The 57,671-nt window shown below is 50.6% G+C and carries 43 protein-coding genes and 2 riboswitches (2 of these 45 cut by a window edge); of the genes, 4 read left to right on the top strand and 39 right to left on the bottom strand.

Features of this window, described 5'->3' with window-relative positions:
- The 9 genes from PHH49_03500 to PHH49_03460 all read right to left on the bottom strand — a co-directional run.
- Positions 1–1,515, bottom strand: partial view of an aconitate hydratase gene (locus tag PHH49_03500; protein ID MDD5488014.1) — the 5' portion only. Its footprint begins 426 nt before the window's first position; only the first 1,515 of its 1,941 coding nucleotides appear in the window; its start codon is at positions 1,513–1,515; the stop codon falls past the left edge of the window.
- A gap of 157 nt (positions 1,516–1,672) precedes the next feature.
- A complete protein-coding gene (locus PHH49_03495; protein MDD5488013.1) occupies positions 1,673–2,839 on the bottom strand; it encodes an iron-containing alcohol dehydrogenase in 1,167 nt (388 codons plus the stop codon).
- Between the two features lie 9 nt (positions 2,840–2,848).
- Entirely contained in the window at positions 2,849–4,183 is a 1,335-nt protein-coding gene (locus PHH49_03490) for an HD domain-containing protein (protein ID MDD5488012.1), read from the bottom strand.
- A gap of 15 nt (positions 4,184–4,198) precedes the next feature.
- Positions 4,199–4,798, bottom strand: a complete 600-nt coding sequence (locus PHH49_03485; protein MDD5488011.1) for a hypothetical protein — start codon at positions 4,796–4,798, stop codon at positions 4,199–4,201.
- The gene (locus tag PHH49_03480) at positions 4,788–5,558 is read right to left on the bottom strand and encodes an NAD-dependent protein deacylase (protein MDD5488010.1); all 771 of its coding nucleotides are present in this window, start codon (positions 5,556–5,558) and stop codon (positions 4,788–4,790) included. Before PHH49_03480 ends, PHH49_03485 begins: the two co-directional genes overlap by 11 nt.
- A gap of 41 nt (positions 5,559–5,599) precedes the next feature.
- The gene (locus tag PHH49_03475; protein ID MDD5488009.1) at positions 5,600–6,151 is read right to left on the bottom strand and encodes a Spy/CpxP family protein refolding chaperone; all 552 of its coding nucleotides are present in this window, start codon (positions 6,149–6,151) and stop codon (positions 5,600–5,602) included.
- A 28-nt stretch (positions 6,152–6,179) separates the two neighbouring features.
- Positions 6,180–6,704: a thiol peroxidase gene (tpx, locus tag PHH49_03470; GenBank protein ID MDD5488008.1), complete on the bottom strand. Its 525-nt coding sequence runs from the start codon at positions 6,702–6,704 to the stop codon at positions 6,180–6,182.
- Positions 6,705–6,724: 20 nt separating this feature from the next.
- Positions 6,725–7,162, bottom strand: a complete 438-nt coding sequence (locus PHH49_03465) for a hypothetical protein (protein MDD5488007.1) — start codon at positions 7,160–7,162, stop codon at positions 6,725–6,727.
- Positions 7,162–7,584, bottom strand: coding sequence for a hypothetical protein (locus PHH49_03460; protein ID MDD5488006.1), 423 nt, complete (start codon positions 7,582–7,584; stop codon positions 7,162–7,164). The genes PHH49_03465 and PHH49_03460 overlap by 1 nt, the downstream gene beginning before the upstream one ends.
- 104 nt (positions 7,585–7,688) lie before the next feature.
- Between PHH49_03460 and recN the strand changes: the two genes are divergently transcribed.
- Both recN and PHH49_03450 read left to right on the top strand, forming a co-directional pair.
- Positions 7,689–9,356: a DNA repair protein RecN gene (gene recN, locus PHH49_03455; protein MDD5488005.1), complete on the top strand. Its 1,668-nt coding sequence runs from the start codon at positions 7,689–7,691 to the stop codon at positions 9,354–9,356.
- A gap of 184 nt (positions 9,357–9,540) precedes the next feature.
- Positions 9,541–9,744 carry a cold shock domain-containing protein gene (locus PHH49_03450; GenBank protein ID MDD5488004.1) on the top strand — a complete coding sequence of 68 codons (204 nt, stop codon included), beginning with the start codon at positions 9,541–9,543 and terminating at the stop codon, positions 9,742–9,744.
- A gap of 68 nt (positions 9,745–9,812) precedes the next feature.
- Here the strand turns inward: PHH49_03450 and PHH49_03445 are convergent, their stop codons facing one another.
- From PHH49_03445 to carA, 17 genes are all read right to left on the bottom strand, one after another.
- Positions 9,813–10,820 carry an HD domain-containing protein gene (locus PHH49_03445; protein MDD5488003.1) on the bottom strand — a complete coding sequence of 336 codons (1,008 nt, stop codon included), beginning with the start codon at positions 10,818–10,820 and terminating at the stop codon, positions 9,813–9,815.
- Positions 10,821–10,911: 91 nt separating this feature from the next.
- A complete protein-coding gene (locus PHH49_03440; GenBank protein ID MDD5488002.1) occupies positions 10,912–12,192 on the bottom strand; it encodes a malate dehydrogenase in 1,281 nt (426 codons plus the stop codon).
- A 69-nt stretch (positions 12,193–12,261) separates the two neighbouring features.
- Positions 12,262–13,839 (bottom strand): diguanylate cyclase, encoded by a 1,578-nt coding sequence (locus tag PHH49_03435; protein ID MDD5488001.1) that lies wholly within the window; start codon positions 13,837–13,839, stop codon positions 12,262–12,264.
- Between the two features lie 342 nt (positions 13,840–14,181).
- Entirely contained in the window at positions 14,182–14,391 is a 210-nt protein-coding gene (locus tag PHH49_03430) for a hypothetical protein (protein MDD5488000.1), read from the bottom strand.
- 10 nt (positions 14,392–14,401) lie between these two features.
- Entirely contained in the window at positions 14,402–14,812 is a 411-nt protein-coding gene (locus PHH49_03425; GenBank protein ID MDD5487999.1) for a PilZ domain-containing protein, read from the bottom strand.
- Positions 14,790–15,467, bottom strand: a complete 678-nt coding sequence (locus PHH49_03420; protein ID MDD5487998.1) for a TIGR00730 family Rossman fold protein — start codon at positions 15,465–15,467, stop codon at positions 14,790–14,792. The genes PHH49_03425 and PHH49_03420 overlap by 23 nt, the downstream gene beginning before the upstream one ends.
- Before the next feature lie 4 nt (positions 15,468–15,471).
- A complete protein-coding gene (purQ, locus tag PHH49_03415) occupies positions 15,472–16,272 on the bottom strand; it encodes a phosphoribosylformylglycinamidine synthase I (GenBank protein ID MDD5487997.1) in 801 nt (266 codons plus the stop codon).
- The gene (gene purL, locus PHH49_03410) at positions 16,259–19,138 is read right to left on the bottom strand and encodes a phosphoribosylformylglycinamidine synthase subunit PurL (GenBank protein MDD5487996.1); all 2,880 of its coding nucleotides are present in this window, start codon (positions 19,136–19,138) and stop codon (positions 16,259–16,261) included. Before purL ends, purQ begins: the two co-directional genes overlap by 14 nt.
- A 17-nt stretch (positions 19,139–19,155) precedes the next feature.
- The gene (gene guaA, locus PHH49_03405) at positions 19,156–20,733 is read right to left on the bottom strand and encodes a glutamine-hydrolyzing GMP synthase (GenBank protein ID MDD5487995.1); all 1,578 of its coding nucleotides are present in this window, start codon (positions 20,731–20,733) and stop codon (positions 19,156–19,158) included.
- Complete coding sequence (locus PHH49_03400; GenBank protein MDD5487994.1) at positions 20,730–21,944, bottom strand: isocitrate/isopropylmalate family dehydrogenase; 1,215 nt, start codon at positions 21,942–21,944, stop codon at positions 20,730–20,732. Before PHH49_03400 ends, guaA begins: the two co-directional genes overlap by 4 nt.
- 182 nt (positions 21,945–22,126) lie before the next feature.
- On the bottom strand, positions 22,127–22,279 hold the full coding sequence (locus PHH49_03395) for a hypothetical protein (protein ID MDD5487993.1): 153 nt from the start codon (positions 22,277–22,279) through the stop codon (positions 22,127–22,129).
- A gap of 20 nt (positions 22,280–22,299) precedes the next feature.
- A complete protein-coding gene (locus PHH49_03390; GenBank protein ID MDD5487992.1) occupies positions 22,300–22,479 on the bottom strand; it encodes a hypothetical protein in 180 nt (59 codons plus the stop codon).
- Complete coding sequence (locus tag PHH49_03385; GenBank protein ID MDD5487991.1) at positions 22,469–22,648, bottom strand: type II toxin-antitoxin system PrlF family antitoxin; 180 nt, start codon at positions 22,646–22,648, stop codon at positions 22,469–22,471. The genes PHH49_03390 and PHH49_03385 overlap by 11 nt, the downstream gene beginning before the upstream one ends.
- Before the next feature lie 122 nt (positions 22,649–22,770).
- Positions 22,771–24,390: a CTP synthase gene (locus PHH49_03380; protein MDD5487990.1), complete on the bottom strand. Its 1,620-nt coding sequence runs from the start codon at positions 24,388–24,390 to the stop codon at positions 22,771–22,773.
- A gap of 36 nt (positions 24,391–24,426) precedes the next feature.
- A complete protein-coding gene (gene purF / locus PHH49_03375) occupies positions 24,427–25,830 on the bottom strand; it encodes an amidophosphoribosyltransferase (GenBank protein ID MDD5487989.1) in 1,404 nt (467 codons plus the stop codon).
- A complete protein-coding gene (carB, locus tag PHH49_03370; GenBank protein ID MDD5487988.1) occupies positions 25,823–29,077 on the bottom strand; it encodes a carbamoyl-phosphate synthase large subunit in 3,255 nt (1,084 codons plus the stop codon). Before carB ends, purF begins: the two co-directional genes overlap by 8 nt.
- Complete coding sequence (gene carA / locus PHH49_03365; GenBank protein ID MDD5487987.1) at positions 29,070–30,167, bottom strand: glutamine-hydrolyzing carbamoyl-phosphate synthase small subunit; 1,098 nt, start codon at positions 30,165–30,167, stop codon at positions 29,070–29,072. Before carA ends, carB begins: the two co-directional genes overlap by 8 nt.
- Positions 30,168–30,436: 269 nt before the next feature.
- Here carA and PHH49_03360 point away from each other — a divergent pair, with 269 nt between their 5' ends.
- Positions 30,437–32,275, top strand: coding sequence for a ShlB/FhaC/HecB family hemolysin secretion/activation protein (locus PHH49_03360; GenBank protein ID MDD5487986.1), 1,839 nt, complete (start codon positions 30,437–30,439; stop codon positions 32,273–32,275).
- Here PHH49_03360 and PHH49_03355 read toward each other — a convergent pair.
- Positions 32,272–40,365 (bottom strand): filamentous hemagglutinin N-terminal domain-containing protein, encoded by an 8,094-nt coding sequence (locus tag PHH49_03355; protein ID MDD5487985.1) that lies wholly within the window; start codon positions 40,363–40,365, stop codon positions 32,272–32,274. The genes PHH49_03360 and PHH49_03355 overlap by 4 nt on opposite strands.
- A 112-nt stretch (positions 40,366–40,477) precedes the next feature.
- A riboswitch (cyclic di-GMP riboswitch) is annotated at positions 40,478–40,566 on the bottom strand.
- Positions 40,567–40,705: 139 nt separating this feature from the next.
- Positions 40,706–49,021 (bottom strand): filamentous hemagglutinin N-terminal domain-containing protein, encoded by an 8,316-nt coding sequence (locus PHH49_03350; GenBank protein ID MDD5487984.1) that lies wholly within the window; start codon positions 49,019–49,021, stop codon positions 40,706–40,708.
- Between the two features lie 112 nt (positions 49,022–49,133).
- A riboswitch (cyclic di-GMP riboswitch) is annotated at positions 49,134–49,222 on the bottom strand.
- A gap of 201 nt (positions 49,223–49,423) precedes the next feature.
- On the opposite strand from PHH49_03350, the gene PHH49_03345 reads away from it, so the two are divergent.
- Positions 49,424–50,305, top strand: coding sequence for a hypothetical protein (locus PHH49_03345; GenBank protein ID MDD5487983.1), 882 nt, complete (start codon positions 49,424–49,426; stop codon positions 50,303–50,305).
- On the opposite strand, the gene PHH49_03340 is transcribed toward PHH49_03345, so the two are convergent.
- The 11 genes from PHH49_03340 to PHH49_03290 form a co-directional block, all read right to left on the bottom strand.
- Positions 50,302–50,994, bottom strand: a complete 693-nt coding sequence (locus PHH49_03340) for a response regulator transcription factor (protein ID MDD5487982.1) — start codon at positions 50,992–50,994, stop codon at positions 50,302–50,304. The genes PHH49_03345 and PHH49_03340 overlap by 4 nt on opposite strands.
- An 86-nt stretch (positions 50,995–51,080) precedes the next feature.
- A complete protein-coding gene (locus PHH49_03335; GenBank protein MDD5487981.1) occupies positions 51,081–51,929 on the bottom strand; it encodes a radical SAM protein in 849 nt (282 codons plus the stop codon).
- A gap of 350 nt (positions 51,930–52,279) precedes the next feature.
- Positions 52,280–52,966, bottom strand: a complete 687-nt coding sequence (locus PHH49_03330) for a hypothetical protein (GenBank protein ID MDD5487980.1) — start codon at positions 52,964–52,966, stop codon at positions 52,280–52,282.
- A 4-nt stretch (positions 52,967–52,970) separates the two neighbouring features.
- On the bottom strand, positions 52,971–53,960 hold the full coding sequence (locus PHH49_03325) for a hemolysin family protein (protein MDD5487979.1): 990 nt from the start codon (positions 53,958–53,960) through the stop codon (positions 52,971–52,973).
- Entirely contained in the window at positions 53,957–55,174 is a 1,218-nt protein-coding gene (locus PHH49_03320) for a hemolysin family protein (protein MDD5487978.1), read from the bottom strand. Before PHH49_03320 ends, PHH49_03325 begins: the two co-directional genes overlap by 4 nt.
- Positions 55,175–55,248: 74 nt before the next feature.
- A complete protein-coding gene (locus PHH49_03315; GenBank protein ID MDD5487977.1) occupies positions 55,249–55,638 on the bottom strand; it encodes a hypothetical protein in 390 nt (129 codons plus the stop codon).
- Positions 55,639–55,665: 27 nt separating this feature from the next.
- The gene (locus tag PHH49_03310; GenBank protein ID MDD5487976.1) at positions 55,666–56,112 is read right to left on the bottom strand and encodes a GatB/YqeY domain-containing protein; all 447 of its coding nucleotides are present in this window, start codon (positions 56,110–56,112) and stop codon (positions 55,666–55,668) included.
- Complete coding sequence (gene def, locus PHH49_03305) at positions 56,081–56,638, bottom strand: peptide deformylase (GenBank protein MDD5487975.1); 558 nt, start codon at positions 56,636–56,638, stop codon at positions 56,081–56,083. The genes PHH49_03310 and def overlap by 32 nt, the downstream gene beginning before the upstream one ends.
- Positions 56,638–56,991, bottom strand: coding sequence for an aspartate 1-decarboxylase (locus PHH49_03300; protein ID MDD5487974.1), 354 nt, complete (start codon positions 56,989–56,991; stop codon positions 56,638–56,640). Before PHH49_03300 ends, def begins: the two co-directional genes overlap by 1 nt.
- 42 nt (positions 56,992–57,033) lie before the next feature.
- The gene (gene bamE, locus PHH49_03295; GenBank protein ID MDD5487973.1) at positions 57,034–57,399 is read right to left on the bottom strand and encodes an outer membrane protein assembly factor BamE; all 366 of its coding nucleotides are present in this window, start codon (positions 57,397–57,399) and stop codon (positions 57,034–57,036) included.
- A 37-nt stretch (positions 57,400–57,436) separates the two neighbouring features.
- On the bottom strand, positions 57,437–57,671 hold the 3' portion of the coding sequence (locus PHH49_03290) for a PilZ domain-containing protein (GenBank protein MDD5487972.1). The gene runs 137 nt beyond the window's last position; 235 of the gene's 372 nt are visible here — the last part of the coding sequence; its start codon lies off the right edge, out of view — the gene reads right to left on this strand; the stop codon is at positions 57,437–57,439.

Below are 57,671 nucleotides of genomic sequence, written 5' to 3'. Positions count from 1 at the left end.
GTATTCCGAGTACTTTTTGACATTCGAACGATATTTCAGCCGGCTACCGGCAGGCATTATATGGTCGGTAGTGATCTTGTCACCGACCTTGATGGCGATCTCTCCTGCCAAGGAATCGTTAAGTGGCTTGTTCTTGGGCGGGTCACCGATATTCGGCCCCCTGAGCACCTTAACTGCCCCAGCTCGTTGCGGGTCCGAAGGCGGCAACACCATACTATCATCGACATCGAACTCTGCAGGCATATGGAATTCAGGGTATGATCCTTCCGGCACGGATAAAGGATCCGTGAATTTACCGTTTATCGCGCATAATGCCGCTGTCTCGGGAGAAACAAGATAGACCCGCGCCGACCTGGTCCCGGAACGTCCTTCGAAATTCCGGTTGCTTGTACGGACAGAGACCGCGTCGGATTCCGGGGCCTGTCCATTTCCTATGCAAAAACCGCAGACACTCTCCATTATCCGCGCGCCGGCAGCGATCATCTTGGTCAACGTCCCGCTTTTTGATATCATGGAAAACACCTGTTTAGACCCGGGCGCGACCACAAGCGACGTATCCGGATGGACTTTTTTCCCGGAAAGCACTTCTCCCGCTACGAATAGATCCCTCAATGAGGAATTCGTACAGCTTCCGATAGCCACCTGGTCAACCTTAAGACCTGCGATATCAGCGACCTTGACCACATTCCCGGGTGAATGCGGCGCCGCGGCCATAGGCACAACTTTAGCAAGATCGACCGTTAACACGCGGTCATAGTTCGCGCCCTCATCGGCCGCCAACTCCCTCCAGGACGCTTCCCGACCCTGGGCGCGCAAAAACCTTAACGTCATTTCATCGGAAGGGAAAATACTGGTCGTAACGCCTGTTTCGGCGCCCATATTGGTTATGGTGGCCCTTTCCGGCACTGAAAGCGTTTTGACCCCCTCCCCCGCGTACTCAAGCACCATATTAACATTGCCTTTAGTGGACAGGACATCCAGTATATGCAAGATCACGTCCTTGGCCGAGACCCATTTTCTCAGTTTCCCTACAAGCTCGACCTTTATGACCCGAGGAGCCGTAAGGTAGAACGCCCCGCCACCCATAGCCACAGCCACATCCAGCCCGCCAGCCCCGATGGCTATCATGCCGATACCGCCGCCGGTCGGGGTATGGCTGTCGCTGCCAAGAAGTGTTTTACCCGGAGCCCCGAACCTCTCCAGATGGACCTGGTGGCAGATACCGTTACCCGGACGGGAAAAATATATACCATATTTGGACGCTAAGGTCCGCAAATACCTGTGGTCATCCGCGTTCTCAAAGCCTTGCTGTATCGTATTGTGGTCCACATAACTTACCGATATCTCCGTTCGCACCCGGGGTATCCCCATGGACTCGAACTGAAGGTACGCCATTGTCCCGGTAGCGTCCTGTGTAAGCGTCTGGTCTATCCTTATCCCGATCTCTTTCCCCGGCTCCAGTTCCCCGGCGACAAGGTGTTCTTTCAATATCTTATATGTCAGGCTCATGTTCATCGACATGTATTACCACTTCCCCCATTTGTTGTTTTACCGCGCTTTACCGGACAATACGCGTGCCCGATCGACCTCGCGGAGCGGAGCGAACAAGTAAAATGCATTTTAGTGTATAATGCGTCGTGTGACAAGATATAATTTGGATAATATGTGATATTCAAGCGGCCAGTTCAAGTATGTCCGCAATAGTTTCCCGCGTATACCTTCCGTCAAGCCCCCACTGGACCGACGTCATATACGCGTTCTCGGATATCAAGGCGATCTCTTCCCGGGACACACCAATATCAGCCAGCCGGACCGGCGCGGAAACGCTCTTATACCATCGCTCAAGCGCGGTTATCCCCTCAAGCGCGACGCCCTCCCCCTCCCCATCGGATATATCGAAGATCTTTTCCGCGAAACGCGTGAACCTGTTTTTCCGCTCTTTATACGCATATTTCATCCAAGCCAGGGATACTATGGCCAGGCCAGCGCCATGCGGCACGTCATACAAAGCGCTTAACGAGTGTTCTATCATATGCATGGGGAACCCCGTCGGCCCGATACCGGCAGAAGCCGAGCCGTTAAGCGCAAGCGTTGCCGCCCACATAAGATCAGCCCGGGCTTTATAATCTTTGGGGGAGGTATATATTTTATCCGCGCTACGCATGATCGACCTGACAAGACCCTCGACGTACGGGTCCTGCACCGGCATATCCGTCTCTATACAATTGAAATAACCCTCAAGCAGATGTATTATCGCGTCTATCGCGCCGAACATCGAATAATCACGCGGGACCGTGAAAGTGTTCACCGGGTCAAGAATAGACACTTTAGGGAACACCTGTTCTGATATGAAATGATACTTCTGTAACGTCAGTTCATTGGTTATAACTGCACCGCAGTTCATTTCCGAAGCGGCGGCCGGCAGCGTAAGAACGACCGTGATCGGTACGGCACGTACAGGCGTCGCTTTTTCTATGAAAAAATCCCAAGGATCCCCATCATACATCACCCCGGCCGCTATGGTCTTAGCCGTATCAATGACACTCCCGCCACCTACTGCCACTATCCCGTCCAGGCCCTTCTCCCTGAATACACGGATAGAGTCCCTGACGAACGACAGGACAGGATTAGGCCTTACCCCACCCCGCTCGGTCCAGTCTACCCCGCTATCAGTGAGGCTCGCGCATACCTTATCGTATATCCCATTCGCCCGAGCGCTACCACCACCGTAAAGAAGCATTACGTTCCTGGCATAACGCGAGGTTTCTTCCCCTATTCTAAGGGTCGCGTCCCGGCCAAACACTATCTTGACGGGATTATAAAAAACAAAATCCTGCATAAAGTCACCTTATCGGGAGAGCTGGTTCGGGTCTATCATCGTGATATTAAGATTGGTAAAATCAAACGTATATTTCTGCTCATAGAACAGTTTGAGACACGTGTCAACGACCTTTGGGTCGAACCATGTATCCCTCTTCAACAATATCTCGTCCAGCGCGGCTTCAATACCCAGGCCTTCCCTGTAGGGACGCGGGGCTGCCATGGCCTCCACCACGTCCGCGACCGTTATTATCCTGGCCTCCAACAGTATATTGTCACCATTGGCTCCGTTGGGATACCCCGTACCATCCATATGCTCGTGGTGTTGAAGCACCGTCCTGGCGATGGGCCAGTCAAAATCGATCGCCTTGAGAATATCGTATCCGACCTGTGGATGCGAGCGTATGAGCTCTATCTCCTCTTCTGTCAACTTACCCCGTTTCGTTAGTATTCGTGTCGGCACGCCGACCTTACCGATATCATGGCTTATGCCTGACATATATATCTCGTTCTGCTTTTTCTCCGGCAGGCCCATCTCTTTCGCGATGGTACGCGCCAGATCTGCCACCCTTCGTTGATGACCAGCCGTGTAAGGGTCCCTGCTTTCAACGGCGGTGGCCAAGGCGTTTATGCTACCCTCGAATATTATCTGCAGTTCCTCGGACATGAGGTCAAAAGACCGCGCGAACGCCGCGAGCTCGTCCCCTTTCTGTTCTTTTATGCGCTTGGTGATATCAAATCGTGAGTTTATGTAGGTGACCTTTTTCAGGAGCATCCGTATGGGCTCTGTAATGTTCTTGGTGAGCAGGTAATAGAGCACGAATATGGAGGCCAGGAGCGCGATAATAAGTATGGTCACGGTCTGGGCTATCATGCGGATAACCGCCCCATCCACCAGGTTCTTCTCTATGCCAACATGTATCGTCCCTACCCTTTCCTCCTTGAACACTATCGGGATCACGCTCTCATAGTATCCCTCAACAGAGACGATTATACTGTTATTCTCCCCTAAAAGCTCCAGTTTCGCGGTAAATATGTCGGGTAGCTTATCGTCGTCGACATCACCTTCGCTATGGTACAGTATCTTCCTGTCGGCGTTAGCCACATAACAATAGCTGAACTTCGGACTAAGCCGCGACCTAAGGAGATATCTCATATCGGAGAACGAGTCCAACGGGAAATAGTTCAGCCCATGGAGAATGGCGGAACGTATGTCCTGGGCGTCGGCCCTGGCCCTTTCCAGCATAGCCTCGATGTACATTGACCGGAACTTAGTGATATTGATAGCAGCTGTCGACGTTACGGCCAGCACCAATATGGATATTGTGGTAGCGAATAGCTTGGTACGTATGCTTATATTCATTTTACTCCGCGTGACTCACTTTTTAATATCACCGAAGAACTCGTTTATTTTCTCGATATCCCATCTGTCGGGTTCCAGCCCGAGATACACCTTCCACTTACCTTCCTCGTTCACAAGCTCAAAATCCTTCCGGGTCGTCATCGTCGGCACATTGCCCGAGCTGTATCGTAAAGCCAACATGTCATCTATCTGTGAGCTCTGCATGACCTCCTGGTCCAGCGCTCCGAAAGCCGCCGTGAACACATCCTGGAACATCGTACCGAAATCAGGCGTGGTTATGGTGACTTCGGCCGTCGCCTTGTCCCCTTCCACTGTCATTCTATCGATCTCAAAGGATATCTTCCGGTACAGTACCTTCTTGAACGCGCTCATCTTATCCATGTCCACATCAGGCGATATCTCTTCCAGCTTTTTTGTTTTTTTGTCGCGTTCCGACAAGTACTCATACGCTTCATGATACCTGCCATGGAGCCAGGAGTCAAGATAGCTCGACAACACTGCCTTGGGATCCTTAGAAATATCCGCGCAACCACCGGAAACGAATGCCATGGCAAACAGGACGATCACACTGAACACGGCGCGGGAAACCCCTGTTCCACGGATATCATAGCTCATTGAAAGCCCTCCATATACCGGTCAGGGCCTCCGACGCGCCCATGGACACCCTGATATCCACGATGTCAGACACATCCGTACAGTCCGGATTTATCTCAATAGTCGCTTTTTTCATGTTCCTGGCCCTGATAATGGGTTCCTTGATATACGGGAAAACACTGGTCGTGCCTATGGACATAAAAACATCATATGGCCGGTCCGTCTCGTAATACAACTTTTGCAGGGCCCTGTATGGCAATGTCTCCCCGAAAAAGACCACTGCCGGACGGACGATCCCGGCACATTTCGGGCACAATGGTGGTATCACTAAGGAACTGAAGTCCTTGACCGTGTCCTTCCAGCCGCATTCGGTACAGAAAATATCGTGGATATTCCCATGTATCTCAATAACGTTCCCGGACCCCGCGTCTGTGTGGAACCCGTCTATGTTCTGCGTCAAGATGCATACTTCGAAAAATTTCTCCATTTCCGCGAGAACACGATGCGCCTCGTTGAAAGAGGCTTTCCTGCTCCGAGCTTCGATCTGGCTAAGGTATTTCCATGTGATCGCCGGGTTCTCTTTGAGCATGTCCCCCGCCAGCGCCACTTCAATAGGTATTCCCTCTTCGGTCATTTTATCGGAATACAACCCACCCTCCCCACGGTACGTAGGCAGACCGGAGTCAGCGGATACACCAGCCCCTGTGACGCAAAAAAGCCCCGTGCAGCCCTTAAGCATCCGCGCTATTTTCGGGAATACGCTCTTGTCTGTAACCTCCATGCCCGTCCCTGTACCTTTAAAACCCCCTCCAGGAGGCGTCATCATTGCTCCCCAAAATTCACCGGCCGGAAACCTCTGCGGGTACGCTTGTCTACCGCCTTGATCTCCCCGACCAGAACGCTCCTCTGTTCATCATTGAGGACTCGATATATCTTATCCTGTTCCATGATCAGGTACTGTGATTTTTCCTTTATCAGGTCGAATTTCTTTTCCACCATCATGTTCACCACGTCAGGCTCATACTCGCCGGACAACAAGATCGTGTCGATCTCCATGCTGGTTTCGTTTATTTCCTTGTCCAGGTCGTTCGATCTCTTTCTGGACCCCTCCAAGACCGCGGTTATGGTGTTCTCCTGTTCCTTGGTAAGGGCCAGGTCCTCACGTTTACTGGTAAGCACATCGATCAAGCGCTGGTATTGCAGCGGGATGGGCATGCCGCTTGAGCGCGTATTGAACGAGGCAGTTCTCGTCTCAGCCGATACAGGACAGCCCGTGATGTCCCCTTCCGGACCGGCCTCAGAGGCATGCCCCATGATCGCGCACGATAACGATATTACCAGTACTGCAGCCGCGTTCATAAGTCCATCCCTCATCTTTTCCCCTCCCATGCGCTGGATGGGATCATCTACGTCCTTCTTCCAGCGCGCTTTTGACAGCGGATATAGCGCTGTCATAATCCGGGTGAGACGTAAGCTCGGGCACATATTCCACGTATCCGATCGATCCGGCGTCATCTACTACGAATACGGCCCTTGAAAGCAATCTCAGCTCATTTATCAGGACTCCGTATTTTACCCCGAAATCCGCGTCCCGGTGATCCGAATAAGTGCTTACCCTTTTTATCTGGAAATCATCACAGAATCGTTTTTGAGCGAAAGGAAGGTCCATGCTTATAAAGATGACCCTGACGCTATCCGATAGGGCCAGGGCCTCTTTATGGAAACGTTTTATTTCAAGATCACAGACCGGGGTATCCAGGGATGGCACTGAAGCTATGACCGTTATACCTCCACTGAACTCGATAACACTTGATGTCAGGTCATTTGAAACAACCCTGAACGATGGAGCACGCTCTCCCGTCTTCAGTTCCTGCCCGGCCAAAGTGACCGGGGCCCCCTTGACCGTACAGATCCTCTGTTCTCCCATACAACCCTCCAAAACCACGCTTATCTGGTCATTTTCCCCGATTTGAACTTTTTCATGAACTGGTCCATATATTTCAACAGTTGCCGTATCATTTCCCTTAGCTCTGTACTATCGTCCAGAGCGATCCCTGAATTGGGATCACTAACGGAAGGACTTCCGGATACCTTTGGAAGCGACGATACGCTCATCACATCCAATGGGTCCTCACCCTCAATGGCTTTGTCCTTCATATCGGACAGATAACCGATAAGATACCGTACCTCCCCCACCACCTGTTTAATAAGTGGGAGGTTCCGGTTCAGCCTATTGTACGCGAAGACTCCGGCGACGATCACTATCAGGACAATAACTACCCTGGCCAGCCGGCCGACGAACACAAAAGAGATATTCCTGTGGCAGTGCTTACAATAAACAGCCTCATCCTGTACGCTCTCCTTGCAAAAAGGACAAAGTTTCATCAGGACGACACCTCACCGTAAACGACCGTAGCCTTTCCCTCCACTCCTCTCATATCACCTTCATCCGGGCCTTCCCGGAACGACACTACGATGGTCTGCGAAGGCTCAGGATACCAGTCATAGAAAAAATCCGAGCCGTCCCTTTCCATATCGTTCCAGACGTCTCCGCCATCAAGGGATATTTCCATCGCATTGACCCCCTCGCCGCCGGATCGGCTGAAACGAAAATATGAGAAATCCTCGATATCGTTCTGTTGGAGGGACACCCTTTCTCCGGCATGAACATCCTGCCAGGCATTGACCTGGAATAGCGCCTCGTCGCCGGCCACGCAACATATTGCCGCGCATACACTTAACGCTGACGCGAGAAGTATCGCTATTATTAATGCCAATGGGCTTATCTTTTCGCGGCTTATATTCATCTGCTAATAAAATATACCTGAAGTTTCGGCGATTTTCCAGCTTTTAAAACTAATAATTATTTGGTATTATTATATATTGTAAACTTTGCTGTAAGACAACAATTATGCTCAAATGCCTCAACATCAAAAACTTCGGCCTTATCGATGATATCTCGATCGAATTCGATGAAGGGCTCATCGTCTTCACCGGAGAGACCGGTGCGGGCAAATCCATACTCATAGACGCACTCAGGTTCGCGTTAGGGGCTCGGTTCAACACAACCCACTTGAGGGACAAGAACAAGCCCTGCATAGTCGAGGCTCTTTTCAAGATCCCTCCTTCCCTCCTGGAAAAGGTTCCCGACGCGCAGGAACTACTCTCGGAAGATGATGGGGACCTGATAATCTCCCGCACATACTCCAGCGACGGAAACAACAGGAACCGCATCAATGCCCGCCTTGTCACGACCGGACTCATAAAGGAATTGGGAGACCTCCTGGTCGACATGCACGGCCCCCACGATCATCAATCTCTCTTTTCCGAAAACACGCATGTACAGTTCATCGACCATATGGCCAATACTGCCGATCTGATAGAACAATACGCGTCAGATTTCGCCCTTTATAAGCAACTATGCAGCCAGATGGAGGAGCTTAAGGAACTGGCGTCCTCCCGGGACAGGGACATGGAATCCCTTGGCTATCAGATAAAGGAACTCGAACAGGTCCCATTGTCCGCGGATGCCCTGGGATCGGTCAAAACCGACAGTGCCCGGGCCAATAACGCTGAAAAAATAATCGATGCCGCCGGAACAGTGCTGAACTCATTGTCTGACGAGGACCATGGAGCGGAGATCAAGATATCCGGGGCCTTTACCCACCTCAGGACATTGAAGGAAGCGGACCCGTCGGTCTCCCCAATGCTGGAAACGCTTGAGCGGGTACAATCCGACCTTTCAAGCATGATACGGGACTTGCAGGATTACGTAGAGAACATATCCTTCAGTCGGGCTGAGACCGAAGAAGTGAACGCTAGAAGCGACATATATACCGATATCCTTCGCAAATACGGCCCTTCCATTGAGGACGCCGCGGAACACCTTAAAAAATGCCGCGAACGCTTTAATTCACTTGTTGATATTGAGCACAACACCTCCAGTCTGGATTCACGCATAAAAAAAGCCGAGTCTTTACTGCGGGAAAAAGCCGAAAAGATACATGATAAACGAAAGATAGGCGCAAAGGCATTAAAAGCCGACATCGAAAAAGAACTAATAGAACTCGGCATCAAGAACGTCCGCTTCGAGTGCAGGATCGAGATAACGGGCCTTAACGCGACCGGGCACGACAAAGTCACTTTTTTTATCAGCCCTAACCTGGGCGAGGAAATGAAACCCCTGGCACAGATAGTATCCTCCGGGGAAGCCGCAAGGGTCATGCTCGCCCTGAAGAAAGCGCTCCAGAAGGTAGATCCGGTACCGGTACTTATATTCGACGAGATCGACGCTCAGATAGGCGGACGCTTAGGTACCATAACCGGGACAAAGTTGAAAGAACTGGCTTGCGGCAGGCAGGCTATCGTCATCACACACCTTCCACAGATCGCGGCGTTCGGTAACATCCATTTCCGAGTTTCGAAATCCGTGAAGAACGGCCGGACCATTACTACGGTAACCCGCATATCCGGGGACGAGCGCATATCCGAACTCGCTAAAATGATGAGTGGGGAAAAAGAATCCGATATCGCGAAAAAACACGCTCATGAGATGCTTCTAAAAGCCCTGCCGGCCTGACGGCCCTTACACGGGAATAATCCTTGCAAATATGCCGGTTAAAGGTAAAATACCAGCATAAAGAGAGTTACGAAGGTGTATACTCATTTCCGATCAAAACTGTAAAATTATCCAAGGCAAGGCTACTTGTTAGCCTTGCCTTTTTTTGCCCGGGGATAACGGATCTCTCGAAAGGAGGAATAGAATGGCAAAAGGCGTAGTGAAATGGTTCAACGCGGCCAAAGGGTACGGGTTCATCTCCCCCGAAAACTCAGACAAGGATATTTTTGTGCATTACAGCTCGATCATATCAGAGGGGTTCAGGACCCTCCACGAAGGCGATAAGGTGGAATTCGGGATCAAGGACGGCCAGAAAGGCAAAGAAGCGACAGACGTGGTCAAGGCCTGAACTTGCAGACATTAAAAACCCGGCAGATCGTTCTTGCCGGGTTTTTTAATTCCCTAGTATCATCGTGTTCAGAAGGAAAATCCCCTCTCCCTGAAAAGACGTATGCACGCGTCTACCGCGTTCGGGTCGTAAAGAATACCCCTGGAATTAGATATCTCTTCAAGAGCCTTATCCAGACCACAGGCCGGTCGGTAAGGACGATGGGACGCCATGGCTTCGACCACATCGGCGACCGCCATTATCCGCGACTCCAGGAGTATATCATCCCCTTTCAACCCATTGGGATATCCCGATCCGTCTATCCTCTCGTGATGCTGCAGTACTATCTGCGCGATCGGCCAAGGGAAATCGATGTTCTTGAGGATATCATACCCGACCTGAGCATGTGTCTTTATCAGGTCGAACTCTATCTTGCTTATTTTTCCCGGTTTACTCAGTATCTCAGCCGGTATATGTATCTTGCCTATATCATGTATGATAGCCGCCATTTTTATGCCGTTCACCTGTTTCTCCGACAACCCGAGATCTCCCGCTATCGCCGTGGCCAACTGGCTTACCCTCTGCTCATGGCCGGCGGTATATGGGTCCCTCATTTCCACGGTAGTGGCCATTGCCAATATGGTCCCTTCCATCACGCGCTGCAGTTCTTCCAGACTTTTTTTGCGTTCGTTCTCGCCCTTCTTACGCTCGATCGCGTAAAGAATGGATTTGTTGAGCATGCCCATATCATATTTACCCTTGATCAGGTAATCCTGTGCCCCGTTCGAAATAGCGTCAAGCCCCAGGGACTCGGCATAAGCACCCGTGATGACAACGATCGCCACATCGGGGTGTTCGTCATTAAGGTCACTTACTGAATCGAGTCCCGTACTGTCCGGCAGGTTAAGGTCCAAAAGGACGATATCCGTGTCGATATTACGTGAGATATATTCTATGGATTCCTTCAAAGTGGTAGTTACTACTATCTCGGCTATTCCAAGGACGGATTTACTCAGCATACTCTGCAAAAGTTTAGCACTCGTGGGGTCATCCTCGACAACAAGGACCTTTATGTCTGTGATCGTATGCGGATTCATGCTACACCCTTCTTATTACTAATAGTATAGCCTATCTTTGAGAGCAAGTCAAAGGAGACGTATTTAGTCACCTTGAAGTTTTTACGTCCCTTTAACTGACGGAGCACAGCGCGTATTCGGGGGCCTTTTTTATTCGCGCAACTCCATCATTTATAGCGGCTTCCGCGACTGCCCTGGATTCCCACGCCATTATACGCGGATCGAACGGGGTTGGTATCAAATAATCCGGTCCAAAAGTAAATTCCCTTCCATAGGCCTTTTTGACAGCCTGGGGAATGTCTTTTTCGCGCGCCAATGCCGCAAGCGCTTCAGCGGCGGCGATCTTCATGTTCATAGTTATGCGACTGGCCCGGACATCAAGAGCGCCACGGAAAATGAACGGGAACCCCAACACATTGTTGACCTGGTTGGGATAATCCGATCTTCCTGTCGCCATTATATACTCCCTGCCCTTCATGCTTTCTTTTACCTTTTCGGGAAGTATTTCCGGAACGGGATTGGCCATGGCGAATATCGCGGGATATTCCGACATTGAACTCACCATCCCGCCGGTAACACAATCGGCCGCGGACACGCCAATGAACACATCCGCGCCCTTCATGGCATCCTCAAGAGAGGTCTTACCGGTATCAACCGCGTGTACCTTCTTATGTTTGTTTATATCATCCCTGGATGACGTCAATACCCCCTTGCGGTCACAGATCAGGCAGTGCTTAACCCCGTCAGTCTTTATCATGTCGGCGATACGAAGCCCCGCCGCACCGGCGCCGTTTATTACCACCCTTAGGTCCGATACATCCTTACCCGTAAGTATGCAATAGTTCTTTAGGGCGGCAAGCGTTATTATGGCGGTCCCCCACTGGTCATCGTGGAATACCGGTATGTCAAGCGCCTCTTCAAGCTCCCTTTCTATCTCGAAACATTGTGGCGCGGCTATATCTTCAAGGTTTATCCCCCCATACATGCACGCTATGCTCTTTACTATCTCGACAAAGCGGGTTACATCGGTCTTCCCATCCTGCCCGGCCACACCGGTCACCGGCACAGGCCACGCGTCGACGTCAGCGAACGATTTAAAAAGTACGGCTTTTCCTTCCATTACCGGGATAGAAGGAACAGGCCCGATATTCCCCAGCCCAAGCACCGCGGTACCGTCCGTTACGACCGCCACCGTATTGTTCTTGGCAGTAAGGTCATAAGCCAAAGCCGGAGTTGCTTCTATGGCCTTGCAGGCAATAGACACTCCCGGGGTATAAGCCATGCTGAGATCACGCTGGCCGGCTAGCGGCTTTGTGATCGCCAGCGCCACCTTACCGCCCTTGTGATATTCCAGCACATCCTTGTCTGTCATCGTTATGGTGTTTTTTGACATATTTTCTGCCTTTCTTTATTTTCCAGAAGGGTTTATTCTATGTGTTCGATAGCCGGGGGTCAAGTTTTTTCAGGCGCGGTGGACCTCAAGAAAGGCTTTCACGACCTTAGGATCGAAATATTTTCCGGAATACGTCTTAATAAGCCCTATCGCCTCTTCTTCCGGCAATGGCTTCCTATACGGACGGTTTGATATTAAAGCCTGGAACACATCCGCAAGGCTTATTATCCTGGCACCAAGAGGTATTTCATCGCCCCTCAATCCTTCCAGGTAACCGCTGCCATTATACCTCTCATGATGATACAGAACATAGGGTACGACGTTCTTTAACGGACGGACGTTCCTGATTATTTCCGCGCCAATCCTGGGGTGCTGTTTTATCGTCTCGAATTCCCCCCGGGTAAGCGCTGTGGGTTTGAGCAATATCATGCGATCTATGCCTATCTTGCCGATATCGTGAAGTATCGAACCAAAACGTATCCTCTGTATTTCTGCCTGGTTCAACCCCATGAAATCCGCGATAGATGCCGCATAGCCGGACATGGACATGGAATGTTCCTGTGTATACAGATCCTTGGTCTTTACGGTATTCGCCAGGGCATGGACGAATTCCAACGTATACTTATAATCGCCATTGTCGGACTGGAACTCCTCCATCGCATCCGTTTTATGTTCCACCGCCCGGTTCGGTGAGCATATCAATATTGAGTTAGCTCCGGTCCGTTTAGCGTCATTGAGCTTATCCATAACGATCCCCAACAACTGTTCCGGGCTTCCGGCACCAGCACAGTGAGGATGCCCCCCGATAGCCATGTTCAAGGACAAGTTCAACGTAACATCATGTTTTTTGTCGCTGAAATTAAGGTCCGTCATCTTGGTGAAAAGCTTGCCCGCTATGGCGAACGCGCTCTTTATGTCGGTTGCCGGCATAAGAACTCCGAATTCCGTGCCTCCAAAACGCCCTACGGAAAACCCGGCCGGGACGTTCGCCTTTATAAGCTCGGCTATTTTTTTGAGTATCTGGTTCCCTCGCGCGACCCCATATGTACTGTTTATGGAACTGAAGTAGTCTATGTTTATCATCAGCAACGAAAGCGGTTCGTTGTTCTCGAACCCCACATAGAACAAATGGCTCAACTTATGTATAAAATGTCTGTAATTCAAAAGCCCGGTATGCGGGTCCAGGGAAAGATAACGTTTAAGACGGTTCGTAGTGGTCTGTATATAGTGGTTCTTGGACCTCAGGCTGTTCTGTAAAAGATAAGCATAGGTAATATCAACGGCAGTTAGTATCACAGCCACACGCCCTTTAGCCCTCGTGGAGCGAACAAGATAAAGATCCAGGCGCAGATGACGTATCTCCCCCGACCTATTGCGAATAGAGATCTCTTTTTCTTTAAGTTGGATGCTCTGGGATTCGGCAGTGGGCTTGATACTCTTCAAGCTCCCCGAAGGTATCAGGCAGCGGAACAACAATGGCATACCCGCCTTCAGGATATCGGCCTTGGAATGACCGGTCACTTCCCTGGCTCTTTCGTTCCAGTACAGCAACCTTCCATCCACGTCGAATCCTATCACAAGAAGTGATGTCCTGTCTATCACTTCAGGCGTGAGTATATTAAGGATGTACGGGTTATGTGCCGACAAATCGCCTCCTTACGAATGCACCGACCGCACCATCATTATATTACGTTTTTTGGAAAATTCAACTATTTATTGACTTAACGTAGGCTCGATAGGCGCAATTAGGCCTTAAAGTATCCGTCCGGATGTGTTCGCGTATTGGAACACACGTGAACACTTTGCCGGAAACGGTCTTTTGCGGACCCAATCGGTCCAGATATGCCCGGCATGTATATTTCCCGTTCACGGTTCGCGTGAGATTGGTGCAGGGGTCATCGGACGCGCCACAGCATTCGCCGCAATTGGCACACACCGCCTCAAAACGAAGCTCCCCGTCCCTTAATGCTTCAGTATAGCTCATTATGGTCATTTCCTTGTGATACGCCTGACAAGATGGCCGATAAGAACGACTATGTAGAACAAAAGCACCAGGAATAAGACCGCGGCGAATACCGACAGTATCAGCGAACTTATACCTATCAAGATCGGCCAGGTAAGGAACACGACGACAAATATCACCGCCGCGAAAAACAGGACGATAAGCCCTATAAGAAAACTCTTGAGTGTTTCCATCATTCACCCGCTTTTATGTTTCACAAAGTATCGCCATGTCCTGCTCCGATATGTCCTTCTTCCGCAGGAAACATATGCCGATATCATACGATTTATTGGGTTCCCCTTCAGCGATCCGCACGACACGGCCGAATACGCCGTTATTGTGGGTGACCAGATCGTCCTCTATCTCATGGCATATGTTCATGATCTTGGGATCCAGCTCTATCCACACGATACTGGACAACGCCGGCACGGAAGATTCCTTTTCCGTACGGAACAACAATCCGCTCGCGCTCACGTTCCGGGCGTAAATATCGGATTTATGAGAAAAGCTATCGCCCTTCACCACCTTGAAATTAAGAGGTGCGTCATGATCGACCCTGAAAAAATCACGTTTTTCCTCAAAATCGGCCTGCATATCAAAGCCCTCCCCTTCTTTCATAGAATTCATCAACATATTCAATAATTTCTTTTGGCTGATCTATCAGCTTGTATATGTCCATATCTCCCGCCTCGATCATGTCACCCGGGAGAAGCACATCTTTGACCCACTTCATCAAACCTTTCCAGTGGTCACTCCCCGCCAATACTACCGGTATAGGATCTATCTTCTTCGTCTGTATCAACGTGACCACTTCGAAGAACTCATCAAGTGTACCGAAACCGCCGGGAAATACGATAAAAGCCCGTGTATATTTGGCGAACATCAATTTCCGCACGAAAAAATAACGGAATTCCAGCGGCAATGTTATGAACTTATTCGCCTTCTGCTCGCTGGGCAACGTGATATTAAGCCCCACAGAAAGACCCTTAGAGGACTTAGCCCCCTTGTTCCCGGCCTCCATTATCCCTCCACCGCCGCCGGTAATGACCGCGTACCCTTTCTTTACCGCCTCCCTGGCCGTATCTTCCGCAAGTTGATAGTATGGGCTGTCCGGCATGGTCCTCGCTGAACCGAATATACTTACAGCTTTGTCTATGCTCTTCAACGTCTCGAACCCGTCGACGAATTCGCTCATGATGCGAAACACGCGCCACGGGTCGTCATTCATCAGATCTTGTCCGATATTGACCTTTTTCAATCTATCCTCCTGCATACGTTTAAAGATATTTTTTCGCGAACTCGACCCCATTACGGAATATTTCAGCGCCAATCCCAAGCCCTTTACGATCCACGTCCTTTCTCCTCCAGTTAGGATGCTGGAGATACGTCATATGTCGCTCCGGATGAGGCATCATGCCTAGTATACGCCCCGTCGGGTCACATACTCCCGCGATATCGTCAACGGACCCGTTAGGGTTATGAGGATACCCCGCAAGGGCCCCCGTCACATCCGTATACCTGAAAACGACCTGGCCGTTCTTTTTTAATTTTTGCAGGACACTATCGTTCTTCGGTATAAATTTACCTTCTGCATGCGCGATTGGCAAATTTACCACATCCGGCATATCCTTAGTCCAGACACATCGGGTTTCGCGGGCGGTTCTCAGATAGACCCATTTGTCGAAAAACTTCCCGGAATCGTTCAGGCAGAGCGTAGCCTGCACATCGAACCCGGAATGCGGCCTTACCGCCGGCAAAAGCCCCATTTTCACAAGCACCTGGAACCCGTTACATATGCCTATAATAAGTTTCCCGTCTGATATGAACCTCTGTAGTTCGGAATTCAACCTGGACTTCAACTCGTTCGCGAGTATCTTCCCGCTGCCCACATCATCACCGTAAGTGAACCCGCCCGGGATAGCTAATATGGAGGCTTTCTCAAGATATTTCCGGTCTTTCGTCAACGCGTTTATGTGGATGGATTCCACATCCCCTCCAGCGGATCTGAACGCGTGAACGGTCTCATTGTCACAATTAGTCCCGGCGGTACGCAAAATAATGGTCTTAATTTTTTTCATGCATCAACCTTTTCAACGGTCCTTTCCATGCCGACCTCAGAGGATCCAGCCCGGACTTGACGACGGACCTGCCGCCAAGCCCTTTAATGGTCAATCTATCGTCCGCCCGAGTGGTCCCAAGGAAGCCAACAGGCGCATCCTTCATAAGATGTTCGAACTCTTTCCCGCGCCCGGACGGCACTTCGACAATAAACCGCGAGTTGGATTCAGAGAAAAGCAACACATCGTCCCTGCCCGCTCCACTCCCTCTCGGCATCCCTGACAAAGAAACGTCCGCGCCATACGCGCCAGCGAAAAGCATTTCGGAAAGAGCCACGGCCATGCCGCCCTCAGAGCAATCATGGCACGAGACCACCAGTCCATCGGTTATCGCGGTGTACAGGCGTTCCATAGCCTTCATGGCCCTTTTCGGCTCCACCCTGGGGACATCCCCGCCTTTTCTGCGATTCACTAAATGGAAATGGGATCCGCCCATCTCGTTGAACGTCTTACCTACGATATATAGGTCGTTACCAGGTTCCTTTACATCCATGGAAATGGTCTTCCTGACATCGTTCACGACCCCTATGGCCGATATGAGAAGAGTATATGGTATGGCCACCCTGCCTTTGCCCGTATTGAACTCATTATTAAGGCTATCCTTGCCGGAAATGAACGGCGTTCCGAAAACGCTGGCCATGTCATAACAGGCCTTTGAAGCCCTTACCAGCGCCCCCAACTGTTCGGGATTGTCCGTATTGCCCCAACAGAAATTATCCAGTAGAGCTATCCTGGACGGGTCACAACCTACCGATACCAGCTGACGCATGGACTCATCAATGGCGCTTGCGGCCATCCAATATGGATCTATATCGCCATACAGGGGGTTTATGCCGTTGGAAAGAGCTATGCCCTTGTTACTGTCGAAAAGAGGCTTCGTGACCGACGCGTCCGAAGGGCCATCGTTGTTCCTGCCAACAAGAGGTTTCAGGACACTACCTCCTTGCACCTCATGGTCATACTGCCTGATCACCCATTCTTTACTACACACGTTCCAACTCGAGAGTATTTTGACCAAGTCCCTTGTATAGTCCTTTTTCTCAGGGCTGGCACTGGCAGGAGCGGCCTTGCGAGGTTTCCATACCGCATTCCTTATAAGGCGCGGAATGCCGTCATGTATGAACGACATATCAATATCCGCGACCGTATGCCCCCTGTAACACAACTTAAGCTTCTTGGTATCGGTGAACCGCCCTATAACGGTGGCCTCGACATCCTCACTCTCGAAGACCTTCATCAACGCCTTGAGTTTTCGCGGACGTACGGCCAGCACCATTCTTTCCTGGGCCTCCGAAACCCATATTTCCCAGGGTTTAAGCCCCTTATACTTCAACGGCGCCTTGTCCAGGTGCACCTCTGCCCCGGTCTCTTCCCCCATTTCGCCAACGGCACTGGAAAAACCACCGGCACCACAATCGGTTATCGCCTCATAAAGTCCCATATCCCTGGCCTTGATAAGGGTATCCAGCACCTTTTTTTCGGTTATGGGATTCCCGATCTGTACAGCTGTAGAGGAAATGGTCTCTGACTCCGACGTGAGTTCGGCGGAAGAGAAAGTGGCTCCGTGTATACCATCCCGTCCGGTCTTCCCGCCAACTACAACTATAAGGTCGCCGGTCGAAACTTTTTTTGTCGAGAACTTATGGGGCAGTATACCTACGTTCCCGCAGAACACTAGCGGATTCCCCGTATACCTCGCGTCATAACAAACAGCCCCGTTCACGGTCGGAATGCCCATCTTATTGCCGTAATCACGCACCCCGCTTACGACGCCTTTCATCACTCTTTTGGGATGCAAAGCTCCTTTAGGGACCGAACTCCTTTTCATGTCCGGCATCCCGAAGCAGAAGACATCCGTGTTTATTATCGGCTTGGCCCCCCGCCCGGTGCCCATGGGATCACGCAACACCCCGCCGATACCGGTCTCCGAGCCACCATAAGGCTCAAGGGCCGAGGGATGGTTATGCGTCTCGACCTTGAAACATATATCGTTCTTCCCGTCGAACCGTATTATCCCCGCGTTATCCTTGAAAACGGACACGCACCAGGATCTGTCCAGTTCGCGGGTCACCCTCATCACAGTATCCTTGAGAAGGTTCTTTATCATCTTGCCGTTATAGCGAATGCTGCCCATCATGGTCTTATGCTTGCAATGTTCGCTCCATGTCTGCGCGATGGTCTCCAGTTCACAATCGGTCGGGTTACGTCCGATCCGGCGAAAATGTTCCTGTATGGCCCGCATCTCCAGAAGATTGAGATAAAGTTGCCCTTCACGCGACAGTTCAAGGAGTCCCTTATCGTCAAGCCCCAGCATGTCGACCGTTACTTCACTGAACTCATAGGGCTTTATATCCTTCTCGCGTTCTTTTTCTGTCACGACATGTTGTATTATCTTGTTGTAGAGAAGACTTTCCGTGATCGTTCTGACATTACGCGGCGAAACCGTGCCGGATATGATATATTTCTTGGAAGTCCTCACAGACGTGATCCCGGCAACGCCGATGTCCCTTATCGATTTCATCGCGCTCTCTTCCACAGGGTCCATTACCCCGGGGTTATACGCTATCTCAACTATATGGTGCTTCCCCCCGCGAGGAACATACCCTCCGGTGAAATCACACTCCTGGGAGATCTTATCGGTCAGGATATCAAGCGCTATTTTCCTGAGCTCCCCGGCAGAGAAGTCCCCTGCAAGCGTATAGACCTGGATATATTCCACGTCCTTGACGCCCTTGATGCCGATGTCGTTTATCTCGGTCTTGAGGCCCTCGGCTACGGCGTCATAAATGCCCTCTTTGTCCCGCACCTCTATTCGCGCGTGTTCCATGTCCTGCCTTTATGCTGTTATTCCCATTCTATGGTACTGGGCGGTTTTGAACTTATGTCAAAAACTACACGATTTATGCCCTCGACCTGATTTATGATACGGTTCGACATTTCCGCGAGAACACCATAAGGGATCCTGGCCCAATCCGCGGTCATACCATCCACGCTGGTCACCGCGCGTATGGCTATCGCGTTCTCATAGGTACGCCCGTCACCCATCACCCCCACGCTTTTGACAGGCAGAAAAACCCCGAAGATCTGCCATGTCTTATCGTATATCCCGGCTTTCTTAGCAATATCGATGATGATCCAGTCCGCTTCTTTAAGCGTGTTCAAGCGATCCTTGGTGATCTCTCCCACTATTCTTACGGCGAGACCTGGACCCGGGAACGGCTGCCTGGCCGTTACCTCTTTCGGTATACCGAGCTCGTCCCCGACCTTACGGACCTCGTCCTTAAAAAGCTCCCTGAGCGGCTCTACCAGTTTAAGCCCCATTTTTTCCGGAAGCCCGCCAACATTATGATGGGATTTTATTGTTTTGCTGGGGCCGCCGAAGAAGGATCGGGATTCTATTATATCCGGGTACAATGTGCCCTGCGCCAGGAACTCTGCGTTCTTTATCTTGCCCGCGCTCTCTTCGAACACCTCAACGAATACCCTGCCGATTATCTTACGCTTCTTTTCCGGGTCCGTTACCCCTCTAAGCTCATCAAGAAAACGTTTTTCGGCCTTGACCACACGCAGGTCCAGTTTGATGTTCTTTTTGAAAAGTTTTTCCACACGTTCAGCCTCATCTTTTCTCAAGAGGCCGTTATCGACGAATATGCAATGCAACCGGTTCCCTATCGCGCGATGGAGAAGCACAGCGCTTACCGTTGAATCCACTCCTCCCGAAAGGCCAAGCACCACATGCTTGTTCCCGACCTGCTCGCTTATCTCGCTTATCTTGCGTTCGATAAAGGAGCGCATGGTCCAGTTACGCTTACACCCGCATACCTTGAAAAGGAAATTCCTGAGGACCTTTTCCCCTTCGGCCGTATGTATGACCTCGGGATGGAATTGGACGCCGTATATTTTCTTCGCCGGGTCGCAAAAAGCCGCGCATGTCGTGTTCTCGCTTGACGCGATGGCACGAAAACCTTCCGGCAGTTTAACCACCTTATCCATGTGGCTCATCCAGGTAACACTTTCACCCGAAAGACCCGAGAAAAGGCTGTTAGAGGTCTTGAATTTGACAAGGGTACGTCCATATTCGCGTTTGCCGCTCTTCTTTATCTTCCCGCCGAGCCTTTTACCGACGATCTGCATGCCATAACATATGCCGAGCACCGGAATGCCGAGCTCGAGCATAGCCCTGTGAAAAGTAGGGGCTTTGCGGTCATACACACTGGACGGCCCCCCGGAAAGTATTATCCCGCAGGGATTAAGCCTCTTTATTTTTTCTATCGTGATATCCGGGGAATCTACGACTGAATGCACTTTGTTCTCGCGTATACGTCTTGCTATGAGCTGTACATACTGTGACCCGAAATCTATTACGAGTATCCCGTCACGCTTTGCCGCCAGAGCTCCGGCTTTTGATATCATCCGCGTCATTTTGCCACTCCCGCGTAACCTTTCCATTTTTCCTCAAGGTCCGACCTCCCTACCCAATCGAGTATATAGGATGTCAATTCTTCACCTGTAGCCCCGGTATCCCTACCTGTCAATACGACCTTCTTCTCGAACTGGCCACATATTTCCAAAGCCATATCGAGCCTGTCCGCCTTAACGGGATATCCGATATGCCGAAGCAGCATAGCGCTAGCCCTGATCATGGAAGAGGGGTCCGCGTAAATATCACGTCCTTCCTTGACCATCCTGGGAGCGCTGCCATGTATCGCCTCGAACATCGCCCATCTCTTACCTATATTCGCGCTGCCGGCCGTGCCGACCCCGCCCTGAAGCTGGGCCGCCTCATCGGTAAGGATATCACCGTATAGGTTGGGCAGCACAATTACCTGGAAATCCCGTCTCCGCGCGGGATCCAGGAGTTTTGCGGTCATGATATCAATATACCATTCGTCCTGCGTGATCCCGTATTGTTCATATTCTTCCCCGACCTTCTTCGCCATGCGGGAGAATCGGCCGTCCGTGGCCTTGACCACATTTGCTTTTGTCACCGCGGTCACCCTTTTTAGCCCATTCTTCCTGGCATACTCGAACGCCAGCCTTATTATCCTTTCAGCCCCCTGCTCCGTGATGACCTTGAAATCGACACTTAGGTCATCCGTCACATCTATCCCCCTGGACCCCAGAACATAAGCCCCTTCCGTGTTCTCTCGGAAGAAACACCAGTCCACACCTTCCGCGGGTATTTTGACCGGTCTCACGTTAGCGAACAGGTCTAGCTCTCTCCTCATGGCCACGTTCGCGCTTTCAATATTCGGCCATTCATCCCCGGCCTGCGGCGTGGTGGTAGGCCCCTTCAATATCACATGACAGCTCTTGATCTCGGCCAGGACATCGTCGGGTATGGCTTTACGGCACTCCGCCCGATTCTCTATAGTAAGACCTTCTATCTGCCTGAACTCTATGTTGCCTTTCCGGCAATCTTCCTCAAGCATATGTTCAAGCACTCTCTGGGCGTGTTTTGAGATGATCCTCCCTATCCCGTCACCCCAGCACACACCTATCAAAATGGGTTTAAGCTCTTTGTATTCTACCCAGCCCGCGTTCTTTTTCATTTCCTCCACACGTGCAAGCTGTTCTTCCAACAATACACCAAAACGTTCCTTTGCGATATCCAGCTTTTTCTGTAAATCCATTACTATCTTCTCCTCCTTACTTTTCACCCAGGCATATATTAAGCTCCTATTATATTATGATAGGGATGAAAATTCAATCATCAAAAACGGATATCCCAAGGCTTGTTTTGCAAAGTTTTTAACAAGAAAGTGTGTTTTTGAAGGTCCGACCAGAAATTCGGACTTTCCTCGCTATTATGATCTTATGGTCTCTGGAGTCCTAAGATCGGCACAGCCTTGAACCGCATCTCAATGCCGAACTCCTCATTCCCGCGCAGGTATTCACCGGCGGTATGGCAGGCTTCATCTTCATTGGCGGCATCACAAATAATTTCAATAACCGTTCTGTACAGCATTCTTCCTCCGTAAGTAGGCGTTACTGTTCAAGCGATCGGTAAAGAGCCGCTACCTGTTCCTTGTAGTAACGGTTATAAATGTCATGCAGGCTCTTGCTGAAGACCCTTTCATGTATCGTATCCCGCCTTTTACGGTTACGCTTGAAGTACTTATCCTCACGGCCGAACTCGCAGCGATGCTGGTATTTTTTATTGTTCATTGTCCCCTCCCCTTTTTTTATTGAACACTACCTTGCCGTCATCCGTCACGGTAAAGGCTACCTTGTCCCTCGAAGTTATGCCGAAATACCTCTGCAACGCCTTTGGAATGAATATTTGCCCACGGTCAGATACCGTGGCATAAAAATCAAATCTGTTTTTTCTACGCATATCCACCACCTCGCTACAAGTATATAGCAAGTATTTTTACTTGTCAAGAAAAGAAAAAAATTCCGCGCATTTACCCATTAAGAATAGATATCCCGACGGATCTATGACTTCTGAAAGTATACCTACACCGAACGGCGGTTCGCGGCCGCGGCGACGAATGAGGCGAATACCGGATGTGGCACATCCGGCTTGGAGCGGAATTCCGGATGGAACTGGACAGCCAGGAACCAGGGGTGTTCTTCCAGCTCGATTATCTCGACGAGACCACCCTTACGGTATAACCCGCTGAAAACCATGCCTTTTTTCTCGAACATGTTCCTATATTTGCTGTTGAACTCATATCGATGCCTATGTCTTTCCATTATGAACGGAGCGCCATATGTCTTGCCGGCAAGAGATCCTTTTTTCAAGTCGCACTTGTAATGCCCAAGACGCATGGTACCCCCCATATCCTTGACATGCTTCTGCTCCGAAAGCAGGGATATCACCGGATGCTTTGTGCCGGGAACGAATTCCGTGGAATTCGCCCCTTTGAGGGAACAAACGTTACGGGCGAACTCGATAACGGCTATCTGCATCCCTAAACATATGCCGAAGTAAGGGATGTTCTTTTCCCGGGCATATCGCGCGGCCGACAGTTTCCCCTCAATGCCCCGGACCCCGAACCCTCCCGGGACGAGTATGCCATCTATTCCCTTGAAGACATCGTCGAGTTCCTTCATCGTCTTTTTCTCGAGGTCATCGGATTCGATCTTTATGATGTTCAGCTTAACACGACTTTTTATGGCGCCGTGTTGGAGGGCCTCGTCTATGGATTTATACGCGTCCTGAAGCGCGATATACTTCCCGATTATGCCTATATTCACTTCTTTCGCGGCCGTCTTTCTTATCTGTACCACCTTTTCCCACTTTGCGATCTCGGGACCTTTTTTCTTTGGCCTTAATTTCAAGCGCTTAAGCAATATCCCATCCAACCCGTTATCACGGAACATAAGCGGTATCTCGTATATGTCCGCCACGTCCCTTGCCTCTACGACACAATTCTCTTCCACATTGCAGAACAGTGATATTTTCTTGCGGGACTCCCTGGAAACGGGTTTTTCCGTGCGGACCATAAGTATATCCGCCTGTATACCTATCTCACGCAGTTTCCCGACCGAATGTTGTGTGGGTTTTGTCTTAAGTTCACCCGCGGCCTTGATATATGGTATAAGCGTGAGATGGACATTTACCGCGTTGCCCCAACCCATTTCATTTTTCATCTGCCTTATGGACTCAAGGAAAGGAAGGCTTTCTATATCCCCTACCGTACCGCCTATCTCCACTATCACGATATCAATGTCATGCCGGCGCTCAACTTCGCGGATCTCGTTCTTGATCTCGTTGGTTATGTGAGGTATGACCTGTACGGTGCCTCCGAGGAAATCGCCCCGGCGCTCCTTGTTTATGACCTTCTGGTAGACCTTACCGGTGGTCACATTGCTCGCGCGTGTAAGCGGTGAACGCGTGAACCTGTAATAATGCCCCAGGTCCAGGTCAGTTTCGGCGCCATCATCGGTCACATATACCTCTCCATGCTGGTAGGGGTTCATGGTCCCCGGGTCCACATTGATATACGGGTCGCACTTTATCATCGCGACCTTATAACCGTTCCATTCCATAAGCTTGCCCATGGAAGCCGCCGCGATACCTTTACCCAAACTTGAAACAACACCACCTGTAACAAAAATGTATTTAGCCATGTCTCTCCGTTATGTTGAAATGATACCCGGCACCGTTCAGGCCGCCGCGGCCTTTTTCTCGAACGCCGATTTCGCCGGACGTTTGCCCATCTTTGTAGGATAATCACCGCTAAAACAAGCGGTACAGAAACCGTCCTTATCCCCCGCGACCGCTTCGAGCATGCCATCAAGGCTTATATATTTCAGGCTGTCCACTCCGATGGAGCGCCCTATCTCATCTATGGATGGAAGCTGGTTCGCGATAAGCTCCCTGGAACTGGGAAAATCTATGCCATAAAAACATGGGAACCTGATAGGCGGACAGCTTATCCTCATATGTATCTCTTTGACGCCGGCCTCCCTGATGGCACGTATCCTTCCGCCCGTGGTAGTACCCCTGACGATGGAATCCTCCACAACGATCACTCTTTTGCCCTTCAAGGCGTCCTTTATCGGGTTCAATTTTATTTTTACCCCGTGCTTCCTCATTTCCTGTGAAGGCTGAATGAACGTGCGTCCGATATAATGGTTCCTTATTATCCCGAACTCAAAGGGTATCCCGCTTCTCTCCGAATAACCCAGGGCTGCCTCATTCCCGGAATCCGGTATGGCCATAACGATATCCGCGTCCACAGGATGCTCTTCCGCCAGCTTGCGTCCCAGCCTCTTTCGCACATTATGCACACAATCACCGAAAATATGGCTGTCCGGCCTGGCGAAATATATGAACTCGAATATACAGGAAGATCGTTTCATGGCATCGAACGGCTTTATGGAGCTCATCCCGTCATGCGATATCGAGATCACCTCGCCCGGCTCCACTTCCCTTACGAATTTTGCGTCTATAAGGTCCAGAGAACATGTTTCACTGGCCATTACATAACTGCCGTTCTTTATGCCGAGACATAAAGGCCGGAACCCATGGGGGTCGCGCACCCCCACCATTTTATCCTTCGTGAGGAATAACATGGAGAACGCGCCGTCACACTTCTTAAGCGCGTCGGCGAGCCTTTCCTCAAAAGTATCTTTTTTCGACCTCACAAGAAGATGAAGGACTATCTCCGAGTCCATCGTGGTCTGGAAAATAGCGCCTTCTTTTTCAAGCGCGCGCCTCAGCTTGACCGCGTTGGTAAGGTTCCCATTATGCGCTATAGAAACACTGTGCCTGTTATGATTGATCATGAAAGGCTGCGCGTTACGCAGTATGCTTGACCCCGTGGTCGAATATCGCACATGTCCTATGGCGTTGGTCCCCCTTAACCCGTGCAGCGATTTTTCGCTGAAGACATCCGAGACCAGCCCCATACCGGCAAGCTGTTTCAGGTTCTTGCCGTCTGACACCGCTATCCCGCAGGACTCTTCTCCCCGGTGCTGCAAAGAATATAGCCCGAGATAAGTAAGATCCACCGCCAGCGGGTGTTTGTATATACCGAAAATACCGCAATATTCTTTCTTATCCATGTACATTCGCTCCATAATAGTCCTGAAGAGGCTTCACGGTCATCTCTGTCCTCAACATGGACTCAATGCCATTAACTGACGCTTGCGCGCCGGAAAGTGTCGTTATACACGGTATGCCCCGCATGACCGCGGCGCTCCTTATTGCCCTGCCATCCTTATGTGGGTTCTTGCCGTAAGAAGTGTTTATAAGAAGGGCTATCTCTCCGTTACGGATCAGGTCCATCACGTTAGGCGTTCCTTCATGTATCTTTTTTACCACTTCCACCTTGATGTTGTTGTTCTTCAGTATTTTAGCTGTCCCACCGGTGGCCACAATATGGAAACCCATATCAAAAAGTTTTTTCGCGGGGAACACGATATTGCGCTTGTCCGCGTCCTGGACAGAGATGAAGACCTTCCCCTTTGTCGGGAGTATCTGCCCCGCCCCGACCTGCGCCTTGACGAAAGCGGCGCCAAATGTCTCGGAGATACCCATCACCTCTCCGGTAGACATCATCTCCGGCCCCAGAAGTATATCTACCCCGGAAAAACGCGTAAAAGGGAGAACTGATTCCTTGACGCTGGTGTAATTCAACCCTTGCATCGGGTCAGGAACGTTCAGGTCCTTGAGAAAGGCCCCCGCCATTATCTTGGATGCGACCTTGGCCAGCGGTACTCCCGTGGCCTTAGAAACGAACGGCACGGTCCTTGACGCGCGCGGATTTACTTCCAGTATGAAGATATCGTTCCCCTGCACCGCGTACTGTATATTCATAAGTCCTTTTATTTCAAGAGCTTGCGCAAGCTGCCTTGTCTGGACCTTTATATCGTCAAGAACACTGTCCGTAATGGTATGCGGCGGCAGCACACACGCGGAATCACCCGAATGTATGCCGGCTTCCTCGATATGCTCCATTATCCCGGCTACTATCGTATCTTTACCGTCCGAAACCGCGTCAACGTCGACCTCTATGGCGTTCTGAAGGAACTTGTCCAGAAGTATGGGGTGTCCCGGGGAAACGTCGACCGCTTCCTCCATAAAATCCTTTAACGCGTCCTTGTCGTAGACTATTCTCATGGCCCGGCCGCCCAGCACATATGAAGGACGCACTACTACTGGATAACCGATCGTCTGCGCCTTGGCTAGCGCCTCCTCATATGAAGTGGCCGTGTCATTAGCTGGCTGTTTCAGCCCCAGCTTGTCCAAAAGCGCTTTGAACTGTTCCCTGTCCTCGGCAAGCGCTATGGAATCTACCGTAGTGCCTATTATCGGCATGCCGGCATCACCCAACCGTTCAGCCAGGTTAAGCGGCGTCTGCCCCCCGAATTGCACTATAACACCATCCGGCCTTTCCTTATCGACGATATTCATTACATCCTCGAATGTCAACGGCTCAAAATACAACTTGTCGGAAGTATCATAATCGGTGCTGACCGTCTCGGGATTGGAATTGACCATGATGGTCTCGAATCCCATTTCTTTCAGGGCGAACGACGCGTGGCAACAGCAGTAATCGAACTCTATGCCTTGTCCGATCCTGTTGGGTCCTCCGCCAAGGATCATGATCTTTTTCCTGTCGGACCGTTTTACCTCACACTCGTCCTCATATGTGGAATAGTAATAAGGGGTATATGCCTCGAACTCGGCCGCGCAGGTATCGACCAGCTTATACGTGGCCACAACTCCCGCCTTCTTCCTGAGTTCACGGAACTCTGTCTCCCGGCACCCCAGCATGTCAGACAACTGTTTATCACTGAAACCGCATTGTTTCATCATTTTGAGGATATCCGCCCCCTCAGGATGCTCTGAAAGGACTTTTGTCCCCTTCCCGCCGAACTCAGCCCTGAAGTTATTCTCCATGACGAATATCTGTTCGATGTTACGCAGGAACCAGCGATCTATAGAAGTGAATCCGAATATCTTTTCCACGGAATAACCCCTACGCAAGGCTTCTTTAATGTAATAAAGCCTCTCCGCATTGGGTTTGATAAGTTTTTTGTCGAGTTCTTCCCCGGTCAACATATCCGATCTCTTGTGGTATTCAAGCCCGGATTTCCCGGTTTCCAGACCCCTGAGACCTTTCTGAAGGGCTTCCTTGAAAGTCCGCCCGATAGCCATTGTCTCTCCTACGGATTTCATCTGTATGCCCAGCGTAGGATCGGCCGCCGCGAATTTTTCGAAGGTAAAACGTGGTATTTTCACGACACAATAATCTATGGTCGGCTCGAACGAAGCCGGGGTTTCCTTCGTAATATCGTTCGATATCTCATCGAGGGTATACCCTACGGCCAGTTTCGCGGCGAATTTAGCGATCGGAAAACCTGTGGCTTTACTGGCCAGCGCGGAACTGCGCGAGACTCTTGGGTTCATTTCTATGACCACCATTCGCCCTGTATCCGGGTTCACCGCGAACTGCACGTTAGACCCTCCTGTTTCCACGCCTATCTCACGCATTATGGCGATAGATGCATCCCTCATTTTCTGGTATTCTTTATCTGTCAGGGTCTGTTGCGGCGCCACGGTTATGCTGTCCCCCGTATGTACGCCCATGGGGTCAAGGTTCTCTATAGAGCATACGATAACGACATTGTCCTTCCTATCGCGCATTACCTCAAGCTCATATTCCTTCCATCCGGTTATGGATTCTTCTATCAGAACCTCGCTTATCATGCTGTTCCTGAGCCCACGCGCCGCTGTATCCTCGAATTCATCCCAGTCCGAGACTATGCCGCCACCGGTCCCCCCCAGAGTAAAACTGGGTCTTATGATAACAGGGAAACCTATCTCTTTCGCGATGTGCTTGGCCTCTTCCAAGGTATAGGCAAGCCCACTCCTGGGAAGATCCAGCCCGATACGCTGCATTGCCACCTTGAATTCTTCCCGGTCCTCGGCTTTCTTTATCGCCTTAGAATCGGCTCCGATCATTTTAACGCCGTACTTCTCCAATACCCCGCTCTCGTAGAGCTTCATAGCCGTATTAAGTCCCGTCTGCCCGCCAAGCGTAGGAAGGAGCGCGTCCGGCCTCTCCTTTTCTATGATCTTCTCCACCATCTCCGGGGTGATCGGCTCGACATATGTCCTGTCCGCCATTTCAGGGTCCGTCATGATAGTAGCGGGATTGGAATTCACGAGTATTACCTTATATCCCTCTTCCCTCAATGCTTTACAGGCCTGCGCGCCGGAATAATCGAATTCACAGGCCTGGCCGATTATGATCGGTCCGGACCCGATGATCAGTATACTTTTTATGTCTTCCCTTTTAGGCATTGATCGATTTCTCTTTCCTTATGTGGTCAACGAACCTGTCAAATAGATATGTGGAATCATTCGGGCCGGGACCGGCTTCAGGATGGCACTGTATGCTGAAAAAGTCCATTTCCTTCGACTCCATCCCTTCCACGGTATTGTCGTTCAGGTTGATATGGGTGATCTCCACCCCTTTATCCTTAACCGAATCAAAGTCTACGCAGAAACCATGGTTCTGCGCGGTTATATCCACTTTCCCGGTCCTAAGGTCCTTGACCGGATGATTCCCCCCCCTATGACCGAATTTGAGCTTATACGTCTTACCTCCCAAAGCCAACCCGAGCATCTGGTGCCCCAGACATATACCGAAGATAGGTTTTTTACCCAGGAGTTCCTTTACCGTCCCAAAGACATAAGGGGCTCCTTCCGGGTCCCCCGGCCCGTTAGAGAGAAAAATACCGTCCGGATCTGACGCCAATATGGTCTCAGCCGAAGTATCCGCCGGGAAACGCGTGACCGCGCAACCACGAGCCTCGAAATGCCTTAATATATTGTATTTGACCCCGCAGTCCAAAACAGCTATCTTGATATCTCCCTTGCCAGACCATACAATGGACCTGTCGCATGTTACTTCTTTTACAAGGTCCCGGCCGATCAAACCAGGGGAGTCTTTTACACGCTCGACCAGGCCTTCAATATCATCTGGGAATTCCGTCGATATAGCGCCTTTCATTGCCCCACGGATACGCAAATGCCTTGTTATGGCCCTGGTATCGACACCGGAAACACCTATGACTCCGTGTCTTTTAAGATAAACGTCAAGTGATCCTTCCGACCTGAAATTACTGGGGACTTCGCACAGCTCTTTGATAATGAGGCCTTCGACTTGCGGGCGATCCGACTCCGCATCCTCACGATTAACGCCATAGTTACCGATAAGAGGATACGTCATCGTAACGATCTGACCTTTATATGACGGGTCAGTGATTATTTCCTGGTATCCGGAAATACTGGTATTAAAGACCAACTCGCCAAAAACGGTCTTCCCGGCCGCTCCAAAAGCCCGGCCTCTGAACACAGTTCCATCTTCAAATGCTATTACACACTTCACAAGTACACCTTTTTTTTGATTGAGTTATACAGACGGCGTTGTCCGGTCTCCGGCACATCGTTGTGCGGACTTTTAAGAGTAAGAACAAGTCTTATTATAGCGGTTAATCAAAGTATTTCAACTTTTATTTTTACAACGCGGTCTAATCCCTCGGCTCAAGACCTTATTAATAACGTCGCTCAACTTGTCAGGTCCCTTTTGATTGTGTAAACTACCTTTTGAATCATATGTACACATCATTCATTAAAAAGGTGGTTTTCGTATTGTTAATGTCCACGCTCGTGTATCGGGCGTGTTTCTCCCAGCCTCTCCCCAGCGAAAGCACGATAGACATGGCCACACGCGAGGTGGACAGGCCATTCCGCGAGGAAGCCGAGGAAAAACTCACGACAACGCCTCCCCAGGCACCCGAAAAGATCGAGGAAGAGGAAAAAGCCATACCTCAAGGCCCTACTTTCCTGTTAAAAGAAGTGGTCCTCGAAGGTACCGAGACTTTTCCCCCCGACGAATTCACTCCGCTCTTCGCTGATTCCATCGGTAAGGATACCGACCTGGCGGAGCTCACGGAGATAACAAAGAACATCGAAAAAGAGTATCTGAAGAAAGGGGTCATAGCGGCCTGTTTCCTCCCTCCGCAGGACATCAAGAACGGCGTGGTCACTTTGCGGGTGGTCGAGGCTAAAATGGGAGAACTTAAGATACAAAGCCGAGACCCCAACCAGGTCGATCGCGTAAAATACTACTGGGACATCAAACCGGGACAGGTCCTGCGTTATGATAAAATGAGCCGGAGCCTGCAACTCATGAACAAAAATCCCGACCGGGACGTAAAAGCCACTCTTATCGCCGGGCAGGAAATAGGAACTACCGACGTGATGCTGGACACGACATCTTACTTCCCCATACATGGGTTTTTCTCATACGACAATGAAGGAGCTCCTTCCACCGGCGGGGACAGGTACGGTTTCGGAGTAAGACATAATAATGCCCTCTTCGTCGATGATACCTTTCTTTCCGGATACACGTTTGGCCAGTATTTCAGCGGCATGTATATGTATCACTCCGTACCCATAACAAATTTCGGGACGAACATAATTTACGGATATTCCGACTCACGTTCCGCGCCAAGAAAACAGTTCTCTGTCTATGGCATACGGTCAAGGTCACAGAGCGCCAGCTTCACGGTCAGCCAGGACCTGTACAAGAGATCGGAATATCTTGGGGACATTTCGCTGGGCATGGACTCCAACGACAAAGTGACCACCACCGAGGAAGGCACGCTTATACGCGATCGTTTCCGTACCGCCCGGCTCAAAAGCAACATCATAAGCCGCAACCCCGGCGCGATAACGTATATCTCACCCCAGCTATCCCAGGGGCTTAACGCGTTCGGGGCCAGACGCAAACATCCCCTTTCTTCCAGGAACGGGACCGCCGGGAACACTTTCACCAAGTTCAACCTTGACATAAAACACCGGCAACTATTTCCGGCCTCATTACAGGCGGCCCTGAACATCAAGACCCAGTTCTCCGGAGAAAAACTCGCGTCGCAGGAACAACTTTCCCTGGGTGGTATCGATTCGATACGCGGATATCCGGCCCAGGACTACATGGCCGACAACGGCTTTATAATGAATCTGGACCTACTCGTCCCCTGCCCGTTCATCCCGGAGTCATGGAAACTGCCATACGCCCAGGACAGCCTGCGTAACAACGTGAACCTCCTGTGTTTCATGGATTACGGTTACGGGGAAAAACGCGCGGCCAGAAAAGATGAGGAGAGACAACATGTCAACTATTCCAGCATCGGAGCTGGACTACGTATACGTCTGTACAATCAGGCGCTCTTACGCCTGGAATGGGGGTTCCCCATAGGACCGGACAAAGCCACCACTGAGTCCCCGAACCCGCGTTTCCATTTCGCCCTTACTTTCGAGGAGAACCTGCCCAAGGAATGGGAAAGGATAAAGAGTATGCGCTCCGAGACCCCTCGTGAAGGTCTTCCCGACATGCTTTCCGGGACCCCTTCGGCAAATGAACTACTGGACAACAATATCCTGACGATCCGCCGCAAAGAGACCGATCCCTTAACCGTACCAACGACCTAAACCACCATGTCCCGATCAGGGAGTTCGCGGCGCCCATATATGTCGGGGTCAGAAAGACCATGATACATAAAAAATGGCGACCCGTCCGAGGATACCATGCCAAAACCCGTGTTGACGAAATAGTCCTCCATGAATATGCCTGTCCCGGCAGGACCATTCGCCACACCCCTGGGGTCGAAAGAGTCATTTCCTTTCCCTTCAAGGATCATATTGTTCTTGTTCTGACCCACGTTATCCGTCTCGTCCGGTATATCGTTAACCGGAGGCGTGAACCAGAAAAGGTTCTTACCGTTATCCACCGACCCCGCTGGATCCACGAATACGCCTTTGTCATTGTATGAATCCCTCACTGTAACGTTCGTCACGCTTATCGCCCCTTTAGGGTTTATATGCCAATAACTTCCCGCTACCGAACCCATCAGGTTTATTCGGCTTGATACCGAACCTGATATGTCAAGCCTGCCGTTCACCGTCTGCGTCGTCCCCGAACCGAATACCAGCGTGGATCCAGGAGTTACGCAGGTGAGGTCATTGAACATAGTCGACCCGCTTATCCGCGATGTCCCCGTCATCGGATCGAAAACGACCGTGCCCGTACCCGCGTTGAACGTACCCGCGTTCGTCCAGTCACCGGAAACCGTTATCCTGTAAGAACCCGCGTCCATCCGGCCGCCCGAGTCTATCGTAAGAGAGTTTATCTCGACATCCGAAACTAAAGCCGCGTAATTACCCGCGGATACTATCTCCACGCTGTCACTTACGTTCGGCACGTATCCCAGGTCCCAGTTGGAAGCGTCATCCCAGCTGGTCGAGCTAACTCCCAGCCATGTAAGAAGCGATGACTCAAAACTCCAGCCGGTGTTGCCTCCTCTGTCCTTGGAATTCGTGGCCGTGATCTCGGTCCCGACATTCGCCGAATCCTTGACGTCCGCGAAATTGACGCTTGCCGCGCCCTGTATGTCCAGCCCCCACGCGCTGCCGGCGGACGAACTCCTGAGCGTCACCAGGTTGCCGACCCCCGAGGAACCCTGCGCGCTGAACTCGCCGGTAACCGTCTGGGTCTCGCCCGCTTCGAACGTTACGGTCTTACCCTCCGTCTCTATCGCAAGGTCACCGAAGGTGTTAGGGCCCGTCACCGCGGCGTCACTTGCGCCGTCAAGCGTTACACTCGAAGTGTCTCCATTGAACGTACCGTTATTCGTCCAGTCCCCTCCTACCGTCCATACCGAGGAATTGGCGTCCACATTGACCCCGCTGCTTATCACCACGGCTCCCACCGTATCAATTGTGCCGGTCGAACCATAAGTAGCTGCGCTTCCGGTATCCAGGTTCAGCGCCCCCGCGCTCGTTATGTCCCCAAGTGATGACGCGCCAACCGAACTAATGCTCACATCTCCCGTCGTATCAGTATGTATGACTCCGGATATATGCGTAAACGCGCCGCCCGCGGCAAGAGAAACATTCCCCGCGTTCGCCGTTATATTCCCCGCGAGCTCCAGGTCTCCTGACCCCGTACAAAGCGAAATATCGCCAGCACCGCCCGCGGCAATATCCGATACCGTCATCTTCTCTTCAGATGTGATATCGATCGAGCCGTCATAAGTGCTTGTTGAGCTTATCGTTATGCTCCCGAATTCATTTATATGTATGTCGCCCGGACCCGTGACCTCAGCGAAGAGAGAATCCGCGGAGATATCGACATCTTCTCCACCCAGGATGCCTATTCCCGTAGCCGCGCTAAGAGTAAGGCTTCCGGCCGTAATATTCGCGTCGGTCGTGCCGAGTCCATCGTATATCCCCCCGCCGGACGAGGTCACCGAAACGCTCCCGGACCCGGAGATCAACTCCGCAAGCGTTACGTCACCCGCGGACACAACGCTGATATCGCCACCCGCGTTGATCACAGTTCCCGTTCCTTGCGTGATAGATAAAGGAGCTTCAGGATCACCCACGTATACACTCCCAGCGCTGTTGATATTGCGCAAAGCGAGATCCCCGCCGCCGTTCATATATATGTCCCCGCTCGTTTCCGTAGATACCGTGCCGGAGGCATGGCTGATATTCCCCCCCGCGTACAGTGAAATATCCGAATTAACTCCGGTAATACTATTAGCTATCGTAACATTATTCACCGCGCTGACCGTGATACCACATATCGTGACAAGATCGCCATTGAAGGCAACATTCCCGGCCGAACTGATCTGGGCCGTGTTAGTACCCGTAACCGTGCTACTACCGTTAAGGTGAACATTCGCCGGGGAAGTCGTCCCGCCTATCGCGAGGTCTCCCTGGCAGTCAATGCCCCCCAGGGTCACATCACCCGAAGCGTCTATCGTTACAGCGGTTATCCCTGTAGCGGTCCCCGCTATATCAATATACCCGCCCGCGTTAAGGGTAAGCGTCTCAGACATACCACCGATCGAGCCCTCGGCATCTATATTGCCCGTGGCGTCAAGGGATAATCCGACACCGATATTGAGGGTGTTCGCCACCGTTATGTCGCTTCCGGCGTTACCGGTCAGGAAATACGAGTCTATCGCCCCTGACAGGTTATCGAAAACCAGATCACCGCCGGATGATATTGTAACGGTATTCCCCGAATATATGGAACCAGCGGATGTTATTGTCACAGAGGATGGCGATATGGATCCCCCTATAGATATCACGTCCCCTGAACTCAAAAGTGAATTTATGTTTATATCACCGGCCGCGTCGAGATACAGGTCATATTGCGTGTATATATTCGCGTTCACGTCGATATTCCCGTTACTTTCCGCGTAAAACGCGTAATATCCATTTATATCGCCGTTCACGGTAATTGATGATGGCGCACTAAGGGTGCCGGCTAACACATAACCATTCTGGAGAGTAAACCCGTTAAGCACCATATCGGTCGATTGGTCGATATAAAGCGCGTTCACCAGAAGCGAATGCCCGTTGCCCGAATACTGCCCAGCACCGTCCCCGTCATAGTCGGGACGCAGATAGATATCATACGATCCGTCACTGTATATGTCCGCGTTCTGGTCAATGTTCCCGTTGGATATAACGTCTATGCTATTATACGCGTGGATATCTTCGTTAAAGGTCACGGAATCCGGCGCCACATTGGACCCGATGGTCAGATTCCCAGCCGCCTCTATGGCCCCCAGGACAATATCACCCGCGCCATCGATCCATATCTCGCCCGCGGGCGCGTATATACTGCCACCGGTCTGGTTCATCCCGTCGGCGGTCATGGATATATTCCCGAAGCCTGTGGCGGATATGTCATCGGCAACGGTCATAACGCCGCCGCTTGTCAATATGATATCCCCCTCATATGAGGAGACACCGTTAATGTTCACATCATCTGTCTCGCTTATGTCGACATTCCCGACCCCGGACACGTCCGCCGTGATATTATTCACCGAAGTATCCACACTTATGCCTGTCGCGGCATCAAGGTCCACCGTGCTCCCGGTTATATTAACGCTCGCACCGTTCGTGTCCGTTATCGCACCCGCGGCTGCGAGAACTACCTTGCTCCCGGAAGCCGTGATCACGCCAGCCTGTATGTTCCCGCTCGTCGTTGTCAGCCACACTTCTCCCGTATCGCCAGCCACGACATCCGTCGCGGTCATTGTTCCCCCTGATGATATATCTATCTTGCCCGCGCTGGTATCAACATCACTTAATGTTATCGCGCTGTCCTCCCATATATAAATGTCACCCGTACCCGTTACGGACGCGTCAAGCGTCGCCACGTCAAGGTCAAGGTCCTCGCTTCCAGTTACACCTATACCCGTAGCCGCCGTGAGTGTAGCCGCTGCCGCCGTTATGTTCGCGCTTTCTCCCGTAAGCCCGTCGAGGATGGACCCCGCCGTTGACGTGATCGTCGTGTCGTAACTTCCGGAATTGACCTGCCGCAGTGTAATATCGCCTGACGCGCTGATCTCTATGCCTCTATCTCCCACCGCTGTTATTGATGTCCCTGATGTCTGGCTGACCGTGACCGGAGCGTTGGTCTCTCCGATGAAAACACCACCATCGGAATTTATCTCCCCGACAGTAAATGCCCCGGGCATAGCGGTAGAACTGATCTTCACATCCCCTTCTGATGTTGTCGTTATCGCCCCCGCTGTCTGCGTAAAAGTCGAAGCGATGATCTCGACATCATTTCCATCACTTGTGATATTCCCGCCATCCATTGCTAATGTATCCGCGGCTATTATCAGTCCTCCGGCGACGAGCGTCCCGTCATACATATACAGATCACCGGAGGCCAGCATAAGGCCGGTGAGAGTCCATTCACCTCCGCCGCTGAACTTTACGTCATTGAAAAAATAGGACCCGGAGGTTGTAAGGATGATATCGTTCCCTATATCGGATGAATCGAATACGACCCTTCCATTGCCGTTATAATAATCACCCGCACCCGATACTTCAAATCCGCCCCCTACCGTGAACGAAACATCGTCCAGGCCCGTCGGGGCGAAAAAGTCCCCCGCGCGGATCAAGACATCCCCATCGACATCAATGTCCACACCCGCGCCATTGGCGATAAGTACGCCTCCGTCGATAAGAAGGTCTCCGCCTACCACGAGATCGTTCGTGGTCATGCTCAATATGCCCGCAGTGATGCTGAGGTCACCGCCCGCAACTACCGTAGGCGTGGTGGAAGTATATGGGGAATATGTCCCGCTCGCGTTTATCGTAAGGTTATTGAATGAGCCCGCGTCCATCCGTATATCCTTCGTGCCGGAATACGTACCATCCAATATGGCCGTAGATCCCTGCCCATTGAACGTGCCGTCCACCCACCAGTCTCCTCCCGTAGATATGGTCGTATTATTTCCACCGTTAAATATAGCATTACTGGCGACATAAAGACCATAGGAAGAAGTGTAATAATTCAGGTCCACATTACACCCGTCCTGGAGCGCATATGTGGCGCCACCTGACTGCGCGTAAAGATATAACCGGCCGGCCGTTATATCGCCCAATAAACTTCCCGTGCCTGCCGCGCGTAGCGCGATCTGGGCGGTCCCTCCTGAAGTTATAGAAGCCGACCCCGATTGCATAAAGCCCCCTGAACCGTTGTTCTCCGCGTCCGCGTAAAGATACATAGTTGATGAGCTCGTGGTGGATATATTTGAATTTATAAGCAGGTCCTCATCCGCCCTTAGATCGATGATGCCGGTCCTGAGCGTGATCGCCTGGTCCACGGTCACCGAACCGTTCGTAGACCTCAACGTGACCCCTCCTGTCGTTTGTCCATAAACACGGCTTGTTACATCCGAATACGCGAAACTATCGGCTTGCTGGTATCTCAGCGTCCCTCCTGTCCCCATACTCGCGGACACCCCGCTATACCAGATAACGTTCCCGGAATTATCCGTGTCGTAATCGGCAACGACCGAAAATGTGGTCCCTGTGCTGACCCCATAATTAATGGAAATATCCCCATCCGCCTGTAGATTTAATGCCCCGCTGCATGATAGGCTGGCATCAACCGAGAGGTCGGAATCCCCGCCGGCCGTGAATGTGATATTGCTGGCGTCTATGTCGGAGATAAGATCCGATGTGATACTGAAATCACTGTTCTTACTGAAAGTAACGGAGCCCGCGCTTATCCCTGCCGATGAGAAATTGAAATTACCGTCTCCGTCTCCGTCATAATCGGCGATCAGGCCAACATTGCCGTATGATAACGCTATCCACTCATTCAAGTTGATATCATCAGCCGCTATAAGTTGCAGCGAATATAAGAACTCGGGATCATAATACTGGTCGAGTGTGATATTGCCTGCGGTCGAACGCAAAGTCAAAGAAGTTGCCGGAACATCGCCGGAAAACAGGCTTTCGATGTCAGATACGTTAAGATCGCCTGCAGTAGTTATGTTAGCCGTATCAAAATAACTTACTGGGGATATGCTGTTCCCGTTCGCGACCAAGCTGCCGTACCCATCGTTGTCATAATCGGCGTTTAGCTCAAGGTAATAATCGAAATGTAGCGGACCGCCCAAAGAAATACCGTCATTTGCGTACACGTACAAATCGCTTGTCGCATATATGCCGCCATTGAGGTTAACCTCACCTTCGCCATATATGTTGATCCCGTAAACATTGTAGGTGTCCATGTAATAATCAAGCGTGATATTGGTACCCTGATACAGGCTCATCTCATAAAAGTTACAAATGCTTCCTGAATTTTGTATAAACTGGCCGTTCCCGTCGTTATCATAATCGGGTTGCAGGTAAAGCCCGTATCCGGCCTCAGAATAGATCGTCCCATTCTGGACGATATCACCGTTGGAAGTAATGTCGAGTGTCCCATACACATGATTCTCGCCACCGATCGTAACGGAACTGGGCGTGATCCCGTTGTTACCGATATAAAAATATTCCACATTCGCGTTAAAATTACTTATGTCTATGTCCGTGCTCTGGTCAAGGTAGAGATCCATCCCATTGATGACATACGATAAACTTGTCTGGAACTGGCCGCTGCCATCGGAGTCATGATCTGGATACAGATATATGACCTCACCTGTCATGTCCCCACCTTGGTGTATATCACCATCGGAATAAAGCGTTACCTCATTACTCGCATACAATGAGCCAAGCATGCCTATATACGACACATCATGGTTGCCTGTGACTTGTCCGATATGTATGCTTCCCATATTGGAGACAACACCGCCCACCGATACGCTCCCGGAGCCGTCTATGGATATATCATAATCAGCGGTTATAGTTGAGCTGGAGCTTTGCGTGAACGTACCCGAACCGTCGTCATATGTGCCGCTGGCATCGGTGGAATCGGCATAGAAATAAAAGCTACCTTCCTCCAGCGTCATGTTAGCCTGCACATTTATGTTCCCCGTCGCCCAGAACGTCGTATCCCCTGATCCCGTCCAGTCGCTCGTTATGTTCACTTCCTCAGGGTCGAACACCATGCGGCTCGCCTTGTAGAACCCCCCGAGGTCAAGGTCATACGCCGCGCACACATTTATCTCCCCCTCAGGCGCTATTATGGAACCATGTGAGTACATCGACCCGTTAAGGGCGTGGAGATCGACAAGCCCACCTTCCATCGTCTCTATCGTTCCCTCAAGAGATATGTCCCTCTGGGCCTCCACGTATACGTCCTGCGCCGTCATCTCCGATGTCTCCTCGGCTCTTATCGACCCTTCCTCCGAGATCACTCCTATCATGCCCCCTACGGCTGATATCCCACCCCCGAGGGTTATATCACTCGAGGAGGTTATACTTATCTCGCCAGCAGTAGAACTCATCGTATCCGCCTGCACTATACCATCAAGATTTATAGCGTTCCTGAATATGTCCGTGAGCGACTCGGCGCTTATAGCCACTACCCCGCCGTCGGCTATGATCGAACCGGTATTCGTTATCTGGTCGGTTATCGGGTTCCCGTCCATATCATGTATCGTCGACGCCACCTTCTCGTCTATCGCGACACTTATAAGCCCGTCACTCGAAAGCGCGAGTGTCACCGCGTCTCCCGCGGCCAGGTGTATACGCCCCATAGGCGCCACGATCATACCCGAGTTCTCTATCGCTCCCGCTATAAGGACGCCGAACCCGCCTTCACGCACGTTTATCGTGCCCGCGTTCTTAAGGAGCGTATCCAGCGCTTCCTCCGAGATCTTCTGGAAGAAATACTTCCCGTTAACAAAATCAGAGTTAGTGATATCCCGCGTGGAAAGCACCAGACTGCCAACGTCGATATTCGCCGTCGACGCGAGATATATACCGCTAGTGTTCACGAGTATGAAAAGCCCGTTACATGAGATGGCCCCCGCTATGTTCGACGCGCCGGCGCCGATAACACGGTTAAGTATATCCGCGTCTATCCCCGGCAGGTTTATTATCACTGACTCCCCCTCGGCAAGGTCGAACGAGGAATAATTCAGGATAGTGCCGGCGTCGGCGTTTATCGTCATCGTCGCGCCTTCTATGTTAACATCCGCCGCGCCTTCCACCACCTCAACGTCCTGTGGGAGAGAATACGCCACCTGAGCGTTCAAAAAACTGAACACCACAAGTACGCTCACCGTTCTCTTCAGCAGTCCCGTCATCTTCATCTCTTTGCCCCTAAATAATCCTCCTACGCCTATCTACTCATATCCTATCTGGCTACGGGGGATAAAAAAACCCATGACTATAATAGCCATGGGTCAATGTATACCTTCTCTCTTTGGCAGCTGACTACCGTAACCCCTTGAGGTCTTAGGCTCTTATAGCTTTGCGCCCTTCCGCTTTCACGGAGGTTGCCTTTTTCAAAAAATCCATTTAAAAGAACCGGTTTTAGTATCAATTTAAGTATATCATACTATTAATACGATACAAACAAGAACCCATTATTTTGTGATTAAGTTGTGATTAACTTTTTAAGTGCTTATTTTATAACATATTATGAGGCTGTTATTCTTTGGATGGGCTTACTTCCACCGTAAAAACCGTCCCTCTTACCGCTACGATGGAGGTAGGTGTCTGGATCTCAAAAGTGGACCCCCCACTGTCCTTTAGGCTTTCGACCTTAACAAGTATCTTCCCCACGGCAATATCCAGCAAGGTATCTTCCGTACCCTTATCTGGGACAAGACTAAGCTCATCGACCATGATCTGGGTATTTTCCGACAGGTCAACTTCCGCGGCTGTTTTGCCCTTTTTACCGGCAAGCTCAATGGTCGCCTCGCTATCCGTATCAGTCACCAATACATCCCCCTCCTCAAGGGTCATGCCTATTTGTGCCGAAACGTTCTCTTGCCCCGCTTTCTTTATGATATCGACTTTTCCGCTTATAGCGGTGATCTTGCCCGTACGCCCGACTATATCCGAGAGTTCACCGTCTTCTCCACCAAGTTCAGGCAACTGACCCCGGATTTCTACGCCATCATCCCCGGCAAGCAGTTCTTTTTCTCCATCAAAAACTCCACCAATACTGATATGTTGTCCGTTAGTAAGTATCGTGAGATTTGACGGGTCAAGCGCTACGCCCTTGAACGTATTCACCAGGACCTCTCCCTCGAACACGAATACTTTTGTGTGATACTCGCCAGGTTGGAACCCTTTTTCGAATGTCCCGGTCGAAGGATTCCATGTAAACCCTCTGGCGGACAACGCATCAATAACGTTCTGCCGATCCATCGGACCTCGCTCCGTCTTCTCTTTTTTATTCTCTTTATCTTCTTCGGAACCTACGCCAGTCCCGGCCGACGCGCCCTCAGCATCATCTTCTTCCTCTCCTGAAACGCTCAACTTCTGCGCATTCCCGGAGCTCTTTTTCTTCTTTGAGCCACTGTCCCCCTCTTCGTCCTCGCCGTCATCCACGATCGTCCCGCCGGCGTCCTCATCAGAGATATCATCCGAACCGTCATCTGTCCCACCGCTATTTTCGTCATTATCCTCATCCGTGGACCCATCGGTCGAGGTGCCGCCATCACTACTTCCATCTTCGACCGAGGTGGAAGCGGCCATGACCGTGGGCTCAGGGTCATCCTCTTCTCCCCCTGTCTCGCCGGCCATATCATCACCCGCGTTCTCGATGCTAGTTTCATCTCCCGACGTCTCCTGTCCGGTGTTCACGACGTCCCCCATATCCTGGTCCCCTATATCGTTGTCTCCCGGGGCCTCATCCAACAAAACGGTTTCATCCAGTGTCTCGCTACCTTCTCCCGGCACATTATTGTCATTGTCGACCGGATCATCCTGTGGCACCGAGGGCGTGAACCAGTACGAATTACCCCCTCTATCAATAGAACCGGCCGGGTCGATATAGAGACCTTTATCGTTGAACGAATCTTTTACCGAAACATTAGCTATAGACATGCTCCCTCTCGCGTCTATATGCCATTGGGTCCCATCGGAAGTACTGGAAAGGATCACCTTATTAGCTTCTGTCCCGCCAAGCGTCAATGCCCCCGATACTACCTGGGTTCGTCCCGCCGCGAACCTCAACGTCTTGCCTGGAGTAACGCACTTGAGATCATAAAAAGTGTTCGACCCGTAAATGGCCCCTGTACCGGCCCCATTGAAAGTAACAATGGATGTACCCGCGTTAAATATGCCACTATTGGTCCAAGCTCCCGAGAGCCTGATATCCGATGATTGGCCGTTAAGAGTTACGTTACTTGATATCCCGATACCGCCGGTAATGTTGAACATCGAATCCGACGCGTTATAAACCGCGCTTTGGCCGCTGTTGGCCAGAAGAAGTATCCCTTCAGCCCCGTTAATATCGTTAAGATACGACGTCCCAGTGGACGTAATGCTTATCGATCCCGAACCCGTCGTGGAAACCACTGATGAGGACTGGTCATAGCTTCCCAGGGTGCTTATATATATATCCCCGTACCCGACACTTACATCACCCGTCAAAGTAAGGCTGCTGGGAATATGATCTCCGTAAGTCCATAGATCGCCGCCATATACACTTATACCGCCCAATTCCATATCTCCCGGGGCCTCTAGAACGACATTATCCGCGTAGATAGTCCCGCTATTGGCGATAAATCCGCCGTATCCATTGGCCATATCATCATCCATATAGAACCTAACGGAACCGAACGCCAGGCCTTCCGCTCCGATATCCGCGTTCTGCAATATGTTCCCGCTGGTACATATCTCCAGATATGGGTCGTTGATACCCGTTATCACCCCGTTCAACGTAACGGAGCTCGGCTTTCTGGAAGACCCGATTATTATATCGCTCCCGTCATTTATCGTAATGGCGCCCAAATCCATATCCCCTACACCGTCTATCACTATATCCCCGTATGACTCGATTATCCCCCCGGTCTGGGTGAAACTTCCCGTGCCATTGCCATCATAATCCGCGAACAGCTCAACTTCATATCCATATATATCGTCCCCGATAAGGATATCTCCGTCGGAATATATATCGATGTCATAGAACCCATATAAAGGCTCCAAGGTCGACACGGAAATCGGAGCCCTGCCCAACGCCCCCACATAAAGTCCTCCACCATAGACATTGGTCTCAGTAAGGGACAGCGGTGAATCCGTCTCGATATAAAAATAATCCGCGTATACATTTCCTCCCACGGTACTCATCCCGGCATTTGAGTCATAGTCCGGGTAGAACCTGACGTTATTGAATACCGTAGAACCGGAACCTATATCCCCGCCCAGGTTGATATCTCCGTTCGAATATATAGAGATGTCCCCGCCTCCGGCGGCACCGCCCACACCAATATCGATCGTTACGATATCCGGAGTGCGATATTCTCCTATGGTCATGTCCGCGCTATCTCCCAGATAAACATAACCCAGGACCATCTCCCCGGAACCATCTATGGATAGGTCGCCATATGAAACTATACTGCCGCTTACCTGCCGGAAGGCCCCTGACCCGTTATCGTCATAATCGGCCATTATCCACATGCTAGCGTTAGAGGACAGTTCATCGTACATGTTTATGTCCACGTTAGCATACATTCCCACATAAGTAGCGGCCCGCACTCTCCCGTCCTGGGTTATAGAATCCGGGGTATATCCCGGCTGCCCAACGTAAAGAGCTCCCGCGTCATTGGCCAGTGTGCCGTCCACCACAATATTGTTCTGCGCGAGTACATATACCAGGTCAGCGTAAAAACTTCCGTGTATATTGCTGAGCGCGGAGTTATCATCATGGTCCAGGTAAAGGTGGATGGAGTCGAAATAATAAGTTGAACCGCCCACCGCGCCTTCGACACTTATCCCGCCATCGGAATATATCTCAAGACCGCTTTGGGACCCACCGGGATATAACGTGCTTATCGTCCCGGTCACGACTACCGAGCTCGGGGCTTCCCTTGAACCTAAGTATATAGTGCTTTCGTCCCCGCAGGAGACGTCATAAAGCTCCATATACCCGGCGCTATCCAGGTAGATATCCCCGCCACTGGCCAGCGTGATGCTTCCTCCGTCCTGCACAAAAGTACCTCCCTCGACAGAAAGGTCCGTTCCCGATGTCCGCACGGTACCACCGCCCTGGTAATAAACGTCCGTGGCGGTAAGCTCGTACCCGTCACCCTGTGTCAATTGTCCCGTGTACGAAGCATCTATATGCATTTTTGCCACGGTGATATCAGAATCCCATGTGACACTTTTCGTGCTAACGGAACTCAAAAGTACTTTGCTAAAGATCGATGGTGCGGCTAAGGCGCTCCAGTTAGCGGCATCCGACCAATTATTGGTCGTTCCACCGCCCGTCCATACGTTGTATTCCCTGTAAAAATCGGGGGGAGCGGCCCTGCTTTGTATGACCCATTGTCCGCCGGTACCGTCCGCGGTAAGATCCCATGTAGAGAAAAGATCGCTATCCGCGTCGAAAAGGTCCGGAAGACTGGCGGCCTTCAGCGCCGTACCGTCATATGAGTCAGGTGTCTCGAAGTACATCCCCTGTATATTTGTGGAGTTAAACCACAGGCAATCATTGTATTCTCCCCCGGCATCCCATCCTACCAATCCGCATTCACGCGGCCTGGCTCCCGTGGCCGAAGCGGTCCCCGTTGCGAAAGAGTTATTGATAATGGTCGTCCCGTCCGCGTCGGCCCGGACCAAGCCTATCAGCCCACCCGCCATAGCGGGATACTCATCGGTAAGTCCGGCCACCGCCGTAACATCTCCCGTAGCGTAGCAGTTGTTCATTGTTACGTATGATTCAGCGCCATTTGAGGAAAATTGCCCCATCAACCCCCCGGCACGGGCCTGCTGTGTTCCCGTAGCTGAAACATCACCTGTGGCGTAACAATCTTCCACGTTAACATCGGCATTGTACGCGATATACAGCCTGCCTATAAGTCCCCCGGCGAGAACATGGGTGAATGTGGTATTACCGGAAACGTCCCCCGTGGCGTATGAATCAGTAACGTTACAAACGCTTCCCAGGTTGAAATCAGCCAGCTCTATGGACCCGATAAGCCCTCCCACGAAATTATATCCTCCCACAGAATCCGCGGAGACATCGGCAGAAGAATCGGAAAGCGTTACCTCGATGGTCCCCGCGGCCGATGTATATAACTGCCCTATCACCCCTCCCACATAGCATTTGCCTAGGCTCGATGCCCCGGTTACGGTCCCCGCAGTACTGATCCCGCTTACGCCCCCGGCGTTCATATATCCAGTTAGACCTCCGATAAACGCGTCACCTGAACTGGTAGAGCCAGAAACTGTTCCCGAGAACGATATGTCGTTGAGATAAGCGCTATATGCCAACCCCGCCACACCCCCAAGATTATAAGAACTTACGGCGTCACTGTGCGTTATGCTGGCCGAAGAAAGGGAAAGATCCTGGATCGTACTGGCAAAGACCACTCCGAACATCCCTATATTGGTATCGGTACGGTCAATGTTAAGTCCGGATATCTCATACCCCGAACCGTCAAATGTCGCGGAGAAAAGCGTCAATGGCTTGAACCCCTCATACACGCCACGTGTGCTGTTCCAATTCCAGCCCGTCGTCGCCGCCGCGTCAATGTCATTCGCAAGGGTATATGACACGTCATAGTCCAGCAGGATCATCTGCAGCTCTTCCAGGGTCGTTATGGTGTCCGTCCATTCCATCTGGAGGTGCGGCAGACCCGCCATGATCCACGTTCCCGAACCCGCCCCGGTCCCATCGACCGTGAAATCCCAGTTTGTATATATCTCTGAGCTGCCGTCAGTGAAATACTCGGCTATTTCTTTCAACGTATCCCCATCGGCAAGTGAACCGACACCATCAGTATTCGAAGCGTTATACCACCTGCTGGTAGAGACATCCCTATCGATATCAATATACCCTCCCAGCCCACCAACATAATTGGTCGAGCCGCCCGTTGCGGTGGCCGTTCCCAGAGCAAAAGAATCCACGGCATCCGCCGTGGACATTATAGCCGCGTCCATATACCCGACCAGGCCACCAGCGTATGTCGTTCCCGCCCCTGTAGCCGACGCGTCTCCCGTAGCGTACGACCTTGTAATGGTCGCGTCCCCATTTGAGATCGCGTCATTATACGCAATGAGCCCTCCCGCGTAAGTACTAGTACCTCCTGAAGCGGTAGCATTTCCCGTGGCGTACGAATCCGTTATGAGCGCATTATCTTCAGTGGTCGTGTTATACCCTATTAACCCTCCCGCGCATACATCACCCGTTCCGCCTGAAGATGCCTGGACCTCGCCCGTAGCATAACTACCCGTTATGTTGGCACATGGAAGCGATGGTCCTCCTTCAAAGGCATACGCCACATTCTGTCCGACCAACCCTCCCGCCATAGCATAAAACGATGAAGCTGTCATCGAAACCGAGCCCGTCGCATAACAATCCGCGATATCCGCCGACCCGCCACCGTTCGCGGAATTCTGGGCTATCAACCCACCCGCATAACCAGAGTGAGCGTTCACTGACACATCAGCCAAAGAATATGAACTCGTTATATTCGCCTCTTGCCCTAACGCGCTGGCCTCGTTGCAACCTATTAACCCACCGCCAAACGCAACCCCACCTGGTCTGATAGCATCAACAGAACCGGTTGTATATACGTTAGTTACTAGCGTATCCTGGGCATATCCGGATAAGCCGCCCACATAGGCATACCCGGTCGACACAGTAGCAGTTATGGAGATATCTTCTAGCCCGACGTCAGATAATGTAGCGCCGGAAACATATCCAAAAAGGCCGGTATAAGACTGTGTGGTGTCCACAAAAAGTCCCGAGACCACTTTACCCCCCCCATCAAATGTGCCCGTGAATTTCGACACATCATCCCCGACAGGAACGAAACCTTCACCTGAATTCCAGCCGGCAGTCGCCGACGCGTCTATATTGTTGGCAAGTTGGTAATCCCAACTGAGGTTATCCTGCATCGCCTGAAGCTGTGTTATATCGTATACCATCCGCGGGATACTGGTCCCATCACCGACCGCCCTCACAAAAGTCGTGGAGCCGTCGCCAAGTGTCTTGAACGTATCCACGCTGAATGTGTTCGCCGCGTCACACGTAAAACTTATCCCTGCCGCGGTGGTCGATCCTATCGTAAAAAGATCGACCCCGGAGATATCCTCCAAAGTACTATTCTCCCCCGCGCTTATTGAAAGGTCTCCGCCTGTAAGCGTCAAAGCCGTTCCGGAAAACATGGAGAACGAGCCGGTACCATTACCGTCCATGTCAGCGTTTATGTCCATATTGTTGGCCTGCAGGGTATTGCCGGTATATACACCGATACCACCCGATGAGCTTAATGATATATCTTCGGCAACATTCAGGTCACTCACAACCGCTACATAAGAATTCGTATGATCCCCCGTAACATTCCCCACATAAAGACTACCGCTAGTAGACACTATTCCGCCCACCGATACGCTCCCGGAGCCGTCTATGGATATATCATAATCAGCGGTTATAGTTGAGCTGGAGCTTTGCGTGAACGTACCCGAACCGTCGTCATATGTGCCGCTGGCATCGGTGGAATCGGCATAGAAATAAAAGCTACCTTCCTCCAGCGTCATGTTAGCCTGCACATTTATGTTCCCCGTCGCCCAGAACGTCGTATCCCCTGATCCCGTCCAGTCGCTCGTTATGTTCACTTCCTCAGGGTCGAACACCATGCGGCTCGCCTTGTAGAACCCCCCGAGGTCAAGGTCATACGCCGCGCACACATTTATCTCCCCCTCAGGCGCTATTATGGAACCATGTGAGTACATCGACCCGTTAAGGGCGTGGAGATCGACAAGCCCACCTTCCATCGTCTCTATCGTTCCCTCAAGAGATATGTCCCTCTGGGCCTCCACGTATACGTCCTGCGCCGTCATCTCCGATGTCTCCTCGGCTCTTATCGACCCTTCCTCCGAGATCACTCCTATCATGCCCCCTACGGCTGATATCCCACCCCCGAGGGTTATATCACTCGAGGAGGTTATACTTATCTCGCCAGCAGTAGAACTCATCGTATCCGCCTGCACTATACCATCAAGATTTATAGCGTTCCTGAATATGTCCGTGAGCGACTCGGCGCTTATAGCCACTACCCCGCCGTCGGCTATGATCGAACCGGTATTCGTTATCTGGTCGGTTATCGGGTTCCCGTCCATATCATGTATCGTCGACGCCACCTTCTCGTCTATCGCGACACTTATAAGCCCGTCACTCGAAAGCGCGAGTGTCACCGCGTCTCCCGCGGCCAGGTGTATACGCCCCATAGGCGCCACGATCATACCCGAGTTCTCTATCGCTCCCGCTATAAGGACGCCGAACCCGCCTTCACGCACGTTTATCGTGCCCGCGTTCTTAAGGAGCGTATCCAGCGCTTCCTCCGAGATCTTCTGGAAGAAATACTTCCCGTTAACAAAATCAGAGTTAGTGATATCCCGCGTGGAAAGCACCAGACTGCCAACGTCGATATTCGCCGTCGACGCGAGATATATACCGCTAGTGTTCACGAGTATGAAAAGCCCGTTACATGAGATGGCCCCCGCTATGTTCGACGCGCCGGCGCCGATAACACGGTTAAGTATATCCGCGTCTATCCCCGGCAGGTTTATTATCACTGACTCCCCCTCGGCAAGGTCGAACGAGGAATAATTCAGGATAGTGCCGGCGTCGGCGTTTATCGTCATCGTCGCGCCTTCTATGTTAACATCCGCCGCGCCTTCCACCACCTCAACGTCCTGTGGGAGAGAATACGCCACCTGAGCGTTCAAAAAACTGAACACCACAAGTACGCTCACCGTTCTCTTCAGCAGTCCCGTCATCTTCATCTCTTTGCCCCTAAATAATCCTCCTACGCCTATCTACTCATATCCTATCTGGCTACGGGGGATAAAAAAACCCATGACTATAATAGCCATGGGTCAATGTATACCTTCTCTCTTTGGCAGCTGACTACCGTAACCCCTTGAGGTCTTAGGCTCTTATAGCTTTGCGCCCTTCCGCTTTCACGGAGGTTGCCTTTTTCAAAAAATCCATTTAAAAGAACCAGTTTTAGTATCTATATTAAGTATACTTAGATTGTTATGAAATGCAATTAAAACTGGATTTTTATTTAGTTAATTATTATTTAATATTTACTTTCATGTATTTTATATATATAAGCGTATTTTATAAATTTGACATAATAGGTAATTTAATATATACTACATCTTGAGGAGGTTAGAAAAACTATGACTACATATCGAGATGGATTGGGTCGTGAGTTTATCGAGTTGAATCGACTTTCAACTGCCTTAGGCGTTCCAACTACTATAGTCAAAGATGAGATACGAGATAAACGCCTGCTTGCCATAAATCATGAGAACAGCTTATATGTATTGAAGAACGATGTTCAGAGGGAATATCCGAACATAAATGTTGAGACTTTACTCGGCTTTGACGGCCCGGCACCAAACTCCGGATGGCTGTCCTCCAACGATGACGATGACAGCCAGGGAGACCAGCCGCACACACATGACATCCCCCTCACCCGGGATATCGATATGTATTCACAAGACGGGAAAACCGAGCTTCTGCTGGGAAAGATCGAACAGGTCCGTTCGGTCGTCACAACACTGGAAAAGTCTATTTCTGATATCGCTTACCTGCAAAAAGACACTAAGACACTCACTCAAAGGCTTGATGAGATACATAACGCGTTCGCTACCACCAACGAAAAATTATCCGCGATACCTCGCCCAAAAAGAACATCCCTATTGCGAGTATTGACCGGAGCGATACTTCTCTCTTTCCTTTTCGCGATAATGGCATACAACAGTCTCTCCCTGAAAAAAGTAGAGGACACCACATCCGGCTCAGTGCTGAAAAAGGATGAAATGATCTCGTTCCTTACCGCCAAATATGAAGAACTTTCCTCTGAACACGCTTCATCGATGAAAACCCACATATCGGACCTGAACGCTAAAAATCACGAACTCGAACGATTGAACGCTATAATCACAAGCCAGAAAGAAACAATAAACGACCTGAACAATTCAAATCTGGAAAAAGAGGCGGAGATAGAAATGCTGCTTTCAGAGGTTGAGAGTTCTGGCAAGTGGACTAAAGACTAGAGTTCGGATTTATACCCTACGCCCGGGACATTCTTTACTATATCAGCGTATTTGCCGAGTTTTTCCCGTATATGCCGTATGTGTACATCAACCGTACGCTTTACGACGACTTTCTCGCTTCCCCATAAATGCTTTAATATAGCTTCCCGGGTAAAGACCTGCCCGGGCGATGCGCACAGAAGTTTGAGTATCTTGAACTCTGTAGGGGTAAAAACAAGGGATTTGCCGTTCAAAATGACTTCATGCCGGGTTTCGTCTATGCTTAAAAGATCACCGAATCTTATAGTACTGTCACTCTCTTCTTCCGGCCTTTCATAGCGTTTAAGGATGGTCTTGACACGGGCCATAAGTTCTCTGGGCATGAATGGTTTTGTCACATAATCATCAGCGCCCAATTCCAGCCCGAGGACTTTGTCCACTTCTTCGTCTTTCGCGGTAAGCATCAGTATGGGAATGTTCTTCAGAGCGGGATCTGAACGCATGTGCTTACACACGTCAAAACCGTCCATATCAGGCAAGATCAGGTCAAGTATAAGAAAATCCGGCGTTTCACTCTTCAAGGAGTTAAGAAAACTCCCGGCGTTCTTGAAACAACGCGACAAAAAACCGGCCTTCTCAAGATGTAAAGATACGATTTTCAGGATGTCCGGGCTGTCATCCACCACAGCCACTAGCTTTTTTTTCTCCACGACTCCCCTAGAGTTATGTTCATTTTATATAAGTTTATCTCACACCAGCTTATAAATCAAATATTAGTTTTGAAATAATGGGCTGTTCAAACAGGCTCGAAATTCTCACCAGCAAACCTAGTTTCAAACTCTCCAAAAGGCTGTATCCAGCCGTTATGGAACCCACATTCTGACATTTTACGAAGGACCGCATCATACTCACTTTTTTTGATTTTACGCGAGACTTCAGGCATCCCATCAGCGCGATAGGCCGGATAGTACTGGCTCATAAGGCTCAAATAAAGATCTGTCCCCACTTGTGACTCAAGGAAATCAAGCGTTAGATCTGTCCCGGATATCCCGTTCGGAAGCATCAGAAGACGCACGATGAGTCCTTTGGTCATGATGTCCCCGGAAAATACCGGCCTGGTCCCCACTTGCCGTATCATTTCTCTCACTACGGCACGATTATTTTCGACATAATCCGGTATACCGGAGAATTTCAGGGCCCATTCGTTGTCGGCATATCGCATATCCGGCAGGTAAATATCCACGATACCTTCCAGATCGGACAGTACATCGACCAGGTCATACCCTCCCGTATTGTACACAATAGGGACAGACAACCCGCGGTCTATAGCCGGAATTAACGCTTCAAGTATTTGTGGCACGTACGGCGTCGGGGAAACCAGGTTTATATTATGGCATCCCTTATCCTGCAGGTTAAGCATGACATCCGCAAGCTCCTGGGCGGAAAGCTCCCTCCCCATGGCGGCCTGGCTGAACTTATAGTTCTGACAATATACACATGACATATTGCAGCCAGAAAAGAATATGGTCCCGGAGCCGTGTGAACCTGACACGGGAGGCTCCTCACCATAATGCGCCATATAAGTATAGACCCGGGCACGCATACCCGCGCCGCACTTCCCGCGTTCTCCATTACGTCTGTTCACTGAACATTTCCTGGGACACAGCCCACATGGATCCATGCGCTTCTGAAGCCGTGATAAAGCCTTTTTGATGAGATCTGTTCTGGTAGCCGTTTTCATGGAAATAAAAAGGGCAGGTCATTCAAGACTGCCCTTTTTCCCGTATTGTTGCCGGTCATTCCCGTATAAAGACCTTATGTATCCCCGAACCTATCCGCCTGGCGTCCTTACCCAGGCCGCTAACGGTCTCTCCGCAACCTGCCGCTAAAAGAGACGCTGCAAGCAATGAACATAGAACTATATACTTGACCATATAACCTCCATACGTGTTTTCATGAGATCCCCGCGCTCACCCGGTCCGGGCAACCTCGTGGTCATTTTTTCTCTTTACCTATCTTAACAATGTTGGCCAACTTACCATAACATATTAACGTATCGTTCACGTCGAGGCTATCGGTCGCGTGAGGCGCCGGAATGACACTGGTCCCCCGCTCAATAGCCAGTATAAGAATATCGTTCTGCCTGAAAGATGAGTTGATCAGCGTTTTCCCTATGTCTACACACTCTTCCCCCAGCGTCACTTCAGCTATCCCGTATCCTTCAGCCAGATGCAATATCTCTTCGACCGGGCGCTTTGTGAACGTGGGGCTCTTTATCAGCTTTTCCTGTATCTTCTTCGTGAATTTGCGCGCGAATACCTTATTTGACGACAACTTGATTATAACAAGCACCACCAGAAGTATGGCCGCCATGTTGATCAGGACAGGCGTGAACAACATCCCACCCTTGAAAAAAGACATCATAAGCGTAGTTACGATGGAAACCAGTCCCGCGTTACCTGTTATCATCAGGAAGATTATGATATTCCTTCTTATGTTGTTATTGACGATAAGCTCAGAATCCCTGGTCGTAAACCCCGTGCCGGTAAAAGCCGATAACGTCTGAAAAAATGCTTTGTGCTTTTCCAGGCCTGTAAGGTTCAAAGCTACCGACGTTATTTTTACGATCAAAGCGGATATGATTATCACAACAATAACGGGAATAACGAATATAAGACTCATTTTCTCACCTCGTGTCCTCGAGTTCCCCCACTAACTCCTCAAGAATATCCTCTATGGTCACAATGCCTACGATCTGGGACATCTGGTCGGCGACAATACCCATCGGTTGTTTCCGATGTCTAAGTCTCGCGAGCGCTATATCGAGCCCGTCATCTTTATCGAGATAGACAAGCTCCCGCATGAATTTCTGTACCGGCATATCGTCCACGCCGGCCCCGTTCGTATAGAGTATATCATATATGTTTATGATGCCAACTATATTGTTCTTACGTTCCCGGTATACCGGGATCCGGGAAAATCCGGTCAGCGCTACAAGTTTTTTCAGGTCTGACACGGGATCCTCCGCGGATATCGACGATAGCCTGTAAAGAGGGACCATTATAGATCCCGCCTTCTTTGTCCCAAAATCCAGGACCTTGTGTATAAGTTCCACTTCGCCGGCTTCTACCGTGCCCATTTCATGCCCGAGATAAAGCAGTTTTTTCAGGTCACTTTTCGTCACCGTGGGCCTGGTCCTGGCCTGCCCTCCTCTTATAGGGGAAATGATGCGACGAGCGATAAAATTGACCACGCTTATCACGGGGCGGAATATCTTATTGAAACTGCCGATCGGATATACAAGACGTAAGGCCATAGTGGTCGCGAACTGCCTGGCCAGTATCTTGGGGATTATTTCCGCGAACATCAAGGTGAGGGGCACCATTATCAAAGTCACAAGCACTGATACTGTCTCTTGGGGGAAATACTCCATGAAAATACGCGTAGCGAGGACCGATGAGATGACAACCGAGATATTCGTCCCGACAAGGGTGGTCCCGAGATAAGCGCCCTCGTCCTTTAGAAAATCATGTAAACGTATAGCTGGCCTGCTGCCGGCGTCGACAAGGGACCGAAGCCTTACCCTGTTCACGCTGGTGAACGCCATCTCCGAGGCCGTAAAGAACGCATGGAAAAATATGGCCGCGACAACAAGTATCGTATAAAGTGGTATCATGATCTCTCAAATGTCAAACTGGTTATTCTGTTCTTGGAAACATCCCTTACTGTTATGGCAAACCCATCACATTCTATGCGATCTCCGGCCTGAGGCATACGGCCGAACTTTAGCGTGAAATACCCGCCTATAGTATCCACCTCATCCGAGACCAACTCCGTACCAATCTCATCGTTCACCTTATCAATATGGGTCTGTCCATCGACCAGGTAGGTTTTCTGGTCGATCTTCCTTATTGGTGGAGGCTCGTGGTCTCGCTCGTCCTTTATCTCTCCGACTATCTCCTCAAGCACATCCTCCACCGTAACCACCCCTGACGTGACTCCATATTCATCGGTAACAATAGCAAGATGCGTATGTCTACGCTGTAATTCCCGCAGGAGATCGTCTATCTTCATGCTCTCCGGGGCAAAAAACGGTTTTTTAAGGATCTCCCTGACGGGCACGTTCGGGTCCAATAAATATTCTTTGGCATGTATGATACCCACAATGTTGTCTATTGTGTGGACATATGCCGGGTACCTCGAATTTTGGCTGTCCTTTATCTCACGCACCAGGTCTTCCTTTGGCGCGTTAATGTCCAGGGCCACTATATTTATCCGCGGCGTCATGATATCCGCCACGTTCAGCTCCTTGAACTCCAGTATATTCTCGATCATATCCTGTTCTTTTTCCTTAACGACCCCCCTGGTCCTCCCCAGAGAAAAGAACGACTTGATCTCGTCAAGCGTGATATTCTGCTGGGCCGACGATAGCTTGAACCCGAACGTCCTGAGAATGGTATGAGCAATGTTAACGAAAACCAGACGTAACGGGGAAAATAGCATCTCGAAAAATCTGAGCGGCAACGAGACTGTTTTCGCGAAATGTTCCGCGTTTGACAACGCGAACATCTTGGGAGTAACCTCGCCAAATATCAATATTATGACCGTCATGGAAACAATGGACACACCAAGGCTTTTTTCCCCTAAAAGCGCGTACATAGCGTCCGCGAGAACGGAGCTGGCGGCTATGTTAACCAGCATGTTGCCTATAAGAATGGTAACCAGCAGCTTATACGGCCCGGAAAGAAGCGAGACCACCCTGCGCGCGGCAGGAGAGACATCCGATTCCAGTTGTTTGATACGGAACTTGTCCAGGGACAGAAAGGAGGTTTCCGAACCGGAAAAGAATGCGGAAAACCCGAGTAAAATGCAAAAAATTATTATATCCACTTTTTGATGAAATGTGATGCTGAGATAATATCCGTAGCGGAGGCCTACGCCTCCGCTACGGATAAGATCATTAACTAATTATTCTGTTCCGCGGTCGTCTTAGCTGCGGTAACCGGCATCTCCACGGTGCTTACTGTGGCATCTTTAACGGTCTCGACAGTACCTTCGACCGGGGCGACAACTATGTCTTTAGCCTTGTCAACATCCCCCGTCAAGGTCTGGCCGGTAGCGTTAAGCGTATTGCCGACGGTATTTACAGTCCCCTTGGCGGCCGAGCCTACGATATCGGCTGATTCTTTTACTACATTAGCCGGGTAATTTATCGTAGCCCTTCCAGCGTCTTTAGCTTTTTCCTTAAGGCTTTTTTTTGCGCTTTCCGCGCTGCAGGTCAAAGCCCCTATACCCGCCACCAGGACAACTACGCCTATGGCCGCGAATATCTTTCTGGTCGTGTTAGCGTTCATCCTTTTCTCCCCTTTCGTCTTGTATAACTAGTTCAACCTTTTTCTAACCATATCGCTGACGGTCTTTCCGTCAGCGCGTCCTTGCGTCCGGGCCATAACCTCTTTAATAACACGGCCCATATCCTTGACAGAGGAAGCGCCTGTCGATCTCACGACATCCTCAACCACTACTAAGACCTCTCCCTCAGGCATCTGCGCGGGCAAATACCCCTCCAGTATCACAAGTTCCTGTTTCTCTTTATCCGCCAGGTCGGACCGGCCGCCTTTTTCGAACTGGTCGATGGACTCAAGATGTTGTTTGACCATCTTACGTATTACCGATATCGTCAGATCGTCGGACAAATGGTCCTTGGTCCTCTCCTCGATCTTGCGATTCTTTATCTCCGACATTATCATCCGGCAAACGGATAATTTTAACTTATCGCCGCTTTTCAGGGATAGATTAAGTTCTTCCGCGATCTTTTTTTCGAGCATTGCAAACCACCTCACATGTTCTTATTGCGCCGTCAGCGCTGGCCTTGATGTTCATAAGTTTCTTTTTCGCGATAAAACCCTGTATAGGATTCAGGTTGTCTATGATAAGCCGGCCGTTAAGGTGGTCGTATTCATGTTGCGCGGCTCTCGCGGCCAAACCGTCAAGATCCCTGAAAAAACTGGTCCCATTGCTGTCCTGAGCCTGTATCCGGATCCTTGCCGGACGTTTTACCCTAACGGTCACCCCTGGAAGGCTAAGGCATCCTTCGTCCATGGCCTCCAGGTCCGCCGATCTTTCTACGATCTCGGGATTGACGAAAAAACACAGGTCATCGTCCACATCCGTGACGAATATATTTTTGTCGAGACCGACCTGGGGAGCGGCCAGACCACACCCCTGGTTCAGGTACATGATATTAGCCATTTCGCGCAAAACATCAGTAAGCCATTTTCCAAACTCTGTTACTGGCTCCGTCCTTTTTCTCAGACAATCGTCCGGGAATGTCCTTAAAGATAATCCATCCATTACTTGATCTTGCATTGGTTGTTCTTTGCCAGAGATATGGTCCTCATCGAAAAGTTATGGCTTTCCTTCGTTTCCAGCAAGCAATAGGAAAGAATGACCAGACCATCCCCCACCTCACCTTTCCGGGCAGCGGGACCATACAGTATGATCCGTCCGGAATTCGGCTTTTCCTCTATAACATACGTCGTGAAACGCTCTCCGTTGTTCGCGTTAAGCACGTGTACCTGTTCTCCGGCCAATATATCCGAAGCTTCCATGATCGTCTTATCGATCCCTATACTGCCATCATATTGCAGTTCCTTACCTGTAATGACCGCGTTGGTGATCTTTGACTTACATAATGTCCTAAACATGTTAACTCTCCTTATTAATTACATGAATGTTCAGCGATGCCGTTATTTGATCTGCTGTGTATCATCCTGGTCTGCCGTAGAACTGGTCCCTATCGGCGTTTTGCTTATGTTGGTCAGGCTATCCCCGTCAAAATACAGATACAGGTCTTCAGTGAGATATCCTGCTCCTACAGGAAGACCGGTATATTTGGCGTTATAATACCATTCCTCTCTTGTCGCTCCCCAATCTGCGGACTCGACCGTACGTTTTACGCCAGGCTGGCCATAGATATTCATGACCTGGCTCTTCGACATGCCGCGGGTCAAACCTCCGCTTAATGGATCTTTTATCATGCGGCCGGGGGACGGAACATCTATCTCCGCGCATCCGACCAAATTCATTGCCATCATACACACCGCGACTGCCATAAAAATGGACCTCAAAGCACACCTCCTGTAAATGTGGCTAACACCTGACATCATTGACGGAACCGTAAAGAAGATCACAAAGGTATTTAAGGAATTTATTTTTGTCTCGGTCGGATATATCCATTATCTCGATACCGACGTCATATGGTGAGCTGTCTTCAAGACTTTTCTTTGCCTGCCACGCAACAATGCCCTTAAGAACAACTGGAGCGTTCTCCCCGGGCAAAAAAAGTTCCAGATCAAGGTTCTGGGCTATCTTAAGCTCTCTTAAG

This window comes from Candidatus Omnitrophota bacterium (genome assembly GCA_028715965.1).
Classification (GTDB): domain Bacteria; phylum Omnitrophota; class Gorgyraeia; order Tantalellales; family Tantalellaceae; genus JAQUQS01.
Note: the sequence above shows the minus strand (reverse complement) of the source record. Positions and strands in the feature narration are given on the sequence as shown.

Coding starts and splice junctions, on each gene's coding strand:
- PHH49_03465 (MDD5488007.1), bottom strand. CDS start 7,162: ATGAAACTTTGTCCTTTTTGCAAGGAGAGCGTACAGGATGAGGCTGTT.
- recN (MDD5488005.1), top strand. CDS start 7,689: ATGCTCAAATGCCTCAACATCAAAAACTTCGGCCTTATCGATGATATC.
- PHH49_03315 (MDD5487977.1), bottom strand. CDS start 55,638: ATGAACGCTAACACGACCAGAAAGATATTCGCGGCCATAGGCGTAGTT.
- PHH49_03400 (MDD5487994.1), bottom strand. CDS start 21,944: ATGGATTTACAGAAAAAGCTGGATATCGCAAAGGAACGTTTTGGTGTA.
- PHH49_03380 (MDD5487990.1), bottom strand. CDS start 24,390: ATGGCTAAATACATTTTTGTTACAGGTGGTGTTGTTTCAAGTTTGGGT.
- guaA (MDD5487995.1), bottom strand. CDS start 20,733: ATGACGCGGATGATATCAAAAGCCGGAGCTCTGGCGGCAAAGCGTGAC.
- bamE (MDD5487973.1), bottom strand. CDS start 57,399: ATGGCAGTCGCGGTGTGTATGATGGCAATGAATTTGGTCGGATGCGCG.
- PHH49_03345 (MDD5487983.1), top strand. CDS start 49,424: ATGACTACATATCGAGATGGATTGGGTCGTGAGTTTATCGAGTTGAAT.
- PHH49_03360 (MDD5487986.1), top strand. CDS start 30,437: ATGTCCACGCTCGTGTATCGGGCGTGTTTCTCCCAGCCTCTCCCCAGC.
- PHH49_03300 (MDD5487974.1), bottom strand. CDS start 56,991: ATGTTTAGGACATTATGTAAGTCAAAGATCACCAACGCGGTCATTACA.
- PHH49_03330 (MDD5487980.1), bottom strand. CDS start 52,966: ATGAGTCTTATATTCGTTATTCCCGTTATTGTTGTGATAATCATATCC.
- PHH49_03350 (MDD5487984.1), bottom strand. CDS start 49,021: ATGAAGATGACGGGACTGCTGAAGAGAACGGTGAGCGTACTTGTGGTG.
- PHH49_03385 (MDD5487991.1), bottom strand. CDS start 22,648: ATGCGTAGAAAAAACAGATTTGATTTTTATGCCACGGTATCTGACCGT.
- PHH49_03460 (MDD5488006.1), bottom strand. CDS start 7,584: ATGAATATAAGCCGCGAAAAGATAAGCCCATTGGCATTAATAATAGCG.
- PHH49_03490 (MDD5488012.1), bottom strand. CDS start 4,183: ATGAATATAAGCATACGTACCAAGCTATTCGCTACCACAATATCCATA.
- purF (MDD5487989.1), bottom strand. CDS start 25,830: ATGGATAAGAAAGAATATTGCGGTATTTTCGGTATATACAAACACCCG.
- PHH49_03450 (MDD5488004.1), top strand. CDS start 9,541: ATGGCAAAAGGCGTAGTGAAATGGTTCAACGCGGCCAAAGGGTACGGG.
- PHH49_03440 (MDD5488002.1), bottom strand. CDS start 12,192: ATGTCAAAAAACACCATAACGATGACAGACAAGGATGTGCTGGAATAT.
- tpx (MDD5488008.1), bottom strand. CDS start 6,704: ATGGGAGAACAGAGGATCTGTACGGTCAAGGGGGCCCCGGTCACTTTG.
- PHH49_03325 (MDD5487979.1), bottom strand. CDS start 53,960: ATGATACCACTTTATACGATACTTGTTGTCGCGGCCATATTTTTCCAT.
- PHH49_03355 (MDD5487985.1), bottom strand. CDS start 40,365: ATGAAGATGACGGGACTGCTGAAGAGAACGGTGAGCGTACTTGTGGTG.
- PHH49_03475 (MDD5488009.1), bottom strand. CDS start 6,151: ATGAGGGATGGACTTATGAACGCGGCTGCAGTACTGGTAATATCGTTA.
- PHH49_03430 (MDD5488000.1), bottom strand. CDS start 14,391: ATGATGGAAACACTCAAGAGTTTTCTTATAGGGCTTATCGTCCTGTTT.
- PHH49_03420 (MDD5487998.1), bottom strand. CDS start 15,467: ATGCAGGAGGATAGATTGAAAAAGGTCAATATCGGACAAGATCTGATG.
- PHH49_03425 (MDD5487999.1), bottom strand. CDS start 14,812: ATGAAAGAAGGGGAGGGCTTTGATATGCAGGCCGATTTTGAGGAAAAA.
- PHH49_03495 (MDD5488013.1), bottom strand. CDS start 2,839: ATGCAGGATTTTGTTTTTTATAATCCCGTCAAGATAGTGTTTGGCCGG.
- PHH49_03390 (MDD5487992.1), bottom strand. CDS start 22,479: ATGAACAATAAAAAATACCAGCATCGCTGCGAGTTCGGCCGTGAGGAT.
- PHH49_03310 (MDD5487976.1), bottom strand. CDS start 56,112: ATGCTCGAAAAAAAGATCGCGGAAGAACTTAATCTATCCCTGAAAAGC.
- purL (MDD5487996.1), bottom strand. CDS start 19,138: ATGGAACACGCGCGAATAGAGGTGCGGGACAAAGAGGGCATTTATGAC.
- PHH49_03445 (MDD5488003.1), bottom strand. CDS start 10,820: ATGAATCCGCATACGATCACAGACATAAAGGTCCTTGTTGTCGAGGAT.
- def (MDD5487975.1), bottom strand. CDS start 56,638: ATGGATGGATTATCTTTAAGGACATTCCCGGACGATTGTCTGAGAAAA.
- PHH49_03480 (MDD5488010.1), bottom strand. CDS start 5,558: ATGGAGGTTACAGACAAGAGCGTATTCCCGAAAATAGCGCGGATGCTT.
- carB (MDD5487988.1), bottom strand. CDS start 29,077: ATGCCTAAAAGGGAAGACATAAAAAGTATACTGATCATCGGGTCCGGA.
- purQ (MDD5487997.1), bottom strand. CDS start 16,272: ATGAAAAAAATTAAGACCATTATTTTGCGTACCGCCGGGACTAATTGT.
- PHH49_03485 (MDD5488011.1), bottom strand. CDS start 4,798: ATGAGCTATGATATCCGTGGAACAGGGGTTTCCCGCGCCGTGTTCAGT.
- PHH49_03395 (MDD5487993.1), bottom strand. CDS start 22,279: ATGCTGTACAGAACGGTTATTGAAATTATTTGTGATGCCGCCAATGAA.